Here is a 55,305-nt window from a genome sequence, read left to right as displayed (position 1 = left end):
GCCCAGCATGCCGCCACCCGCCTGAAGCCGAGCTGAAGCTGCCGCCGCCGCCCGGCCCGACCCCTGCCACCCCGGTCCCCGTACGCGTACCGGCGGTCGAGGACGGCGGCTCGCCGCCGCACGCAACGCGGCCTGCGGGCCGAGGGATTCGCCGTCGACGTCGCCCACGGCGGCGCGGACGGCCTCCGGCAGGCCACCGGGCACGACTACGGCGTGATCGTGCTCGACATCATGCTGCCCCGGCCGGACGGCCCGGGGTTGCCCATCACCCGGGATCTCGCCGGGCACCACGGCGGCACCCCGGCCGCCGGACCCGCCTGCGCCGGTCCGCGTGGTGGCCCGCCCGGTGGCCCGCCTGCCGCGGGCCGGGGCGGCCGACCGGGCGTCAGCGCGAGGCGGCCGTCGCCACCTGGCCCAACGCACCGACCCGGGCGAGCAGTTCGACGATCCGCCCCTGCACGTCGTCGGTGGTGGAGCGCTCCGCGAGGAACAGCACGTTGGCGCCGGTGCGCAGCCCGGCACGGGCCTGCGGGTCGAGGTCGGCCGAGGTGTACACCACCAGCGGGGTGCGGTGCAGGCGGTCGTTGGCGCGCAGCCAGTCCAGCAGGCCGTGGCTGTGGCGTTCGATCCGCTGCAGGTCGAGCACCACCAGGTTCGGCTGGATGCTGCTGGCCCGGGCCACCGCCTCGTTCTCGTCGGTGGCGTGCTCCACCTGCATGCCGCGCCGCTCCAGGCTGGCGACCAGCGCGGCGGCCACCTCCGGGTCGGACTCCACCAGCAGGACCCGGGCGGCGTGGTTCTCGCCGTCCCTCGGGGCCAGGGCGCGCAGCAGCACGGCGGGGTCGGCCCCGTAGGCGGCGTCCCGGGTGGCCTGGCCGAGCCCGGCGGCCAGCAGCACGGGGATCCGTCCGGCCAGCGCGGCGGTGCGCAGCGACTGCAGGGCGGTGCGGGTGATCGGGCCGGTCAGCGGGTCGACGAAGAGCGCGGCGGGGGTCTGCGGGACCTGGGCGTCGACCTCTTCGCGGGAGGCGACGACGATCGGGCGGAAGCCCCGGTTCTGGAGTGCGCCGCGGGTGGACGGGTCGGGTTCGGGCCACACCAGCAGTGGGCGGGGGCCGTCGAACGCGGGTTCCTTGGCGGGGGCCAGTTCGGCGATCGGCCGGGGCGGCGTGCGGCCCTCGACCGCACCGGGCCCGGCGGGCAGCGCCGGCAGGCCGCCGCTGTCGCCCGAACCGGCGGGCAGCGCCTGGCCGTTGACCGCCTGCGGGCTCGCGGCGGGCAGTTCGGCCTGCTGGGGCGTCCCGGGGGGCGGGAAGGTGCCCGGGAAGCCCGCCTGGACGCCGCCCAGCGGGCGCGGCGGGACGAGTTCGCCCAGTCCGCTGCCGACCGGCTGCGGCTGGCCGCCCTCGGCCGCGGGGGCCGCGGCGGCCGGGAGCGCGGGCGGCGCGGCGGGCCGGGCGACCTCCAGCGCGGCGGACGGCTCGGGGGCGCCGGCGGGGACGGGCGGCAGGACCGCCGTCACCTCCTCCGCGCTCTCGGCGGTGTCGGCGGGCAGGGCCAGCCGGCGGCGGCGTCCGGTGGGCCGGCTGGGCGGGGCGGCGGGTTCCGGCGGGGCGGCGGGCAGCGCGTTCTCCAGCCCCGGGTAGACGGCCGCGCCGGGGTCCGGTACGCCGGGCAGCTGGAGCGGCGGCGCGTTGTCGCCGGAGCCGGCGTGCGCCCGGCGGGCCCGCCGTCCGGTGGGCGCGGGCGGTTCGAGGGCCGGCGGCTGTTCGGCCGGTTCGGCCGCGGACGGGCCGGGGCCGAGGGCGATCGGCGCGTTGGGCCGGGGGGCCTCTTCGCGGGCCGGGCGGGCCCGGCGCCGGCCGGAGCCCTGGGTGTCGTCGGCCCGGGCGGCGGCGGTGTCGCCGTCCTCGGCGGGCTCGGACTTTGACGGTCCGTCGGCCTCGGCGGGCGTCGACTCGGCCGCGGGGGGCTGCCCGGGGAGGTCGGGCAGCATCGCGGTGTCGGAGTCCTTGGGGACGTGCTGCTGCTTGTCCGGGGTGCCGCCGTCGTCGCCGTCGGGGTCGAGCGGCAGCTCCACCACGTAGGTGGCCCCGGCGCCGCCGGGCAGGTCGTGCCGCTGCAGGACGCCGCCGTGCCGCTGGACGGCGGCGCGGGCGATCGGCAGGTGGACGGCGCTGGCGGTCCGGGCGGGTCCGCGCACTTCGATCCGGGCGACCTGGCCGCGCTGGGCGGCGGCCAGCACCACCATCGGCGGCTGCCCCGGGTCCGGCGCCGGACCGGAGAACGCCCCGCCGGCGGTGGCGGATTCGTCCTCGGCGCGGGCGGGTTCGGGGACCGGCGTGACGCCGCTGACGTCGGCGACCAGGTGGGCGAGCGCCTGGGCCAGCCGCTCGCGGTCGGCGAGCACCTTCACGGCGGCGGCGTGCACCGAGTAGCGGACCCGGCCGGGGCCGACCAGTTCGCCGGCCCGGTCGACGGCCAGCTGCACGACCTCGTCCAGGCCGATCCGCTCGCGGTCCAGCGAGGCCTTGCCGCGGTCGGCGGCGGCCTCGAAGCGCTGGTGCTCCAGCACGCCCTCGATCAGCCGGCCGAACCGGCGGCACTCGTCGGCGAGCCGGCGCAGCGTCCAGTTGGCCTCCGGCCAGAGCTGCCCGGCGGGGTCGGCGGCGAGTGCGTCGATCCGTCGGTGCAGGGCGCCGAGTGCGCCGCCGAGTTCGGACTCCAGGACGGCGGTCAGGTGCTCGTTGCGGGCGGTGAGGGCGAGTTCGTGGGTGCGGTCGGTGAACGTCATGACGGCGCCGACCAGTTGCTCGCCGTCCCGGACCGGAGCGGTGGTCAGGTCGACGGTGACGGGGGTGCCGTCCTTGCGCCACAGCACGGTGTTGCGGATCCGGTGCTTGCGGCCGGAGTGCAGGGTGTCGTTCAGCGCCGAGCTCTCGGCGGCCAGCGGGCTGCCGTCGGGCTGCGAGTGCTGGATCAGCGGGTGCAGTTCACGGCCGCCGAGCTCGCTGGCCCGGAAGTCGAGGATGTGCGCGGCGGCCGGGTTGACCAGCACCACGCGGCCCTCCAGGTCGACGCCGAGGACACCCTCGGCGGCGGCCCGCAGGATCATCTCGGTCTGTTTGTGCTGGCGCCGCAGTTCGGACTCCACGCCCAGACGCGTCGACAGATCGCGGACCAGGAGCAGCAGCAGGTCCTGGTCCGCGGTGGTGAAGGACAGGAACCCGTGCGCCTCCCCGCCGCCTTCGTCCTTGAAGTCGTTGCCGGACACCTCGACGGCGAAGGTGCTGCCGTCGGTGCGTCGGGCGGTCATCCGGACCGGTAGTTCCAGGCTCTGGGTCTCGCTCGCCGGGGGCCGCATCGAACCGGGGATTCGGCTGGGGTCGAACTCCGGCAGCAGGTCCAGCACTCCCCGTCCGACCAACGAGGTGCCGGGGGCCTGCAGGCTCTCCACGGCGGCCTTGTTGACGTCGACCACGGTGCCGTTGGAGTTCACCAGCAGCAGGGGGTCGGGCAGTGCGTCGAGTATCGCGGCGAGGCGAGCAGCGCCTCGGGTCGGCCTGCTGCTCACGTCGACAGGTCTCCTCACGCCTTCGGGCCGCCGCTTCGACGGGCGGCTCTGGCTCTCCTCGGAGACTGGAGTATCTCATTCTTCTTTGCGCCGTGGACGACCCGGCCAGTATCGTTGTGGTGGTTGGTGTCGGAGGCTTCGGCTGTGGCATCATCGCAGTCGCACGGAGTGCACCGGAGTCCCGGTCGCAGTCCGGGTGTTGGAGGCGTCGCCTAGTCCGGTCTATGGCGCCGCACTGCTAATGCGGTTTGGGCTTTACCGCCCATCGAGGGTTCAAATCCCTCCGCCTCCGCTTCACCGGGAGCCCCGTCGGTCAGTGACCGACGGGGCTTCTGCGTTGTCGGCTGCTGTTCGCCCGGCGGCCTCCGCGGCGGCCTTGACGGGGCCGTCGGCAATGGATTTCGCCCCAGGTCGCCGGTCATGTAATGTTGTCCCCGCACCGCCCAGGAGGCCAAGGCCGACGGGGCGAGCGCTCATAGCTCAACGGATAGAGCACTTGACTACGGATCAAGAGGTTGCAGGTTCGAATCCTGCTGAGCGCACCAATCTCCGCTCGCGGTCCCGCAAGGGGCCGTCCGAGCGCTCATAGCTCAACGGATAGAGCACTTGACTACGGATCAAGAGGTTGCAGGTTCGAATCCTGCTGAGCGCACCAGCCGAAGGCCCCGGGTTTCCACCCGGGGCCTTCGTCGTCATGTCGGCGGCCCGAGTTCGGTCCGGTTGATCCAGGGCACGTCGCGTTCCTCCAGGAACCATTCCGCGGGGGTGAGCGGGCGGCTGCGGTTGAACGTGGCGGTGACGGGGTCGTGCCGGACGAGGCCGGGATCGGCGTGCTGGTCGAGGAGTTGGGCGGTGAGCGCGGGGGCGAGGTCGGGCGGGCCGGACAGGTGGATGTCGTGGCCGGCGCAGTCGCCGTAGTCCCGCAGGCCGTCGCGGAGCAGCCGGATCGCGGCGCCGCGGGACGCGCCGGGCGCGGGCGCCGAGAGCACGGCGTGCAGCCAGGCGTGTTCCTTCACCAGGTCGTGGACGGCGTCCAGGTCGTACTGGTCGCGGTCGTCGCGGGCGGCGACGAACACGGTGGCGGGCCGGCCGCCGGCTCGGGCGAGCTGTTCCAGCAGGGACTTGATCTGGGCCCAGCCGGTGCCGGCGGCGACCATCAGCAGCGGCCGGTCGGAGCCGTCCGCGAGCACGGCCTCGCCGAGCGGCGGGCCGAGCCGGACGGTCTCGCCGGGCCGGACGTCGTCGACCAGCGCGGTGGACAGCAGCCCGTCGGGGACCCGGCGGACGTGCAGTTCCAGGGTGTTGTCGGGACGGGGTGCGCAGGCGGGCGAGTAGGGCCGCCAGACCTGCGGGTGCCGGTCGGAGCTGACGGTCAGGTACTGGCCGGCGGTGAACGGGTACGGGTGGTCGGGCCGCAGGGTGAGCACCGCCAGGTCGGGGGCGGCGTGGCGGACGGCCAGCACGTCGGCGTTCCACCAGCGCGGGGCGCCGGCGGGGACGGCCGCGGCCGCGTCGATCATGGCCTGGGCGATGGCGCCGTACGCCTCCGCCCAGGCCTGCTCGACCTCGGGCGTCCAGGCGGTCCCGGAGAAGTGCTTCAGCGCGGCGATCAGACTGGCGCCGACGGCGGGGTAGTGCTCGGGTGCGGCCTGGAACTTGCGGTGGTCGCGCCCGAGCGCCGCCAGGTAGCCGGTGAGCTTCTCCGGGTCCTCCAGCCGCAGCACCAGCTGGGTGAGGGCGGCGAAGAGGCGGTCGCGCTGTTCGGCGAGCCGGGCCGGGAACAGTGCTTCGACGCCGGGGTTGTTGGTGAACAGGTGGGCGTAGAAGTACTTGGTCAACTGGTCGGCGCGGCGTTCGACGACGGCGAAGCTGGCACGGACGACCGCGGGGTCGAAGGGCACCGGGGAGGTCCTCAGCCCGTGGCGGCTTCGGTCAGCGCCCCACCCATGACCTCGGTGACGACGCCGTACAGGGCGGTCCAGGACGCCTCGGTCTCCGGCGTCCAGGCGTCCCCGGCGACGTGCGCCAGGGCTGCCAGCAGGCTCGCGCCGACGGCCGGGAAGTGCTCGGGCAGGGTGCCGTAGCCGGCGTGCCGGCGGCCCAGGCCCTGCAGCACGTTGACCACGGTGTCGGTGTCGTCGAGCTTGTTGACCAGCGTGGTCAGCGCGGCCCAGAGGCGGTCCTGCTGCTCGTCGAGGTGCTCGGCGAAGAGCTTGCGAACATTCGGGTTGTGCTCGAACAAATGCGTGTAGAAGTATGCGGTGACATCGCTGCCGTGGGGCTCGACGGCGGCGAAGCTGCTTTTGATGAGCGCGGAATCAATGGTCACGCCAGCCGACTCTACTGATAAACACACCAATTCCAACAGTGTCATCTGATGATCAGTCAATTACTGGACGGTAGCGTCCGATTGATGCCCGCTTGGGCGAGTTGACACCCGGCCCGGCGGGTATCCGGATACTGCGAACGAGTGGCCGCCAATCGGGTGGTGTCGGGCGAATTGACCAGGTGTCGCGGTATGACCGAAACCAGATCGTGATTCCCTTTTGTCTGATCGTCATGGCCATTCGGGTGCATGGCATTGGGCCGCGAATTCGGCGGACGAAGACACCGAGAGGAGAGCCGGATGTGCCGACAGTCCCCTGAGCGGGCCCCGGCCCCCGACGCCCGCCCGGCCGACCGCGACCGGCCCGGACCTTGGATCGGCCGGACCACCACCGCCCTGATCGCCACCGGGCTGCTCACCGGCCTCGGCACTCCGCCGGTGGCCGCCCAGCAGTCGCCGGACAGCTGGTCGGCCGACCGGCGCGCCCAACTGCCCTCCGGGCTGGCCGTCCGGTTCGACTGGACGGCCGCCCCCGGGGTGGGCGTCGACGCCGCGCCCGGCCGCCTCGCCGGCAGCGCCTACGCCGACGGCATCCGGCCCGGCGACCCCGCCGAGACCTTCCGCGCCGCCGAGGACCACCCCCGGGCGGACGGCTCCTGGCGCTCCCTCGGCACCCTGCGGCTCTCCTTCTCCCGACCCGTGCGCAACCCCCGCCTGCACCTCAGCGGCCTGACGGGGCTGGCCACCGGCAAGGGCGGCGCCACCGGCAGCAGCACCCGGCTGACCGTCGCCGGCGGCAGCCCCGCCGCCCCCGCCCTGGTCGGCCGCACTCCCTGGCCCGGCTGGACGGTCGGCCCCGCCGAACTCGCCCCCGCCGCCGACGGCGCCCGCGACGGCGACGCCGACGGCGCCGGTACCCTCGAACTGGCCGGCACCGTCAGCACCGTGGACCTGCGCGTCGACCAGCGCTCCACCGCCCGGGACGGCTCCACCACGCCCCCCGAGACGCTCGGCCGGGCCTGGACGGTCACCCTCGACGAAGGCCTCGGCAGCGCCCCGCCGAGCTACGGCAACGCCTCCCACCTGCTCTCCGACCTGTTCCTCGGCCAGGACGCCACCCCGGCCGCCACCCGCTCCCGGCCCGGCCTGGCCCAGTCCGTCGAGAAGCCGCTGCTGCCCGCCCCGCCCGCCGCCGGTCCGCTCGCCCCCGGCGCGCAGGGCGACGGCGGGGCGGGCCACCGCAGCCCCTGGGCCAACCCGGCGCAGCCCCGGCTCCGGCCCGGCCGGGCCGACTACCCGGGCGCCGATCCGAGCCTCACCCTCCCCACCGAGACCACCGTCGGGGGCACCTACCGGGTGGAGGTGCCGGTCAGCCCGGGCGCGGGGCCCGCGGTGCTGGCCGGCTGGGTCGACTTCGAGCACACCGGCCGGTTCGACCCGCAGGACCGGGTGCAGGCCGACGTCCCCGCCGGCGCGACCAGCGCCGTGCTGGAGTGGCCGGTCCCGACCGGCGCCGCCGGCGGCGACACCTGGGTCCGACTGCGGCTGGCCCGCGACGCCTCGCAGCTCGCCGCCGCCGACGGCTTCGCCGACTCCGGGCAGGTCGTCGACCAGCGGGTCTCGCTGACGGTCGGCCCCGCCGCCCCCGGGCCGGAGATCGCGCTGCCGATCCCCGGCACCGTCACCGGCGAGACGCGCCCCGAGTTCCGCGGCGACGGCGCCGTCCCGGGGGCGGGCATCGCCGTCCAGGAGAACGGCTCCGCGCTGTGCCTCGCGCAGGTCGGCGGCGACGGCAGCTGGAGCTGCCGCCCCGACAACGCGCTCGGCGAGAGCACCCACACCCTCGTGGTGGCGGAGACCACCCGCGGGGCCGTGCTGCGCGGGCAGCCGTTCCGACTGACCGTCAAGACCACGGCGCCGACCGCCCCCGTGCTCACCCTGCCCGCCTACAGCAACGATCCGGGGCTGCTGGTCACCGGGCTCGGCGAGCCCGGCTCCACCGTCACCGTCTCCGCGGACAGCGGGCCGGAGGAGCTCGACCTGTGCTCCACCGCCGTCGCCGCCGACGGCAGCTGGTCCTGCCTGCCGGTGGAGAACCTGGCCGACGGCCCCCACCGGCTCACCCCGCACGCCCGCGACGGGGCCGGCAACACCTCCGACGGAAAGCCCGTCGAGCTGACGGTGAGCACCCGGGCGCCCGGCAAGCCGAAGCTGACCTCGCCGGCCGCCGGTGAACTCCTGGCCGGCGCCCGCCCGGTGATCTCCGGCAGCGCCGAGCCCGGCACCACCGTCACCGTCACGGCCGGCCGGGGCAGCGGCGACCGCAGCACCGTGTGCAGCGTCGTGACGGCCGCCGACGGCAGCTGGTCGTGCACCGCCACCCACGACCTGCCGGGCGGCGACACCACGCTGATCGCCACGGCCAGCGACCCGGCGGGCAACGGCACCGCGGGCGATCCCGTCCCGGTCCGGGTGCCGGGGCAGCCCGCCGGCAGCGGCAGCACCGTGCCGCCCGCGCCGCCGACCCCGACCGCGCCCGCGTCCGCATCGCCGACCGCGCCCGCGTCGCCGAGCGCACCCGCGCCCGCGTCGCCGAGCGCACCGGCGTCGTCGTCCGCGGTGCCCACGCCGTCGGCCGCGCCCTCGGCCTCGGGAACGGCCTCGCCGACCGCGCCGTCCGCCCCCGGCGCGTCCGCCTCCGCCCCGGCTTCCGCCGCGGCTTCCGCTCCGGCCTCCCCGGGGCAGGTGTCGGCGAGCGCGGCCGCCCCGGTGCCGGTGCTGCCCGGTCTGCCGCCGGACGTGCTGCCGGTGGTGGTGCCGGTGCTGCCGGGCACGGTGCCGCCGGTGGGGGCGACGCCGGTGGCCGCGGAGAGCCCGAGCCCGGCCGCGTCCGCGCCGGACCCCGGCACCGGGGCGCCGTCGGGGCAGCAGCCCGGTACGGCCTCGGATCCGGTGCCGCCGTTCCTGCTGCCGGGTATGACGTCCGATCAGTCGCCGTTCGCGGCGCACTCCCCGGCGCCGGAGGTCCTGGAGGTCCCGGAGGCCCCGGAGGGCCAGTTCGCGGACCCGGTGGACGCACGGGCGGGGAGCCCGTCGCCGACGGCCGCGCCGTCCGTGGCGGCGGCGCCGTCGGCGGGATCGCCCAGTCCGACCGCGGCTCGGTCGGCCGCCGAGACGGCCGCGGCCGCGCCGTCCGCCGCGCCGTCCGGTGCCTCGTCGAGTCCGCCCGCGGCGGCGGACGAGCCTCCCGGGCGGTCGGCGGACGAGGTCGGGCCGAGGCGGACGCCGGCGCCGCCGCCGGACGGGATGGAGGCCGCCGAGCGCCGGGCGGCGGCCACCGGCTGGCGTGGGCTGGCCTGCGGGGCGCTGCTGATCACGGCGGGTTTCGGGCTGTTGGCCCGCCGGGTGTTCAGCGGCCGGAGGAGGGGCGCTCGCCGTCGTTGACGGCCGGTTCGGTGCCGCCCGCCCGGCAGTTCGCGGCGGGCGCTACCTCAGTCGACGTGTTTTCCGACATAGCGACACACCGGATGGCATTCGTCGCATTTGATGATCAATCAGCCTAGCCTGGGTCCCCGGCACTGCCCGTCAGATCCGGGCCGCCCGTTGCGCGACACTCTGAACCCTTAGGACACGTGCATGGACGTCACCCGCGACTCGTCGCCGCGACCCCGTTCCTGGCCCTCCTCCGTCGAACCGTCCGCCGACCCCGTCGGTGCGACCCAACTGACCAAGGCCGTCGCCGAGGCGGTGAACAACCCGCTGATCAGGCCCACCGCCCCGGTCGAGGAGCGACCCGACAGGGGCGCGTCGACCGAGCGGCTCCCGGTGGTCCAGCCGGCCGGCCCGGTGCTCGACCGCGTCGGGTCCTCGGCCCACCCGACCGTCGCGGACGCCGCCACCCACCGGCGGCCGCCGCGCGCCGACCAGTCGCTGCGCGAGCGCCCGGCGTTCGCGCTGCCGGGCTGGCTGCCGGTGCTGGCACTGCTGCTCGGCACCGCCGGCGTGCTGCTGGTGCTGGCCCGCGCCGGGGTGGTCCCGCACCTGTCGGGCCTGCCGGACGTGCGCACCGCCGCCGTGAAGAGCGGCGGCGCAGAGGTCGACGACCGGACCGTCGCCGCGGTCGCCGCGATCGGCCTGGCGATGCTGACGGCACTGGGCGGGCTGCTGTCCAACCCGGGCGGCGAGACCCGGGTGCTGACCCGCTGGGGCCGCTACCGGGGCACCGTGCGCCGCACCGGCCTGCTGTGGGTCAACCCGCTGGTGCGCCGCCGCCGGGTGGACGTCCGGCTGCGGCACTGGCGCAGCGAGCCGGTGCAGGTCACCGACCGGACCGGCACCCCGCTGCTGGTGCGGGTGCTGATCGTGTGGCGGGTCAAGGACACCGCGCGGGTCACCCTCGGCATCGCCGACCACGAAACGTATCTGCGCGAGCAGGTGCAGGCCGTTCTCACCCGGACCTCCTCCGCTCTGCCGTGCGACTCCAACTCCGCCCCCGGGCCCGCGCTGCGCGACGGCCAGTGGTTCGCCGACGAGCTGACCCGGGCGCTGGCCGCGGAGACCGCCCCGGCGGGCATCGAGGTGTACTCGGTGCAGCCGCTGGCCCTGGACTACGCGCCGGAGGTCGCCGAGTCGATGCGCCGGCGCCGGCTGGCCGACCTGGACGCCGGGCTGCGGACCGTCCTGGTGGACGACGCGGTGGAGGCCGCAGCGCTCGCGGTGCGCCGCCTGGAGCGCGCCACCGCCCATGAGTTGGACGACAGCGCGCGCAGCGCCCTGATGGAACAGCTGCTGGTCGCGTTCGTCGCCCCGGCCGGGGTGACCGCCTCGGTTCCCGCTCCGGCCACCCGGCCGAGCCGCAAGGAAGGGAAGCCCGCGTGACGACTTCGCTCACCTCGATATCCACCGACCCCGCCGACCTGCCCGACTGGTCCGGCGCGCCCCTGCTGGGCTTCGCCGAGTCCGACGGCCCGGCGGCCTGCCGGTGCGCGGACTGCACCCGGCCCGCCCCGGCCACCACCACCACTGCCGCCGCCGGGACGGCCGAGCGGGCGGGCCGAATACACCGCGCCGTCCGTTCGACCTGTCTGGCCACCACCGTGCTGGCCGGCGCGGGAGCCGTCGGCCTGGGCCTGGGCGCGACCACCGCGCACGCCATGCCCGCACCGTCCGGCCCCGGCTGGGACGGTCACGTCTACTGGTTCAAGAACGCGGCCGGCGAGTGGCGCTACACCCAGTGGCACAACGTCTACCTGGAGCGCACCGGCGGCTCCACCGCCCCCTCGAAGCCGCAGGGCTCCGGCTCCTCGCAGTCCTCGTCCGGCGGCATCCGGCAGGGCTGGGACGGCAAGGTCTACTGGTTCAAGAACGCGGCCGGGGAGTGGCGCTACACCAGCCACTACGACGTGTACGTCTCCCGCACCGGCGGGGGCGGCTCCTCCGCCGGTGCGTCGAAGCCGGCCGCGCCCGCGGCGAGCGGCGTCGAAGCGGCCGTCTCGTACGCGCTGGCGCAGGTCGGCAAGCCCTACGTGTGGGGCGGCAACGGGCCGAACGGCTTCGACTGCTCGGGCCTGGTCCAGCAGGCCTTCCGCCGGGCCGGGGTGACCACCCCGCGGGTCGCCGACGACCAGTACCGGGCCACCACCCCGATCACCTCGAAGCAGCTCCGCCGCGGCGACCTGATCTTCTGGTCCAGCAACGGCCGGGTCTCCGGCATCCACCACGTCGCGATCTACCTCGGGGACGGGACGTACGTCGAGGCCCCCCGCCCCGGCAAGAACGTCCGGGTCTCCCAGCTGAACAGCGGCTACTACCCCGACTTCTTCGGCCGCCCCTGAACCACGACGGCGCCCCTCCCGCACGTCGGCGGGAGGGGCGCCGTCGCGGTGCCGGCGATCCGTCAGGCCGACGCGGCGTCCAGCAGCTTCAGCTCGCCGTCGGTCAGCCGCAGCGCCGCCGCGGCCAGCAGCGACGGCAGCTGCTCCACGGTGCGGGCACTGGCCAGCGGCGCGGCGACCGTGGGCTGTGCGGCCAGCCACGCCAGCGCGACGGTGGTCGCCTCGACGCCGTGGGCGGCGGCGACCTCGTCCAGCGCGGCCAGCACCCGGGGCCCGCGCGGCGTCTCCAGGTACCGGGTCGCGCTCTGCGCCCGGGCGCTGTCCACCTCCGTGCCGGGCCGGTACTTGCCGGTCAGGAAGCCGGCCGCGAGCGCGAAGTACGGGACGGCGGACAGGCCGTGCGCGGCGACCACCTCGGCCAACTCGCCCTCGTAGGTGTCGCGGGAGACCAGGTTGTAGTGCGGCTGCACCGCCACGTACCGGGCCAGGCCCTCGCGCTCGGCGAACTCCAGCGAGGCGGTGAGCCGCTGCGCGTCGATGTTGGACGCGGCGAGCTCCCGCACCTTGCCCTCGCGGACCAGCTCGTCCAGCGTCGTGACGATCTCCTCGACCGGCGTGTCCAGGTCGTCCCGGTGGGTGTAGAACAGGTCGATCCGCTCGACGCCGAGGCGGCGCAGCGAGCCCTCGACGGCGCGCCGCACGGTGTCGCGCTTCAGGTTGTCCAGGCCCGGCGCCATGCCGGCCTTGGTGGCGACCACGATCTGCTCGCGGTTGCCGCGGCTGCGCAGCCAGTTGCCGATCACCGTCTCGGACTCGCCGCCGGAGTTGCCCGGCACCCACGACGAGTAGGTGTCGGCGGTGTCGATGAAGTTGCCGCCCGCCGCGGCGTACGCGTCGAGCACCGCGAAGGACTGCGCTTCGTCGGCCGTCCAGCCGAACACGTTTCCGCCGAGGGACAGTTGGGACACGGCGAGGTCGGAGGAACCGAGTGCCACCCGGGTGGTGTCAGTGGAAGTCATGCTTCAGGACAACCCGTTCGGGTCCTGCTTGATTCCGGTGCGACCGGATGTTCACCCAGGTGTCGTCCGAGGTGAGGGCTCCGTGCAGAGTGCGCCCGCAGTGGGGTCCGGGGTGTCGGCGGGCCGTCGGGGTTGGCTAGAGTCCCGTTCCATGGCTGACAACGACTACGACCCCGCCGGCTCCACCCAGATGTTCCGGGCGTTCGTCGACGAGGCCCCGGCCGCGCAGGCCCCGGGCAACGTCACCACCTACGGCAGCAGCTCCTCGTCGAGCCGCACCCCGCTGATCGTCATCGGGGCCATCGTGGCCCTGGCGGTCGTGGCCGGCGTGATCTGGCTGGCCGTCAAGTAACCCTCGGAGCCCTGCCTACCGGGGCCGACCGGACACTCCGGGCGGTCCCGCGGTTCGGCGTGCCTACACTGGCGGCAGCCGTCGCAGCCCGCCAGGAGGCCCCGTGTCCGCGCCGTCCACCGAGACCGCCCGCAGCCTCGGCCTGGCGGCCGCCGTCAACGCCCGCGACCTGGGCGGCTACCGCACCGCCGACGGCCGCACCGTCCGCCCCGGGCGGCTGCTGCGCACCGAGGCGCTGAGCCGCGTCGGCGACCGGGACCGCGAGCTGCTCGGCGGGCTCGGCCTGCGCCACGTCGTCGACCTGCGCAGCCTCGACGAGGTCCGCCGCCTGGGCGCCGACCTGATCCCGGGCCTGCCGACGGCGGTGCTGCCGATGGACGCCGCCGCGGCCCTCAGCGTGCCCTCGCCGGACGGGCTCGGCCCGGCCCTGCACCACCTGCCGGTGTTCTCCGCCGACTTCGACCTGTACGTCGACCTGCGGCGGGCCCTGGGCGGCGGCGAGCCGGAGGCGGCGCGCTCCGTGCTCGGCGACGGGCGGGGCGCCGCGATGATGACCTCGATGTACCGCTGGTTCGTCACCGACCCGCTGGCCCGCTCCCGCTTCGCCACCGTGCTGCGTCTGATCGCCGAGGCCGACGGCGCCCCGGTCCTCTTCCACTGCACCGCCGGCAAGGACCGCACCGGCTGGACCGCCGCCCTGCTCCTCACCGCCCTCGGCGTGGACCGGGACGCCGTCCTCGCCGACTACCTCCTCACCAACGAACGCGCCGCGACCCGGATCGCCCGCGTGGACCCGCTGATGCGCCCGCTGGCCCGCGCCGAAACGGTTTACCTGAACGCGGCCTTCGAGGAACTCGCCGCCGGCTGGCCCACCTTCGACGACTTCTGGCGCGACGGCCTCGGCCTGACGGACGATCACCGCATCGCCCTCAGGGCAAGTTGCACCGTTTAGGGGTTCGAGGAACGGCGGGGCCGAGTCTGCGAGCGATCAACAGGGCGCTTTGCGTCGCGAGGTTTCCGGTCCCCCGTCTTCGCCCCGCCGCAACACGGCCGCCGCCGGCCCCTGACCCCTCCGCCACGAACTCTCGCCGTTCCCCGAGCCCCTGATCACTCGCTGGTCAGGCCTTCGCGCAGGTGGGCGAGGGTCTTGGTGAGCAGCCGCGAGACGTGCATCTGGGAGATGCCGATCTCCTCGCCGATCTGGGACTGCGTCAGGTTGCCGAAGAAGCGCAGCATGATGATCCGGCGCTCGCGCGGCGGGAGCTTGGCGAGCAGGGGCTTCAGGGACTCGCGGTACTCGACGCCTTCGAGGGCGAGGTCCTCGTAGCCGAGGCGGTCGGCGAGCGGGCCGTCGCCGCCGTCGTCCTCGGTGGGGCTGGAGTCGAGGGAGCTCGCGGTGTACGCGTTGCCGACGGCCAGGCCCTCGACCACGTCGTCCTCGGAGACGCCGAGGCAGGCGGCGAGTTCGGGGACGGTGGGGGAGCGGTCGAGCCGCTGGGAGAGCTCGTCGCCGGCCTTGGTGAGGGCCAGCCGGAGCTCCTGCAGGCGGCGCGGGACGCGCACCGACCAGCTGGTGTCGCGGAAGAAGCGCTTGATCTCGCCGACCACGGTGGGCATGGCGAAGGTCGGGAACTCGACGCCGCGCTCCGGGTCGAACCGGTCGATGGCCTTGATCAGGCCGATGGTGCCGACCTGGACGATGTCCTCCATCGGCTCGTTGCGGCTGCGGAAACGCGCGGAGGCGTACCGGACCAGCGGCAGGTTGAGCTCGATCAGGGTGTCCCGGACGTAGCCGTGCTCGGCGCTGTCGGGCTCCAGGACGGCGAGCCGGCGGAACAGCGAGCGGGACAGCGTTCGGGTGTCGAGCGCCCGGTCGGGGGCCTCGGCGGGCCCGGCCTGGGCCGGGATCGGTACGACGACGGACTCGATGACCGCACTGCCCTGTTCTGTGAACACGCGCCCACCCCTTTTTCGACTGCCTGCCGAACGGGTTCCACCCGTCCGGCGGTTCCCGACTGACGTGTCCTTCTGCTCAATACCGGATCACCGGGCCCGGCAAACCCGAACAGCGGGCTTACTCCTCCCAGGAGTTCCCGGTGCGCAGCCGGGTGAGGATCCGCGACAGCAGCCGGGAGACGTGCATCTGGGACATGCCGAGTTCGGTGGAGATCTGCGACTGGGTGAGGTTGGCGAAGAACCGCAGCATGATGATCCGCCGCTCCCGTTCGGGGAGTTGGACCAGCAGGTGGCGGACCATGTCGCGGTGTTCGACGTCGGTGAGGGCGGAGTCCTCGTAGCCGAGCCGGTCCAGCAGGGCGAGCCCGCCCTCGTGTTCCTGGGCGGCCTCCAGCGAGGCGGCGTTGTAGGCGCGGCCGGCGTCCAGGCAGGCCCGGACGTCCTCCTCGGGGATGCGCAGGTTGGCGGCGATCTCGGGGACCTTGGGGGCCCGGCCGTGGGCGATCGTCAACTCCTCCATGGCGCCGCTGACCTGGACCCACAGCTCCTGGAGCCGGCGCGGGACGTGCATGGTGCGGACGTTGTCGCGGAAGTAGCGCTTGATCTCGCCGAGGATGGTCGGCAGCGCGTAGGTGGGGAACTGCACGCCGCGGGTCGGGTCGAACCGGTCGATGGCGTTGATCAGGCCGATGGTGCCGACCTGGACGATGTCCTCCATCGGTTCGCTGCGGCTGCGGAAGCGGGTGGCGGCGTAGCGGACCAGCGGGATGTTGATCTCGATCAGGGCGGCTCGGACCCGGGTGCGCTCGGGGGCGTCGGGCGTCAGTTCGGCGAGTCGTTCGAACAGCACCCGGGTGAGCGTCCGGACGTCGATCGCGCCGCGCCCGCCGGGGCGGCGGGCGGCCAGCTCGACCGGGTCCGGCAACTCTTCGGCCCGGTCCTCCGGCGCACTGCTGCCCTGCGTCCGCACCGACACGTCACCCCTCCCTTGTGGACCACCTCGCCAAAATTTCCGTCAAAACCGGTCATAGCATCACAAGTCGCTCTGTGGCCGGGCAAGCACCCGGCAGAGGCGTGTTGATGCCCTGTCCAGCATTCGGCGGAGCGCGCCGCGACCCCCGGCCGGGTCGGCAGGCCGGGGGTCGCGGTGGCGTACGGGTACGGCGGGGCGTGACGGGCGGTCAGACCTCCACGTCGGCGATCACCCAGGTGGCGAACGCACGCCACTGCCCGGCGGCGGCCTGATGGGCCGGGTGGCCCAGGTAGGCGGCCAGCGCGTCGCGGTCCTCGACCAGGCTGTTGATCGCGAAGTCGTACGCGATGTCCCGCTCGGTGGTGTTCCAGCCGCACTCCCACTCGCGCAGCTCCGGAATCAGCGCGCCCAGCTCCGCGAACGCCTTCGCGCCCGCCAGGGCCCGCGGGTCGTCCTTGCCGACGCCTTCGTTGAGCTTGAACAGGACCAGGTGCCGGATCACGATGCCGCTCCTCGCGGATCAGGAGGGCACGCCCCGGCCGGGGAGCGCCCCCGAAGGACGAACCCCGCAAACGGTACTAGCGGACCAGTCCGGTCATGAACGACCCGACCGCCTTGGCCGCGTCCGAGATCCCGACGAAGCCGGACTGCACCAGCTCGGCGGCGCGCACCGGCGAGGTGATGATCGTGTAGATGACGAAGATGACCACAATCCACATGGCCACCTTCTTCGCCTGAGCCATCGAACGGGCCTGCCTCCCTGAGTCGGGCCGCCGTCCTCTCCCCGCACGGCCCTGCCACCCGCAGCTTATCCACCGGACGGCGCAAGGAGTGAGGACCCCGTTCACCCACCGGGACGAAGGTCCTGCCCGGACAGGGCTTTGTCCGGGTGTGCCCGCCACGACGGCACGGCAGGATGGTTCATGTACCGAGGATCTGGCAGGAATCCCCGGTACGGCGATCCGGAGGTCCCCGCTGTGGGACCGGGCACCGCGGCTTCCCCCCGACGCGGACCCGGTTGTGGGACCTCCGCCCGGGGCGGCAGCTCGTCCCCCCGGAGCTGCCGCCCCCTCCGCTTTCCCAGGGGCCCGTCCCCGCATCCCCGACGCCCGGTGGTCAACCGCCCGGAAGCGCGGGGCCGTCCGCCGCCCACGGCGACCCCGGCGTACGCAGCGCCTCGCCCAGCCGGGCCGCCTCCACCGCCACCCCCGGCAGCCGCTCCGCCCGCGCCCGGGCCGCCAGCAGCTCCACCGTCCGCGCACCCCCGAACGCGAACGCCAGCGCCCGCAACGCCGCGATCCGCGCCTCCTCGTCGCCGTCCGCCACCGCCCGCAGCCGCAGGAACTCCGCCGCCTCCGGGTCGGCCACCAGCGCCCGCAACGCCACCCGGCGCGGCAGCGGATCGGCGTCCGCCACCGCCCGCTCGCGCAGCAGCCCGACCGGCCGGGCCGCCCGGTCGCGGGACAGCGCGTGCAGCGCGATCGCCCGGATCGCCGCCGACGTGTCCGCCACCGCCCGCTCCCGCAGCAGCGCCCGCACCGCCGGATCACCCGGCCGGTGCGCCAGCAGCACCCGCAGCACCGACAGCCGCACCGCCGCGTCCCGCAGGTGCGCGGCCCGCGCCAGCAGCAGCACCCCGGCCCGCTCCTCGCCGTCGAAACAGCGCACCACCGCCGCCAGCGCCAAGTCCCTGGTGCGCGGATCCGGATCCGCCACCGCCCGCTCCAGGAACAGCGCCCGGGCCTGCGCACTCGGCGAACGCCGGTCCGCCAGCGCGGTCAGCACCGCGCCCCGCACCAGCGGGTCCGGCGAGTGCACGGCCTCGTGCCGGACGAACTCGTCCAGCTCCGGGGCGTCCGCGAAGTGCGCCGCCAGCTCGCCGGTGGCCTGCGCCCGGCCGTGCCCGTCCGCCGCCCGGGCCCGCTCGAACAGGAACTCCGCCACCTCCGGGTCGCCCGCCCAGCCCTGGCCGAGCAGCGTCAACGCGAACACCCGTACCTCCGGCTGCCCGTCCCCCGCGACGAAACCGCGCAGCTGCTCGGCCACCTGCCGGTCACCCGCCCAGCGGTGCGCCAGCACCGCGAGAGTCCGCCGGCGCACCATCGGATCCGGGTCCTCGGCGACCCGCAGCCGCAGGAACTCCGCCACCTCCGGGTCGCCCGCCCAGCCGCGGGCCAGCCCGGCCAGCGCCGCCATCCGTACCCGCGGATCCTTGTCCACCCCCGCCAGCAGCCGCAGGAACGGCGCGTTGCGCGGATCCTCGGCCGGCCGCAGGCAGATCGCCTGCAACGCCAGCCCGCGTACCCCCGGATCCCGGTCGGTGCGCACCCGCTCGCGCAGGAACTCCGCCGACGCACCGCCCACCCGCTCGTTCACCGTCAGCGCGAACACCGCCAGCCCGCGCAGCTCCGGCTGCGGATCGGCGGCCGCGATCTCCCGCAGCAACTGCAGCGCCGGGCCGTCGCACGCCCAGCCCTTGCCCAGCGCCAGCATCTCGTTCAGCCGGTTCTCGCCCCGCGCGCCCGCCACCCGGGCCCGCAGGAACGCCCCGCTCTCCTCCTCGCCCGCCCAGCCGTCCGCGAGCGCCGCCACCGCCGCCTCCTGGGTCAGCGGGTCGGGGTCCTCCTCGATCCGGCGGCGCACGAACGCCCCCACCCGACGGTCGCCCGCCCAGCCGTCCGCCAGCGCCGCGAACGCCGCCGCCCGCTGCGCCGGCGACCAGCCGTGCTCGGCCCAGGCCCGCAGCACCGCGGGGCCGCGCGGATCGTTCAGCAGCAGCGCGCACGCCAGCCGCGCCGTCACCGCCCCCACCGCCAGCAGCGGCGACTCCCGCTGCGCGTGGTGCCCGTACACCAGGTACCAGCGCAGGAACCGCTCCCGCCCCACCCAGTGCGGCCCCAGCCCGGTCAGCACCGGCCGCAGCCCGTCCAGCGCCTCCACGATGTCGCCCGGGAGCACCGTCGAACCCTCCGCCGCGTACGCCTCGAACAGCGCCACCAGGGCGTCCACCACCGCCTCGCTCTGCGCCGTCACCAGCCCGAGCTTGCGCACCTCGCCCAGGCAGCGCACCGCCAGCACCAGCCACTCCGGCACCGGGTCGCCCGCACCCGGCAGGGCCGGCGCCGCCGCCAGCAGCCGCGACACCGCCTCGCCGACGAACCGCTCGTCCAACTCGCCCGCCAGCAGCAGCAGCACCTCCCGCCACGCCGGGTCCCGCCAGCGGGCCGCGAACACGCCCTCCAGCAGCTGCTCCTCGGTCAGCGAACGCTCCCGGTTGAACCGGTAGGCGATGTCGGACGCCGCCAGGTACTCCAGGAACGCCCGGTGCACGAAGCCGTACACCTCGCCGCCGAACCGGCTCAGGATGAAGTTCCGCTCCCGGAACTGCTGCAGCATCGCCCGCGCCACCGGCGCCGCCCGGTCGGCCGGCAGCTCGTACCGCTCCCGCAGGTAGCCCTCGAACGACGCCAGCAGCACCCGCCCCGGAATGTGGTTCCCGGCGATCCCGTCGCCGCCCTCCTGCATCCGCCGCGCCACCAGCCGCAGCAGCTCCAGCCGGTCGTCGGACGCCAGGTACGGCATCCCGCCGTCCACCCGCCGGTCCTGCAGGTACTTGCTCGGGTCCCAGTGCTCCACCAGCACCGCCACCGCGTGCTCGTACACGGTCCGGCGGTCCCGGGGCAGCTCCCGGCGGCGGCCGATGATCGCCAGGATGGTCAGGATCAGCGGATTGCCCGCCAGCTCCCGCACCGGCGCCGAGGACGCCACCGCCGCCGTCACCCGCCGGTGCAGCCGCTGCGCCTCCACCGGGTCGCCCGGGACGGCGGTGGCGTACCAGCGGGCCGCGAAGGTGTCGATCTGCCGGTCGTCCAGGTCCTGCAGCATGTAGTGGTTGAACCCGGCGGCGTCCAACGGCTCCCGCCGGTAGCCGATCACCCGGGACGTCACCAGCACCCGCACCTGCGGGTAGCGGGCCGCGAACGCGGCGATCCGGCGGCTCGCGGTCTCCCGGACCTCCGGGTCGAACAGCTCGTCCAGGCCGTCGAAGACCACCAGGGTGGCCGCCGGGTGCTCGGTCAGCTGACGCTCCAGCAGGCCCGCCGACAGGCCCAGGCCCTCGGTGCCGTGCAGGTGCGCCAGGAAGTCCTCGAAGGTCCGCTCCCGCCACTCCGGGTCCGCGTACCGGCGCAGCTCCACGATCAGCGGCAGCCGGCCCGCCAGCGCCGCCACCTGGTCCGGGACGGCCGCGCCCGGGTGCACCAGCGGCTCGGTCAGCGCCAGGCCGAGGAACCGGGCCAGCGTGGACTTCCCCGACCCGGGGTCGCCCAGCAGCACCGCCCGGTGGCCGTCCGGGCCGGCCAGCAGCGGCAGCACCGGTACCGCCGGGCGGCGCCGGTAGGCCTCCCGGACCCGGCGCACCGTCTCCCGCTCCACGCCCGGCGGCAGCCGGTCCGGGTCCAGCTCGCCGGTCTCGGTCAGCCGTTTCAGCAGCTCCCGGGGCAGCTCCACGGGCGGCGGGTCGGCCCGCACCAGCTGCGGGACGAACACCTCGCGCAGGTGCACCGCCGGGTGCTCGTCCTGCTCCGACAGCGGGGTCAGCACCTCCAGGTCCAGCCGGTGGTAGCGCTCGCGCAGCCGCACCGCGTGCCGGCGGCGCGCCTCGTCCAGGCCGCCCGGGGGCGGCGCCGGGGCGCCCACCGTGATCTGCACGCTCTGCGCGTGCTGGATCATCGTCAGGTCGCCGCCCGCGGTGGCGTGCTCCGCGGACTGGCCGCCGCCGTCCGCCCCCAGCAGCCGGCGCCAGAACCCGCTCACGGCTGCGGCTCGTCGAACCGCACCGAACCCTCCACCCCGTCCACCAGGTTCACGTCGCCGCCCGCACGGACCCCGCGCGCCGACTGGCCGTCACCCGCCGCGTCGGTGACGGGCGCCGTCGACGCCTCCGGGACGGGACCGGACGCGCTGCGGCCGCCGATCACCACGTCGCCCTTCACGTCCCGCACCATCCGCACCGACCCGCCGGCCGCCGCCCCGTCCGCGGACTGCCCGCCGCCCCGGCCGCGCACCCCGCCCGTCACCGACAGCACCAGACCCGCCAGCCCGACGAACAGCCCCAGCACACCCGCCCACTGATTCGCCCGGTCCAGCCCCTCCCCCCACAGGAACACCGCCAGCCCGACCACCGAGACCCCGGCCCCGACCCACACCAACCAGCGCCACCGCGTACTCCCCATACGGGCATCATCCCCTCAACCCCGGCCCCCCCAACCGGAAACGGGCCGCCACTGCGGAACGGGCCGGCGAACGGGCGTGCTGCGCGTGCCCGCAGCGCTTCGAGCACCCCTGGAGGCATCCGACCGCGTCGGCGGAACTGTTCGAGACAGTCCGTGGTCCCCAGGTGTCACCGTGTCAGTTGCCGCGGTGCTGGGCCCAGTGCGCCGCCAGCCACTCGCGGCCGTGCTGGAGCGGGACAGCCGGTGCGGCACCGTGCAGCGGCGCATAGTCCGGGTAGGCGGACAGTTCCGGTGCCAGGTCCAGGACCAGGTTGCCGGGATCAACTGCGATGTGGCCCAGATCGAAGAGACGGTGGACGTCTCGGCGCAGCAGGATGCCGCCGTTGTCGTGGTGCTCGCTGTTGGCCGCGTAGCTGTAGAGGTGCGCGGCTTCCAGTACGGAGGCCGGGGCGGGGCCGGTGAATGCGCACACCGCGCCGTGCCGCTCCAGCAGCCGTGCGCGGAACGCAGCTTGTCCCACCCTGGCACGTACGATCCGCGCACGATGGCCACCCGCGATGGTGCGTCGCGCCTGCTCGGCGATGGTCACCGACGTGGTCACGCCCGCTCCGACGAGGGCCTCCTGGAGTCGTTCCCACCGAATGCTGCGGATGCTGTGCTGGGTGGTGGGCTTGTCGCACATTGATCGAAGTACGGCGCCGGACAGGGCGCCGGCCATGTCGACCCACGCGGCGTCGTGCTGGCTGCGGTACGTCGTGACTTCCTCGCGGCGCGAATTGGGCACGTCGAACGCGCCCCCGCACTTGCACACGTAGACCGGTTGCTTCGTCTTCCGCGGCTTGAAGCTGCCTTTCCCGCAGTTCGGGAGCGGGCAGGTGTAGCGGTCCTTCTCTGCTCGGCCGATCTCGATGTGTTCGATCACCGACACGCCGAGCAGGGACTTCTTGTCCCACAGCGCGATCACGTCACCGACGGCAGGGCCTCCGCTGTTGGGGACGGTCTCGTCCCAGCTGTAGTGCCGCGCCGGGTCGTCGTCGTAACCATCGTTGCCACTGCGCTCGCGGTCGTCGCCCACCGCCAGAACCAACCATGCTGTCGCCATGCCGACCCCCTGTTGTCCGTCCCCCGGCCGCCTGCACGGTAGCGGCAACCCGACATCGACAACAGTCATTTGTCGGTAGCACGACGAAGGCCCCCGTCGGAATCCCGACGGGGGCCTTCTGCGGCGGTAGCGGTGGGATTCGAACCCACGGTGGAGTTGCCCCCACACACGCTTTCGAGGGCTGAGCGGTGGTGTTCGGTGGGGTCCGCCGGGGTTCCAGGCCCGGGTAGGAAGGGGGTTGCTGGGGGTCGGTGAACCCCGACGAACGGGGGTGAATGAGACCAGAACTGAGACCACGGCCGGTGGAGCCTGCGCCCGGCCGAGTGGCTGCGAAGCGGACGGCGGGACGCCGGCGCCATGGTTCATTGGTCTCTGTGTAGTCACAACAATGCAAAAGGTAGTCAGAGAGTACGCGAGACCAATGCTCGACTACGTGAGATTTTCCGCGTAATATGTCTCTCGTTGGACGTAGAAGGCGTCCGCAGACACGAGGAGAAGAGCGACATGGAAGACAGCACTGACACCGGAAGCGCCACCACGGCGCGCCAGCGGCCGAAGATCCCCTATGGGCGTGTCGCCTACCCGGCTATCGGCTACAAGATGGGCAACCGGCGGATGGTCACTACTGTGATGAGCCCGGTCACCTACGTTGGGACTGTTGGGAGCCGTGACGACTGGGATCCGCTCCAGGGGACTGGGACCAACCGCAAGGAGGACAAGAACCACCGGCAGGCCATCGCCAAGTACATCGAGGAGACCGAGGACTACGTTCTCAACTCGGTCCTCGTGTACTACAGCCCCGATGACGCCAAGTTCGTGCCGGACGACGAGGACGCCCCCATCAGCATGGGGACGCTGTATGTGCGGCCGGGGGCAAAGGCCAAGGTCGGCGATGGTGGGCACCGCACTTCCGCCTACGGCGATGTGATCGAGGCGCACCGCCACGGTGACGATGTGCTGGAGCGGCTGCAGGACAGTGGCCAGCCCGTGATCGTGGTGCTGGACGATGACCACGCGCGGAGGGCACAGGACTTCACTGACCTGCAGCAGAATGCCAAGCCGCTCAATGCCTCCATCGCGCAGTCGATGGACCGCCGCCAGGAGATCAACAGGATCCTCCTGGAGGAGATCCTCAAGGGCCCGCACGTGCCCGCCTTTGACGGGGGTAAGCGAATCGAGTTCCTCACCGACTCGCCCGGCAAGCTCTCTCCCAAGCTGATGGGATTCAAGACGCTCCGGTACGCCACGGGCACGATGCTCATCGGGACCGGGGTCCGCTCGACCCGCGCCTGGGATGAGGCGGTCGCAGTCGAGATCGTCACCGCCGGGGCCGAGGCCGTGCTCCAGAAGATGGCCGCGTTCTGGAACGGGTTCGGTGCGTTGCCCGACGTTGCCAGCGTCCTGGCGGTTCAGAACGGTGTGGTCAAGCTGCGCGAAAAGACCTGGCTGACCAGCGCCAACGTCATCTACGCGCTGGCGGCGGCGGTCCACGATGTCACCAATGGCACCGATGTGACCGTCAAGCAGGCGATGGAGGCGGCTGCCACCATCGACTTCACCCGTGCCGGGACCACCTTCCACGGCACTCTGGTCGACCCTGCGCAGTACGACGAGGCGGGCGAGGTGATCGTCAAGGAGAAGGCGCTGACCGGGCGCGACGCCTGGGAGGGTGCTGCGGAGAAGCTGGTAGCGAAGATCCGGCGCGAGCTCGCGGAGTCGGTTACGACCGCCTGATCACTACGAGCGGGACCCCCGGAGTAGAAGTCCGGGGGTCCCGCTCCAGTTTGCATCATGACGCGTGACTGCCGGCAAAGACACTGGTGCGCGTCCTATCAGCTCAGCGCGTCTGCGATGAGCTGCATGGATCCCACGATGACGACCGCACCGGCAGCGGCCAGTTTCGCGTCCTTGCCGGGTTTGTTGGCGTACCCGATGGTGGCCACGCCTGATGCGTCTCCGGCCTCCACGTCTCGGACGGCATCGCCGATGAAGACGCATTGCTCCGGGCCAGTGCCAGCAGCGGTCATTGCGTCGAGGAGGAGGCGCGGGCTCGGTTTCATAGACGAGGGATCGCCGGGGATCCTGCCGAAGACGCCGGTCACGAGACCACTGAGGCCGTGGTCGGTGAGGTAGGTCTCAATGGCCACGGTCGCGTTGTTGCTTACGATCGAGACCAGGCGGCCGGAGCTGGCGCAGGCCCGCAGGACCGACTCCCCGCCAGTATTCGCCAGCCCGACGCGGGCAGCTTCGGTCTCCAGCGCCGTCAGTGCCGCGTCGGTGCTCCCTGTCAGGTCGGGCCGTGCAACGGAGACCAGCCGGAGCAGGGCGAGGGGGTCGTTCTCGTGCTCGGCCCCGGCCGGCGTCTGCTCGCCGTCGGCGAGCAGACGTTCCCGGAGACGACGGGCCACCTCTGGGGCGGGGAGGCCCGCGAAGACCGAGCAGACCGGGCCGTCGAAGTCGAGCAGCACATGCTTCACCGGCCGGAGCACATCAGCGAGTTGCAGGGCGGCAGTCACGGCTGACGCTCGTACGCGATCGTGCTCCACACGCTGTCGAACCACATCTGGGCCTGCTGGACGTACTGCGACCCGAGGGAAGCGTCGTCCGGCCCGGCCGCGTGGTGGAAGAGAGTGGTGTCCTTGCCGGTCACGTCGTAGAAGGTGTGCGCCGCGTCGCCGATCGAGACCGTCCGCTCTCGTAGGGGGTAGAAGCCGAAGAAGGCTTCGGACCGGTTGAGGATGTACAGCTTGAACAAGCTGGAAGCCCGATGCACCTTCACCTGGACTGTGGCCGACTGAACCAGGCCGAGTTCGGCCAGCACCTCAACCGAGTGAGCGATGCCGTTGGCGGCCGTGAGCGCGATGTCTCGGGCACGCTCGCGGAGGGCGGCCTCATCTTGCAGCCCGTCGACCAGCACCGGCACCGCCATCGGAGCCGTGGTGTCGGGCAGCAGCAATCGGACGGTGATGGACTCCGGCGTCAGCCGCCCCTCACGCACCTTGTCCAGAGGCTCTGACAGGGCGCTGTGCAGCGTCTCGCTGGAGAATCCGGCGAAGTCGAGCGTCACTTGCTGCTGAGTGAACGCCGCCTCAAGGTGCGGACGAAGGCCGACCGGGCGTGACGTGCGCTCCCGGACGAATGAGCCGCTGCCCTGGCGCGTCACGATCAGCCCCTCGGTGCGGAGCAGGTCGAGCGCCTTGTCCACCGTGCCGCGCGCCACGCCGAAGCGCTTCGCCAGCTCGGGGCCGGACGGCAGTTTGTCGCCGGTCTCGAATCCGGGCTTCTTCGTGAGGATCGAGGCCCGCAGCGAGCTGCTGACCTGCTGATACGGGGGGCGCGAGTCGTCCGGGTCAAGGGCCATGGGCCCAATGCTAAAGCACTCACCCAACAGACGCGAGAGACCCAACTCTCATGACTCTCTTGACCTACCTAGGCAGGTTGTCTATGTTGTGAGTGTCGCAACCGAGAGAAGCGGGAGCGACAGGGAGGGCCCTTCTTCGGGCTGCTCTGACCTGCACGAATGCCCGGAGGGGCGGGGTGAAAGCCCCCCGAAGGCAGCGTTCGTTCCTTGAGAACTCAACAGTGTGCTGATCAACGAACGAGTGTCTTTGGTCCCCGATCCGTGCTGCCTGTGGCGGGTCGGCGGTCATGGCTGCTCGTGAGTGACGAGTGGTCAGGCCCACGAAAACGGGCCGCCGCGCTCCGGCCAAGGAACGCGCGGCGGCCCCGGGCCACCCGCCTACTGGAGGTAGACCCGTGAAGTCGATTGTTGCAGGACAGCACGCCGCGAACGCCGAGGAGTTCGCGGAGCTGGCGTTGGGCGTGGACTCGGAGCTGTTCGCCGGCGTGCCCGGCGAGAGCCCGATCGAGCGTAAGGCTCGGAGGGACGTGGCGCTGGCGGTGCTGGGGGTTGCGGCGTGAGTCGGGCCTCTAAGTTCTGGATGGTCCTGGGGCTGCTGGCCGTGGTCGGCATGGCGTTCCGGGTGTCGTGGAACGCGCTGCGGGACGTGGCGAGCGCGATCGGGGCCGACCCGACCGCCGCCACTGTCTACCCGCTGGTGGTCGACGGCCTGATGGCCCTCGCCCTGGTTGCCGCGCTGGTCCTCCCGCAGGCCGACCGGCGGTTCGCGCTGAGGGTGCTGGCCGGGTACACCGCCGCGTCGCTGGTGCTCAACTACGTGCACGGTCTCGTGCCGAATCTGCACGGTGGCGGTCGGGTGCCGCTCGCCGCTTGGGCGCCCGCCCACTGGGCGCTGGTGCTGCTCGCCAGTTCGCTGCCGGTCGGCTCCATCTTCTTCGGGTCGGACCTGGTTGCGAAGGCCCTGCACCATAAGCCCGAATCGGCGGAAAATACCCAGGGCAGCGCAAACCGGTCGGTATCTGACCTGCCGGAACCCTCCGACGCTGAGGTCGACTTTCCGCTGTACGAGGCGCCCGACCCGATCCCTCCGGTCGAGCCGACCCAGGAATCGGCCGAGGCCCCGACATCGGAACCGGTGGCCGAGCCGACCGAGGTTCCGGTCAAGTCCCTTGCAGCTGCGGTGAGTCGGCCCCGCCGGACGACCGGAACCGTCCCGCAGTCGGCCCGCACGAAACTCCCCGCCCGCTCCCCGGAGGAGCTGCTGACCGCCGCCCGGTCGGCCACCGCCGACTGGAAGGACAGCGAGCTGACCGCCGACCGCATCCGCGTCGCGGTCCGCACCTCCTCCGACCGTGCCCGCACCCTGCGCGACGCCCTCAAGGCCGAACGCGTCGCCGTCTGAACTCCCGCGCACCACAACCTCTTTGGAGCCTGCTGTGCACATCGCTCGCGCCGCCCGGTTCGCCGCCGCCCACTGCCTGCTCCGCGCCGCCTCGGACGTCGCGGACCACTGGGTCCAGACCGACCACCAGGCCCGCACCAAGGGCCAGCACGACCACAACGACGGGCAGTCCAGCGCGGCCGGCCGCCGGGCCTGCGCCGCCCACGTCGCCACCTACACCGCCACGCAGGCCGCCGTGCTGCTGGCCGGCACCCGGGTGCTCTGGGTGCGGCTGCGGCCCGGTCCGGTCGCCGCCGCGCTGACCCTGTCGGCGATCACGCACTACGTCGCCGACCGGCGCGAGCCGCTGCGCAAGCTGGCCGACGCCACCGGCAAGGGGAACTTCGTCCGGCTCGCCGACTTCGGCATGAACGGTGCCTACGCCCTCGACCAGGCCTGGCACCACGCGTTCGAGACCGCCGCCGCCCTCATTGCCTCCGCCTGAGATCCCGAAGGAGATACCGCCATGACCTTCCCGACCGTCCCCACGGACCCCGTGACCGGCCTGCCGACCGGCACCGTTGTCGTGTTCCTCACCCTCTGCTCCGCGCCGGTTGCCCTCTACCCGAGCGGCACCGTCCTGGAGACCGGCCAGCCCACCTACATGTGGACCTGCCTGGGCTGCGGGGAGCACACCTACTACCCCGAGCAGCGCGGCACCGTCCGCCACATGGAACGCCGACGGCGCCGAGCACTCCGCCGGGGACGCCGTGCTGATGGCCGCCCTCGCGCTCGGCTCCGGCGCCGCCGGGATCACGGCCATCCGGGGTGAGCACGGCGACGCGACCACGGGGGCGATGGCGCTGACCGCATCCGGCTCCCTCGCCCTCGCAGGGGTGGCCGCCTACAGCGACGGGCTGGCGCTGCCGTTGCTGCTCTGGTCGGTGGCCACGACCCTCGCCTATGTCCTGGCCGCGAAGTACTGGCGCCACGACCGGCGCGAGGAGACCGCCAACCAGCACCACATGGTTCAGCGGGCCGCCGAGCACCGCCACACCGAGACGGTCGAGCTCATCCGGGCCCGTACCCAGACCGAGGTGGCCCGGGAGGCCACCGCCTACGCCGCCGCCCTGGCCGAGGCGATGACCGCCCGCGCCGCTCTGCCCGGCTTCGACCCGCTCGCGCTTGCGGCCACCGAACTCCCCATGCTCCCCGCCGCCCGCTGACCCGAAGGAGCAACTGCCATGGCTGCCAACGACCGCCGCTCGGTGCTCGACCCCGACAAGTTCGGCGCCGACAACCTCACCGACTCCGCCCGCCTGCTCCTGCTCGGCGGTTGCATCGCCCGCAAGGAAGCCCGGGGCAAGTCCACCGCCCGTCTGGAGGCCCGCGCCGACGAGATCCAGGCCGAGGCCCGGGAGCGCTGGAACCGCTCCTGACGGCCTGTCCGACCGGCCGTGCTGCCCACCCTCGACCGCACCCGGCGGCCGTGGGCGGGCGGTGCGGGGGCCGGACAGCCCAGCCCCCGCCACCCCCTAGGGAGGCACCCGTGCCCCTCACCCCGAGCACCACCGCCACCGTGCCGGTCTACCGGTGGAAGTGCGCCCCGAACGGCCTGGCCACCCGCCGACAGCTCCGCGCACAGGGCCTGCGGCCCGGCGGACAGCCCGTCGTCGGCGAGATCGTGTGGCGGCGCGGACGCCGCGTCGCCCACCTCTACCGCGTCGCCGACGCCGCCCCCGTCAGGCCCATGACCCCCGGCAAGCACGCCGCGTTGGCCGCCGCCATGACCGCGCGCCGTACCTGCCCCGCCTGCGAGCGGGACGCGGGGTACGTCATCCCGCCCTCGCTCGGCACCTGTTGGCCCTGCTCCGACGAAGCCACCGCTGCCTGAGAAGGAGACCCCCTTGCCACCGACCACCACGCTCCGAGTGCTCGACGCGTTCAGCTGCGCGGGCGGCGCCGGAACCGGCTACGCGCTCGCCGGGTTCGACGTCACCGGCATCGACATCGACCCCCAGCCCAACTACCCGCACCGCTTCGTGCAAGGCGACGCCGTGCGGTTCATCCGGGAGCACGGCGCGGAGTTCGACCTCATCCACGCCTCCCCGCCCTGCCAGTACGACTGCACTCTCACCGCCGGCACCAACCAGCACCGCCGGGGACTCCACCAGGATCTGCTGGACCCCACTCGGACAGCCCTCGAATCGACGGGGCGCCCGTGGGTGATCGAGCAGCCCTCCGGCCGGGCGAGCAGGCGCATACGCGCCGACCTGGTGCTGTGCGGGGAGATGTTCGGCCTGCGGGTGATCCGGCACCGCCTGTTCGAGCTCGGCGGCTGGACCGCGACCGGGCCTGCCCACGTGCCGCACCGGGGCCTGACGATCGGCTACCGCCACGGCCGGTACGTCAGCCCCGAGCAGGGCCGGTACTTCCAGGTCTACGGCAACGGCGGCGGCAAGGGCACCGTGACTGAGTGGCAGGACGCCATGGGCATCCACTGGACCGCCGACCGGCGCGAGCTGGCCGAGGCCATCCCGCCCGCGTACACCGGGCTGATCGGCCGACAGGCCGCCGCGTGGCTCGGTGCGGTGGGCCGCGCCCCGCTCGCCGCCTGACAGCGGCCCGGCGGTGGTGCTCCTGGACTGGCGGGCCGCCCGCCACTTCGACCGCACCCGCGACCTGCCCTGCCGCTGGTGCGGCCGTCCCACCCCGCTGAGGGACGACCGGTGCCGCTTCTCGCACAAGATTTGCGCCGAAGCCCACCCCGACGCCCCGCCGGCCGCCGTGGAGCCCGGCACCCTGCCCACAGGTAAGGAGTCACAGGTGAGTGACTGGCACCCGGCCGTGGCCGCCGCGCAGCTCGCCGCCGCGCACGGCCATGCCGTCTTCCCGATCACCCGCACCAAGAAGCCCGCAATCCCCAGTCCGCACCCCGACGACCGCACCTGCAAAGGCGGTTGCGGCCGGTACGGCCACGGCGTCCACGACGCCACCATCGACCCCACCACCGTCCAGGCCCTGTTCGACGCGGCTCCCTGGGCCACCGGCTACGGCATCGCCTGCGGACGCGCCCCGCACCAGCTTCTCGGTATCGATCTCGACGTGAAGCATGGCATCGACGGGCCCGCCAATCTCAAGGCCCTCGCGGCCGGGCACGGCTTCGGGATCCCGCGCACCGCCACCGTGGCCACCCCGTCCGGGGGCTGGCACCTGTGGCTGTCCGCCCCCGCCGGGTTGGTGGTGAAGAACTCCGCCTCGGAGCTGGCGCCCGGCGTCGACGTGCGGGGAAGCGCCGGGGTGCTGGTCGGCCCCGGCTCCCGCACCGCCGCCGGCAGCTACCGGTTCGCCCCCGGTAGGGGACCGGAGCACATCGCCTCCGTGCCGCCGGCCCTGCTCGAACTCCTCACGCCGCCTCCTCCGGCGCCTGCGGCCGTGGTCGACCCGCAGGCGCTGCGCAGGGCGGTCCACCGGCAAGGCGCGTACGTGGCGGCCGTCCTGGAGCGGGAGGCCGCCACCGTCTCGCCGGTCCGCCAACCCGGCCGGGGAAGGGCGCTGTTCGCCGCGTCCGCCCGCGTCGGCAGTCACGTCCACGCGGGCACCATCCCGCAGCCGCTGGCCTTCGACACGCTGCTTGGCGCGGGTCTGGCCACCGGTCTGCCCCGGGCCAGGGCGGGGCGGGTAAAGCCGCTTTCCCCGCCCCGCCCTGACACCGGCCCAGCACACCCCCGCACCGCACCAACCTCCGCCCAATCACCCGTGCCGCCTCTGGAGGAGTCACCTGTGACCGTTCCCCGCACCGCCCCCGCACCTGACGACCCGTACGGCAACGTCACCAGCCTGTTCGCCGAGGGCTGGGAGGACTCCGAGCCCGGCCACAGCGGCCCCGAGGCGTGGGACGTCCCCGTGCCGGTCGGTGAGTCCCGCTCCCTGCCCGCGTTCCCGACCGATGTGCTGCCCACATGGGTGGGCAAGATGGTCGGCGCGGTGGCGGAGGAGACCCAGACCCCGGCCGACCTGGCCGGGTGCCTGGCCTTGGCCGCGCTCGCCACGGCCGCCGGCGGGCGCCTGTCGATCCGCCTGCGGGGCCGCTGGCACGAGCCGCTGAACATCTACACCGTCGTGGCCCTGCCCCCGGGCAACCGCAAGAGCGCCGTGTTCGACCACGTGATCCGGCCCCTGCTCACTGTCGAAGCGACGTTGAAGGACGCCAGCTCGGTGAAGCGGACCGAGGCCGAGACGACGCTCAAGCTGCTGACGGCCGCCGCCGAGCGGGCCGCTGCCAAGGCCGCCGCCGCTGAGGCGGACCAGCGCGAGAGCCTGATGAGCGAAGCCGTGGTGCTGGCCAGGCAGGCCAAGACGGTCGTGGTCCCGGCCGAGACCCAGCTCATCGCCGACAACGTCACCCAGGAGTCCTTAGGGACGCTGCTGGCGGAGCAGGGCGGCCGGATGGCGGTGATGAGCCCCGAGGGCGGGATCTTCGACATCATCGCCGGGCTGTACTCCGGCAGCACCAACATGGAGATCTTCCTCAAGGGCCACGCCGGGGACCTGGTCAGGGTCAACCGGCAAGGCCGCAGCGCCCAGCACATCGAGCGCCCGGCCGTGACCATGGGACTGGCGATCCAGCCGGAAGTCCTGGACGCGATCGCCAAGGTGAAGGGCGCGGCCTGCTGGCCCGCTACCTGTACTCGGTGCCGGTGTCGCTGGTCGGCTCCCGCTCGCAGGACCCGGAGCTGATCCCCGACCACGTCGCCGACACCTACGCCACCCGGCTCGCGGACCTGACGACCGAGCTGGCGGGCTGGGACGAGCCGAAGGTGCTGACCCTTGCCCCGGAGGCGGACGCGGTCCTGATGGCCTACCAGAAGGTCACGGAGTCCCGGCTCGGCAAGGACGGGAGTCTGGCCCCGGTCGTGAAGTGGGCCAGCAAGCGGGACGGAGCCGTGGCCCGCATGGCCGGGCTGCTGCATCTGGCCGCCCACCCCGACGACGCGTGGAACCGGCCCGTGGACGCCGCCACGATGGCGGCCGCCACCCGTCTCGGGGACTACTTCACCGTCCACGCCCTGCACGTCTTCGACGCCATGGGCGCCGAACCCGCCCGAGACCCGGCCCTCGCCCTGCTCGCGCACCTGCGGGCCTGCCCGCCTAGCGGGGCGTTCACCAAGCGGGACGTGTTCCGGGCGGTGTCCCGTTCGGACTTCCGCACCATGGCCGACCTGGACCCGGCCCTGGCCCTGCTGGAGGAGCACGGGTGGCTGCGGCAGCAGGCCCCGCCGCCGCGCTCCGGCAAGGGCGGCCGGCCGCCGTCCCCGCGCTACCAGGCCCACCCCGCCATCGGCTCAGGGGACCAGTGAGCCGATGAGAGACCCCGGAGCGCTGACAGAACTGACAGAACCTCCCGAAACATGCCCTGACCTGCACAAACGCTCAAGATCACCGCCGTGACAAAACCGGTAAAAACTCTGACAGAACCTCCCCCACGGGGGTTCTGTCAGAGCACCGCCCGCCGTGACAGAACCCCCTCCACCGAGGTTCTGTCAGAGTTTTTACCGGTTTTGTCACAGACGCGATCATGGACAAACTCGCAGGTCACAGGCCATGTGGCGAGGTTTTCGAGGTTCTGTCAGTGCTCCGGGCCTTCCGCCGCCCGCACAGCCGCAGGAGGACCACATGACCACCGCCACACCCGACGCGCTCCCCGTGGGCGAACCCATCGTCGGAGAAACGGACTACGACCCGACCCTGGTCGCCCTCACCGTCGAAGAGGCCGCCCGCCGCCTCAGCATCGGCCGCACCACCATGTACGCCCTCATTCGCGACGGTGAGATCCCCACTATCCCCATTGGCCGACTCCGCCGCGTCGCGGCAGAAACGCTCATTGAGTACGTCCACCGCCGGATGCAGGACACCGAATACATCTCCATCGCAGCCTGAGGAGGCAGCACCCTTGGCGACTCGTCAGCCCAACGGCGGTTCCAGCATCTATCAGGACAAGGACGGCAGGTGGCACGGCCGCGTGACCGTCGGGGTGAAGGACGACGGCAGCCCGGACCGTCGCCACGTCCGGGGGAAGAACCGGGCGGAGGTGACCAAGAAGGTCCGGGAGCTGGAGCGGCAGCGCGACGACGGCAACGTCCGCAAGGCCGGCAAGTCCTGGACCGTCGCATCCTGGCTCACCCACTGGGTCGAGAGCATCGCGACCCTGCACGTCCGGCCGAACACCCTCTCCGGCTACCGCGTGGCGGTGAACGTCCACCTGATCCCCGGGGTGGGTGCTTACCGGTTGGAGAAGCTGGAGCCGGAGCACCTGGAGCGCCTGTACGTGAAGATGCAGGCCGGCGGCAGCAAGCCCGCCACCGCCCACCAGGCTCACCGCACGATCCGCACGGCGCTCAACCAGGCCATCCGGCGCGGCCACCTCACCCGGAACGTCGCCTCCCTCGCAGTCGCGCCCAAGGTCGAAGAGGAGGAGGTCGAGCCGTACGAGGTGGAGGAGGTCCAGGCTCTGCTGTTGGAGGCAGGCAAGAGTCGTAACAGCGGGCGCTGGGCCATCGCGCTGGCGCTCGGTCTCCGGCAGGGTGAAGCGCTCGGGCTCCAGTGGCGGGACGTCGACCTGGAGGCGGGCTCGCTGCGGGTACGGCAGGCCCGACAGCGGCCGAAGTACGCGCACGGCTGCACCGACCCGTGCGGCCGGAAGCACGCCGGTCGCTGTCCCGAGCGGATTCACACGAACGAGGACGCCGCCCTCACGAAGTCGCGGGCGGGGAAGCGGCTGATCGGCCTGCCGGATCAGCTGGTGAAGCTCCTCCTGCTGCACAAGGAGGAGCAGGACCGGGAGCGGCTGGCCGCCCGGCAGGAGTGGAAGGAAGGCGGCTGGGTCTTCGCCTCGGAGACGGGCCTGCCGCTCATCCCGCGCACCGACTGGGACCGGTGGAAGCAGCTCCTTGCAGCAGCGGGAATCCGGGACGGGCGGCTGCACGACGCCCGGCACACCGCCGGCACGATCCTGCTGCTGCTCGGTGTGCCCGAGCGGATCGTGATGGAGATCATGGGGTGGTCCAGCTCCGCCATGACCAAGCGGTACCAGCACGTGACGGCCCGAATCCGCCGGGACGTGGCGAAGCAGATCGGCGGCCTCATCTGGGAGGTGGCCAAGGACTCCAGCGGCGACGGGCCGGGTGAGCCCGACGGCCCGTCGGCCAGCCCGAAACCGGCCAACTGAGACCAAAACTGAGACCGCATGACGAAGGCCCCCGACTGTCACCAGTCGGGGGCCTTCGTTTTTCCTGCTTATGGCGGTAGCGGTGGGATTCGAACCCACGGTGGAGTTGCCCCCACACACGCTTTCGAGGCGTGCTCCTTTGGCCGCTCGGACACGCTACCGAGGGGAACTCTACCGGATGGGCGGGGGCGGACGAAATCCGTATCGGGGCGGGTTCAGCGGTGGGTGTCGAAGAAGGCGCGGAGTTGGGCGGTGCACTCGTCGGCGAGGACGCCGGGGATCACCTCGGGGCGGTGGTTGAGGCGGTTGTCGCGCAGTACGTCGAAGAGCGAGCCGGCGGCGCCGGCCTTCGGGTCGAGGGCGCCGTAGACGACCCGGTCGAGCCGGGAGAGGACGATCGCGCCGGCGCACATGGTGCACGGTTCCAGGGTGACCACCAGGGTGCAGCCGCTGAGGCGCCACTCTCCGACGGCGTTCGCGGCCTGACGGATGGCCACCACCTCGGCGTGCCCGGTCGGGTCGCCGACCGCTTCGCGGACGTTGTGGCCGCGGCCCAGCACCGACCCGTCGGGGCCGAGGACGAACGCCCCGACCGGCACGTCACCGGTGGCGGTGGCCAGCGCGGCCTCGTCGATGGCGCGGCGCATCGGCTCCCGCCACCGGTCGCGGACCGGATCGGGGCGTTCGGGGGCGGGCAGCGGGGCGATCCGCGGCCGCTCGCCGAGAGTGCTGGAGGGGGAGGGGACGGACTGCATGGACCCAGTGTCGGACACCGGGCCCGCCGCTACCGAACGGCCTCCAGGACCTCGCCGCAGCCGAGCGCCTCGGCGATCTCGCCGAGCGCGTCGCCCGGCGCCGCGCCTTCGCCCGCCAGCTCCAGCAGCGCGGCCCGGCCGAGGCCGAACTCGCTCAGCAGCTCGGAGTCGCCGATCGGCCCGATCGGGATCGCGCCCCGGCCGCCGGCCGGCTCGTCGTCCTCGTCCGTGTCGTCGGCCTCGTCGGTGGCCTCGTCGTCCTCGTCGAGCTCGGCCACCAGGCCGTCGAGGTCGTCGAAGTCGGCTTCCCCGTCCTGTTCGATCAACTCGTCGGTGAGGACCGAGCCGTACGAACTGCGCGCCGCGGCGGCCGCGTCCGAGACGAAGATCCGCGGGTCGTCCTCACCGTCGATCCGCAGGACGGCGAACCAGGCGTCCTCCTGCTCGATGAAGACCAGCACGGTGTCGTCGTCCTCGGCCGTTTCGCGGGCCAGGTCGGTCAGGTCGGTCAGGGTCTCTACGTCGTCGAGTTCGGTCTCGCTCACATCCCACCCGGCACCGGTGCGAGCAAGCACTGCAGCGAAGTACGCCACCAGGGACACTCCCAAGATTGGTCTCGGCTGTCGGCGATCTCGGGCGGGTGCGGTCCGGCCGCCCCCGCGCCAGAGGGCGGTCCGCTGTTCGGACCGTCCCACCGCATCGTGACAGAAAGGCCGCCGCTGCGGGGGGTGTTCGGCAGCGCGTCTTCGCAGGTCGTGTCGGAATGGCCGGTCTCCGGCCGGTCCAGGCGTGGATCATGCCCCTCGAACGCCCCCGGGTGGGGGGCGGACGGGGGCTCGTGGGGCGCAACCGCGCAGCGGGGCGCGGCCCCGGAGGGCTCAGATCCGGAAGGTTCGCATCCGCATCGCCTCGCGCATCCGGCGCTCCTTGGTGCGTCTGGGCTGCACCCGGGCCCGCAACTCGCGGGCCTCGGCCAGCTCACGGAGGAACACGGCTCGGCGTCTGCGCCGCTCCGCGTCGGTCTCTTCGTCGCTCTGTGCGTCGGCTTCCTCGGCGGCCGCGGACTCCGGACGGGACTCGTCTGTCGAGCCGGACCCGCCCGCGCCGGCGGTCGATGCCCGCGTCGGGTTGCTCTTCATAGGTTCCGACTTTCCCAGATGTCACCCGCCGATACCACAGAAAGGGGCCGGGAATCGGCGGCATCGGCGTGTCTGCGGGCCGGTCGTGGCAGGTCGCGCCCGGTCCTCGGGGCCGACGCGAAGTCGTACACATGTGCCGACGGCCGTTATCGTCGTTGTCATGCGCCTTCACGTCGTTGACCACCCGCTGGTCGCCCACAAGCTGTCCACCCTGCGCGACGAGCGCACGGACTCGCCGACCTTCCGGCGGCTCACCGACGAGCTGGTGACCCTGCTCGCGTACGAGGCGACCCGGGACGTCCGCACCGAAACGGTCGAGATCACCACCCCGGTCGCCGTCACCCGGGGCACCCGGCTGTCCTACCCGCGCCCGCTGGTGGTGCCGATCCTGCGGGCCGGTCTCGGCATGCTCGACGGCATGACCCGGCTGCTGCCCACCGCCGAGGTCGGCTTCCTCGGCATGGTCCGCAACGAGGAGACCCTGGAGGCCTCCACCTACGCGACCCGGATGCCGGACGACCTCTCCGGCCGGCAGGTCTACGTCCTCGACCCGATGCTGGCCACCGGCGGCACCCTGGTCGCGGCGATCCGGATGCTGCTGGACCGCGGCGCCACCGACGTCACCGCCGTGGTGCTGCTCGCCTCGCCCGAGGGCGTCGCGGTGATGGAGCGCGAGCTGGCCGGCCAGCCCGTCACCGTGGTGACCGCCGCCGTGGACGAGCGCCTGAACGAGAACGGCTACATCGTCCCGGGCCTGGGCGACGCGGGCGACCGCCTGTACGGCACCGCGGGCTGAACCGGCCGCACGTCCGCCCGAAACGCGGCGAACGCATCGAACGCGTCGAAGCAGAACGCGTCGGAACGCGTCGAAACGCCGAGATCCGGCCGGGAACGGGGCTTCCGTTCACGGCCGGATCTCGTGCGTTCGGGGGGCTTCCCGGCGGGTCAGCAGTGGCCGGGCTCCGGGCTGGGCGACGGCTTGGTGAGCTCGGCCAGCGCGGCGGCGGCCTGGTTCGGGTCGGACAGCGCGGTGAACGCGTCGCCGATCACCAGGTCGACGGTGGCGTCGGTGCGGGTGTCCTCGGTGCTGGTGGCGGCGCCGACCTGGGAGACCAGCAGGGTGGCCGCGCCCAGTCCGCCCGGGCCGCTCAGCACCTGCGCGGTGCCGGGGACCTTCTTGTCCAGCGCGGACGGCGCGTTGCCGACCTGGCCCACCTGGAAGCCGCGCTTCTTCAGCTCGTCGGCGGTGCGGGCCGCCAGGCCGGACTTGTCGGTGGCGTTGTAGACGTTGACGGTGACGGTCGCGGGCTGCGGCACGGCCGTGTTGGCCGGGGCCGCGCCGGGGGCGGGGGAGCCCTCGGGGGCGGCCAGCGGCTTGCCGGACGCGTCGGGCGAGGCACAGGCCTGGGCGGCGCTGTGCTTGTTCTTGCCGCTGAACACGTCGTACAGCTGGACGCCGCCGACCGAGACCAGCCCGAGGGCGAGGACGCCGCCGACGGCCATCACGACCTTGCGGGCGCGGCGCGGGGGGCGTCCGAGCCGGGGGTAGCTGTTGCCGGTGACTCGGTACTGCTTCCCCTTCAACCCCCGGGGAGTCAACATGCTCATGGTCTGTCTCCCCATAGGTGCCTGGGTGGGGTGCCGGTGACCGCGGTGCGGCCGTGGAAAAGGCCGCGTGCACCGCAGTAGTCAGCAGATTAATCCGACAACAGCGGCGCAGGTACTGGATGATCATCATCCGGGGGGCGACGGCACTCGAAAGGACGTACCGGGCCGACCATCGGTTGCAGCCGACGGCGAGTGGCGGTCCGTCAGTCCATTTCCAGCACGCGGGCGTGCAGAACCTGCCGCTGCTGGAGGGCGGCCCGCACGGCCCGGTGCAGCCCGTCCTCCAGGTAGAGGTCCCCGCGCCACTTCACCACGTGGGCGAACAGGTCCCCGTAGAAGGTGGAGTCCTCCGCGAGGAGGGTCTCCAGGTCCAACTGGCCCTTGGTGGTCACCAACTGGTCGAGCCGCACCGGACGCGGCGCGACGTCCGCCCACTGGCGGGTGCTGGTCCGGCCGTGATCCGGGTACGGCCGCCCGTTACCGATGCGCTTGAAGATCACACGGAAAGCCTACCGTTTGGGACATGGCGGGCGCAGCAAGCGTGACCAACGGTGTACGACTTTCCGCCTCAGCGCAGTGCGGCCCCGATCCGGTCGAGGGAGGAGAGCCGCATCAGGCCGTAGTGGTAGAACTCGACCTCCGGGACGCCGAGGTCGCGCAGGGCGGTGATCTTGGCGGCTAGGTTGGCGGGGCCGTCGCAGTCGGAGGACATCGGGCGGAGGATGACGGCCATGTCCTCGGGGCGGACGCCGTGCAGGGCGAAGGCGGCGACCTTCTCGCGGACGGCCTCGGGGGTCTTCGCGTAGCCGAGGGTCTCGATCTGGTGGGCGGCGCCGGCCAGCGCGGGCAGGTCGATGCCGGAGAGCCAGCCGGTGCCGGGGCCGCCGCCGTCCATGAAGGTCAGTCGCATGCCGTGGGCCGCGGCGGCGGTGGAGAGTTCGGCGGCGAGGGTGGTGACGGTGCGGGCGCTCGCGTCGACGTAGGCGGCGAAGGCGCCGTCGGCCAGTTCGTCCAGCGCGGCGGGGGCGAGGGCGCGGCTCTCGTCGGCGAGGCGGGCGCGCAGCTCGGTGCGGACGGTGTCGCGGACGCGCTCGGCGGGGACGCCTGCGGCGGTGGCGGCGGCCAGGCAGTGCGGGCAGAAGCAGACCGACAGCAGCGCCTCGGTGACGGGGCCGAGCTGCTCGAAGTAGCGTTCGTGGTGGTAGCCGTGGGCCAGGCCGTGGAAGTGCAGGGACTCGGCGCGGATCGCGTCCACGCCGTAGCGGGCGAGCTCCTCGACCAGGGTGTGGCAGTACGCGCGGACCTCGGGGTTGGCGGGGCAGAGCTCGGTGAGGTGGCGGTCGCCGAAGGCGTTGGCGGGGGCGCAGTCGGGGTGGGCGAAGCCGAGCCGGTCGTTGTGGCAGAAAACCGTCCAGGCATGGAGCTTGAGGCCCCGTCGGCGGGTCTCCTCGGCGGCCTCGGCGAACGGGTCGCGGTCGCCGATCGCGGTGGACGGCAGCGGGGCGAGGCGGGAGCCGGCCCAGCGGGCCGGGTCGGGGCGGAAGTAGGCGGCGCCGGGTTCGAGGTAGCGCAGCACGTGGCGCGGGTTGTGCGGGAAGACGTCGCGGGCCTCGTGGTAGACGGAGGCGAGCGTGACGCCGCCGACGCCGGCCCGGTCGGTAAGGTTGCCGAAGAAGGTGTCGGCCCCTTCGTCGAGCAGGTCGGTGGCGAAGGCGAGGACGGACGTCTGCACGGGGCAACTCCGGAAAAGGAAGTACAGGGAGTGACCACGCTAACCGCGGCCTCCTGTATTGGTCTATACCTGGTTGGGTGAGGGGAGCGGCAGGATGGCGGTCTACCGGGGGTTCGACCAGCAGGAACTCGATCGGGAGTACTCGCCCAGCAGCCGAGTGGCCGACTTCGACGCGGAACTCGCCGCCTACGCCCGGGAGAGCGCACGGGCCCTGCGGGAACTGCCCGGGCACCGGGAACTGCGGTACGGGGCCGACGGGCCGGAGCTGATCGACTTCTTCCCGGCCGTCCCCGGCGCGCCGCTGCACGTGTTCGTGCACGGCGGCTACTGGCAGGAACTCGGCAAGGAGGACTCGCTCTTCCCGGCACTGGACTTCGTCGCCCGGGGCACCGCGTACGCCACCGTCGGCTACGGACTGGCGCCCGCCTGGACGGTGGAGCAGATCGCCGCACAGGTCACCGAGGCCCTGGTGTGGCTGGTCGAGCACGCCGCCGAGCTGGGCGTCGACCCGGAGCGGATCGTGCTCAGCGGCAGCTCGGCCGGCGCGCACCTGGTCACCACCGCACTGCTGGACGGAAGGCTGCGCGGACGGATCTCGGGCGCGGCGCTGCTCAGCGGCGTCTACGACCTGGAACCGGTCGCCCTCAGCTACATCAACCAGCCGCTCGGCCTGGACGCCGACCGGGCCCGCCGGCTCAGCCCGCTGTTCGCCGACCTCACCGCGCTGCCGCCGCTGGTGCTGGCGCTCGGCGAGTACGAGACCGGCGAGTTCGCCCGCCAGCAGGCCGAGTTCGGGCACGCCGCCCGGGCCGCCGGGGTGTCGGTGCGGGAACTCCTGGTCGGCGGCCGCAACCACTTCGACCTGGTCTTCGACCTCGGCCGGACCGACACGGTGCTCGGCGCGGCCGTCGACGCACTGGGTCGCGGCTGACGCTCCGTAGACTGCCCGGCGTATCACCGAACACCTGCGAGAGGACCCCGATGACCGGCCGCATCCCGCTCCCGTACGACTTCCTGCCGCCGGTGGCGAGGTTCGAACTGCACAGCACGGACCTGGTGGACGGGACCACCATGCCGGACGCGCACGTGTACGCGGCGGGGAACGTCTCCCCGCAGCTGTCCTGGTCGGGCTTCCCGGCGGGCACCCGGTCGTTCGCGGTGACCTGCTACGACCCGGACGCGCCGACCGCCGCCGGCTGGTGGCACTGGCTGGCCGTCGACCTGCCCGCCGACACCGCCGAACTGCCGCGCGGCGCAGGGTCGGAGGACGGCGGACTGCCGGGCGGGGCGTTCCACGTCCGCAACGACTTCCCCGGCCACCGCTACGACGGCGCGGCCCCGCCGCCCGGGCCTGCCCACCGGTACGTGTTCGTGGTGCACGCCCTGGACGTGACGAGCCTCGGCGTCGAGCGCGACACCCCCGCCGCGCAGGTCGGCTTCGCCCTGACCGCGCACGCGCTGGGCCGCGCCCTGCTCACCGTGGAGTACAAGTCCGCGTGATGACGGGGCGTCAGCCCAGGATCTGACGGAGGAACGCCTCGATGTTGGCGACCGTCCGGGCGATCTGCTCCTCCAGCGGGAGGGACTCGTTCGGACGGCTGACCGTCGCCGGGCGGCGGATGCCGCGCACGTACAGCGAACAGGCCAGGTCGGCGCAGAGGTAGGTGCCGACCGAATTGCCCTCGCGGCCGCGGACGCCCGCCCGGGGCGCGGTGAGCAGCGAGACGCCGCTGCCCTGGTGGGCGGTGATGCACGCCGAGCAGACGTTGGTGCGCGTCAGGCTGCGCCGGACATTCGGCGAACGGAGCGTCACCCCGACGAGTTCACCGTCGAGTTCCGCGACCAGGTACGCCCGGTCGGGCGCGCCCGAGTCCCGCCAGCCGAGGAAGTCCAGGTCGTCCCAGCGCTGTTCGGCGAGCTCGCGCGGGACGGGCAGCCGCTTGGCCTCGCCCTTCGAGCAGTTGACGAAGGACGCGCGGATCTCGGGCTCGGTCAGGGCACGCATGCCGCAGACGCTAGCCGAGCCGCCCCCGGCATGTCGTCCGGTTTTCGCCGGTATCAGCTCTTGGCGGCTTTCGCGGCGCGCTTGGCCTCCTGCTTGGTGGCACGAACCTTCAGCAGCGACTCCGGGCCGGTGATGTCGGCGACCGAACGGTGGCAGCCCTCCTCGCCGTACGCGCCGGCCGCCTCGCGCCAGCCGGCCGGGCGGACGCCGTACTGCTTGCCCAGCAGGGCCAGGAAGATCTGCGCCTTCTGCACGCCGAACCCGGGCAGCGCCTTCAGTCGGGTCAGCAGGTCCTTGCCGGTGGGGGCGTCGCGCCAGACCGCCTCGGCGTCGCCGTCGTAGTGCTCGACCAGGTGGGCGCAGAGCTGCTGGACCCGCTTGGCCATCGAGCCCGGGTAGCGGTGCACGGCGGGCTTCTCGGCGAACAGCGCGGCGAACGCCTCCGGGTCGGCGGCGGCGATGGCGTGCGCGTCCAGGTCGTCCGCGCCCATCCGCTGCGCGATCACCCACGGGCCGCTGAACGCCTTCTCCATCGGCACCTGCTGGTCCAGCAGCATGCCGGTGAGGGCCGCCAGCGGGCTGCGGCCGAGCAGGGCGTCGGCGTCGTCCTGCTGGGCGAGGTGGACGGTGGGGGCCATGACGCGCTCCAGGGGTCGGGGATTCCCATCCTGGCAGCCGCGGATCGGCGGCGCGTCCCGCAACACACCGCCCGCGGGGCGGGCCACACTGGGGAGATGACCCAACAGCGGCGGTTGATCGTGCTGCGGCACGCCAAGGCGGACTGGCCGGACGTCCCGGACGAGCTGCGCCCGCTGGCCGAGCGCGGCCGGGCCGACGCGGCGGCGGTCGGTCGCTGGCTGGCCGCGCACGACCTGGTGCCGGACCGGGTGCTGTGCTCGACGGCGGTGCGCACCCGGCAGACCTGGGAGCTGGCCGAGCCGGCTCTCGGCGGCACGCCGGAACTCGTCCTGGAGCCCCGGGCGTACCGCGCCGAGGCGGACGAACTGATCGGCCTGGTGCGGCAGTTGCCGCCGATGGTGCGCACCGCGATGCTGGTCGGGCACCGGCCCGAGGTGCAGGAGCTGGTGCTGGCGCTCGCCGGGGAACGGGAGAGCGAGCCGCTGGAGCGGCTGCGGGAGAAGTTCTCCACGGCCGGGATCGCGGTCCTGGACGTGCCCGGAGAGTGGAGTCAACTTGTTCCGGGAAGTGCCGAGTTGACCGAGTTTGCGGTACCGCGCGGGTGAATTGTCAGGCGTGATAGGCATGGGGCATGCGCTTCGATCTCGTGCCCAAGCCGCCCACTGTGGAAGTCCGCCCGCGTGACGAGCGCGGCTACCCGGTGCCCGCGATCACCCCGTGGGAGGACGGCAGCCCGCAGTTCGGCCTGACCGACTACGAGCGGTCCGCCGCCTGTGCCCGCGAGCGGCTCTGCTCGGTGTGCAACACGCTGATGCCGCGCGGCCCGGTGTGGCGGGTGGTCGGCGGGGAGGAGGCGGTCGCGATCGGCGAGGCGCTGGCGGCCGGCCGGCCGTACCGGAACATGGCGCCCACCATGGAGGCCCCCGGTCACCGGGCGTGCATGCTGTACGCCACGATGGTCTGCCCGTACCTGGGGCGGCCGAACGCCCGCCGGCACCTGACGGCCGATCAGCAGGGCGCCCCGGACGACCTGACCGCGCACGTGGTGCGCGGGGCCGCCCGGGGCGAGATGGGCGCCGTGGTGGGCTTCGAGGACTACGAGTTCGCGATCACGCCGAGCCGGGTGCTGTTCCGCTTCATCGACCCGGTCGAGTGGCTGCCGCACGACCTCGCGGACCAGCAACTCCCGGCGCTTCAGGAGGAGTTGGCCCGGCTGGCTCAGGAGCGGTAGGCGGGCAGGCCGACCGTGTCGGTGATCCTGTCCGGCTTCCCGCCCTTGGCGGGCACGGTGTAGATGCCGTCCGGGCCGCGGAACGCGACGTTCTTGCCGTCGTGCGAGATCACCGGCTCGGTGTAGTCCGCCGTGGCGTCCGGCGTCAGGTCGACCTCCTTGGCGTCCTGGTCGTGCGCCTTGGCGAAGATGTGCGCGTGGCCGTTGGTCGAGCGGACGAACACCACGGTGCCGTCGTCGGAGATCGCGGGCTGCGAACCCTTGGTGATCACACCGCCGTTGGTGCGGCCGAGCACGTCGTGGAAGTAGACCTGGCCGTCGGTCTTGTTGGCGTACACCGTCATGCCGGCCTTGCCGGCCGAGTTCGGCCACAGGTTCCCGGTGTCCGGGAGCGGCTTCTCGGCCTCGGAGTCGCCGACGTGCAGCGGCTCGGGCTTGGCGCCCGCCTTCGCCTCGACCGACAGCAGCTTCAGTGCCTTCTTGTCGTCCGCGGTGAACAGCAGGTAGGTGCCGGCGCCGTGCGGCTCGTCCGCGCCGTACACCTGCCAGGTCGGGTGCGACCAGGTCTCGCCGGACGGGGCCTTGGCGACGACGGTCTTGTGGCTGCCGTCCGGGTCGGAGGTCTCCAGGTTGCCGGCGCCGTCGATGAACGCGGCGTGCTTGCCGTCGGGGGACCAGGCGAGGTCGCGGACCACCGTGCCGAAGTCGACGGACTTGCCGTCCATCAGCACGGTGTTGGTGCCGGTGCTGACGGTGACCTTGGTGCCGGCGGTCTTGTTCAGCGTGCCGCCGGCCGCGGCGGGCGAGGATCCCCCGGTCGACGCGCCCGGGTCGGCGGCGGCCGGGCTGTCGGCGGCCTTGGTCGGAGCGGGGGCGGTGCCGCTGTCGCTGCCGTCCGGCTCGCAGGCGGTCAGCAGCAGGGCCGACCCGGTGGTGACGGCGGCCACCAGCAGGGCGGCGGCGGACCGGCGCAGACGGATACGTTCGCTCTTCATCGATTCCCCCCATGGAACGGATCTGGGTGTGGCAACGGCCCGGTCGATGACCGGGCCGCCGCCATCATGGCATGTGCCTCGTACACATCCTGACAGTTCGTACCAACTGCCTTGACAGCACGGGATATTCGGGCCGCCGTGGCGTCAGGTCCGCTGCGTGGTCGGGGATGTCAGCCGCGGAACGCGGGCAGGCCCACGGTGTCGCTGACCTTCTTCGGAGTGCCGCCCTTGGCGGGCACGGTGTAGATGCCGTCCGGACCGCGGAAGGCGACGGTCTTGCCGTCGTGCGAGATGACCGGCTCGGTGTAGTTCACCGAGGCGTGCGGGGTGAGGTCGCGCTCCTGGTGGCCGGCGTCGTTGGTCCGCTCGAAGATGTGGCTGTGCCCGTCGACCGAGCGGACGAACACCAGGTCGCCCGCGTCGTCGGCGGCCGGCTGCGAGCCCTTGGTGACGGCCGTGCCCTGCTGGCGCAGGTAGTCGTCGCGGAGGTACACCTGGCCGTCGTTCCGGTTGGCGTACACGGCCGCACCGTGCGCGCCGGTCGAGCTCGGCCACAGGTTGCCGGTCTGCGGCAGCGGCTTGGCGTGTTCGTCGCTGAAGGTGTTCAGGCTGAGCACCGCGGGGGTGCCGCCGGCCTGGGCGGGCACGCCGAGCAGGCGCAGCGTGCCGTGGTCGTCCGCGGTGAAGAACAGGTTGGTGCGGCCCTTGTCGTACACGTCGGCGACGGTGACCTGCCAGGTCGGGTGGGACCAGGTGACGCCCGACGGGGCCTTGGCGATCAGCACCTTGTGGCTGCCGTCCGGGTTGGAGGTCTGCAGGTTGCCGGCGCCGTCGATGAACGCGGCGTGCTTGCCGTCGGGGGACCACGCGAGGTCGCGGACCACGGTGCCGAAGTCGACGACCTTGCCGTCCATCACCACGTACCGGGTGCCGTTGCTGATGGTCAGGCCGGTGCCCTTGGTGAGGTTCAGCGCGGCCTTGGTCGGCGTGGCGGAGGGCGCGGCGGCCGGGGCGGACTCGGAGGCGGCGGGCGAGGCCGGCGCGGAGGCGGAGGCGGACGGGGTGGCGTCGGCGGTCGGGGTGGCGGCGGCCGAGGGCGAGGTGGAGACGGCGGCGGACGGGGAGACGGCGTGGGTCGGCGTGGCGGTGCCGGACTTCGCGGCGTTGGCGTCGGCCGACGGGTCGCAGGCGGTCAGCAGCAGAGCGGAGCCGGCGGTGATCGCGGAGACGAAGGCGACGGCGGCGGAACGACGGAGGCGGGCGCGCGCGGACATGAATGGTTCCCCCTGGGACGGTGTTCGGTGGTGGTCTCGGCCCGGTTCGTTCTGCGCTCTGCTGCGCTGTCGTTCGGGCGATGACCAAAGATTGTCAGCCGGATGACCTGGGACCGTGTGTGCACTGTCACTGCCCTGTAACTGGTGTTCGAACCCTGTTTTCCGGTGGCCGGCGCGGCGGCTGACACTCCGTCGGGTGGTGGCCGCGCGCGCCGCCGGGAAACCCGGGACACCGCTGGCTAGCGTGGCACCGAAGGCGGTTTTTGCCCCCGTTTGGGCCCTGGAGAAACCGCCGACCCCCCCCGACAGCGGCGCGAGAGGCACCATGGCTGCGCAACCCGAAGGCACCCCGGTCTGGGCGAACGCGATGTTCACCGACCTGCAGGGCGCCAAGAACTTCTACGGTTCGGTGCTGGACTGGACGTTCGGCGAACCCTCGGCCGAACACGGCGGCTACACGCAGGCGTACCGGGACGGCAAGGCGGTGGCCGCGATCATGCCGTCGATGCCCGGGCAGGGCCCCGGGCACTCCGCCTGGGTGCTGTACCTGGCCTCGGCGGACGCCGCGGCCACCGCGGAGCGGATCCGGGCGGCCGGCGGCACCGTGCTGCTGGAGCCCACGCGGGTCGGCGAGTTCGGCACGATGGCAGTCGCCGCGGACCCGGGCGGCGTGGTGTTCGGCCTCTGGCAGGGCGACCGGCACACCGGCTTCGCGCTGCGCGACGCGCCCGGCAGCTACGGCTGGGCGGAGGTGTTCACCCGGGACCCGGCCGCCGCCAACGCCTTTTTCCCCAAGGTGTTCTCCTACGGCGTGCGCAAGCTCGTCGACGACAGTGTCGACTACCGGGTCTTCACCCTGGGCGACGCGCAGGTGCTCGGCTCGATGGCCATGACGCCCGAAGTGCCGCCGCACGTCACGTCGTTCATCAGCGTGTACTTCGTGGTCGACGACTGCGACGCCGCGGCCGACCGGGTCGCCGCGGCCGGCGGGCAGAAGGTGTTCGGGCCGATGACCACCCCGTTCGGGCGCTTCGCGTCCTTCGTGGACCCGCAGGGCGCGGCGTTCACGCTGATCGACCCGGCCGCCGCCGAGGGCGAGCCGCCCGCCACGGTGGAGGTGGACTGAACCGATGGTCACTCCACGCGCCGAACTCACCGGCGAGCGCGCCGACCTGCTGGCCGCGCTCGACAAGCACCGCGGCTTCCTCCGCTACACCGTCCGCGGACTGACGGACGAACAGGCCGAGAAGCACACCACCGTCAGCCAACTCACCCTCGGCGGGCTGATCAAGCACGTCGCCGGGGCCGAGGAGTTCTGGATGCGGTTCGCCGTCGGCGGGGTCGAGGCGATGCGCTCCGACGGCGGGCCGCCCGACGCCGACGCCTGGGCCGAGCAGTTCCGGATGATGCCCGGCGAGACCCTGGACGTCCTGCTGGAACGCTACCGGGCGGTCGCCGAACACACCGACGGCCTGGTCAGCACGCTCGACCTGGACAGCGCGCACCCGCTGCCGTCCGCGCCCTGGTTCGAACCCGGCGCGGTGTGGAGCGTGCGCCGGGTCCTGCTGCACATCGTCGCGGAGACCGCGCAGCACGCCGGACACGCCGACATCATCCGGGAGGCCCTGGACGGCCAGCGCACCATGGGCTGACGTCAGCCCAGGGCGCCCCGGTAGTGGGCGATCTTCTCGCGCAGGTGGGCACGGCGGCGTTCCAGCAGGGCGATCTGCTCGTCGACGACGCTGTCGTGCTCCTCCAGCAGGGCGATCCGGTCACGGAGGCTCTCCGGGCCCCCCACGCGGGCGAGTTCGGCGTAGCGGCGCATGTCGGCGATCGGCATGCCGGTGTCGCGCAGGCATCGCAGGATGCCCAGCCAGGCCAGGTCGTCCGGAGTGAAACGGCGGTGCCCGCCGGCGGCGCGGGTGATGCCGGTGAGCAGACCGATCCGCTCGTAGTAGCGCAGGGTGTCCAGGCTGAAGCCCGAACGTTCGGCGGCCTCGGCGGGAGTGAGCAGCTGCTGGGTCGTCACGAACCCGATTCTGCCCGCCCGTCGGGCGCGGTGCAGCGGGTGAAACGCTCGCCCCAGGCGGCCATCAGCGCGGCCAGCTCGGGCGGCGAGACCACCTGGAAGTCGACGTCCAGCGAACCGACCGCCATCGCGGGCCAGTCCAGCGCGTCGGCGTTCATCAGGATCCGGCAGCGGCCCTCGTCGACCTCCTCGATCCGCGCCCAGAAGCCGATCCGCTGCCGGACCGTCGACGCGGGGGCGTCGACCAGCACCTCGACCCGGTGCGGGTGGTGCTGGCCGGTCAGGCCGGCCCGGACGAACTCGGCGGCGTCGGCGGCCGGCAGCGGGCGCGGCCGGAAGTGCGCGCCGGTCGGCGCGGGCGCGGCGAGCCGGTCCAACCGGAAGGTGCGCCAGTCCTGCCGGGTGAGGTCGAACGCCACCAGGTACCAGCGGCGCCCCAGCCGGACCAGATGGTGCGGCTCGGTGTGGCGCTCGCCGGTGCGGCCGTCCGCGCTGCCGTACCGGAAGCGCAGCCACTCGGTGTCGCGGCAGGCCAGCGCGACGGTGGTGAGGGCGTCCGGGTCGATCCGGGCGTCGGAGTCGTCCCGGCCGCGCCAGGCGGCCGGCACCGTGACGGTGCGCAGCGCCTCCACCCGGCGGCGCAGCCGGGCCGGCATCACCTGCACCACCTTCGCCAGCGCCCGCACCGACGCCTCCGCCAGGCCCTCCACCGCGCCGACGGCCGCCGCCTGCAGCCCGACGGCCAGCGCGACCGCCTCCTCGTCGTCGATCACCAGCGGCGGCAGCGCGGCGCCCGCGGCGAGCTGGTAGCCGCCGTCCACGCCGCGCCGGGCCTCCACCGGGTAGCCGAGCTCGCGCAGCCGGTCGACGTCGCGCCGCAGCGTGCGGGCGGAGACCCCGAGCCGGGCCGACAACTCCTCGCCGGACCAGTAGCGGTGGGACTGGAGCAGGGTGAGCAGCCGCAGGGTGCGGGCACTGGTGTCGGCCATGCCCCGATCCTCCTCCCATTGCGGCCGAAAACTGACCGCAATGGCTCCTAGAGTGGAACACGAGCGAGGAAGACACCGCGAAATACCGCGGAACTCCGTTGCGGAGAACCGCCGTTGACGCGTTACCGAGAGGCGAGACGATGACCACCGAGACCCCCGTCGGCCAGTACCCCACCGCCACCGTCACGGACGGCCGGCTGACCGGCGAGCAGGCCGACCTGCTGGCGGAACTGCGGGCGGCCCGGCACTTCCTCCGGCTGACCGCCCGCGGCCTGGACGACGAGCAGGCCGGACGCCGCTCCACCGTCAGCGAGCTGTGCATCGGCGGCCTGATCAAGCACATGACCTCGGGGGAGCGGACCTGGGCGGCGTTCATCGAGTTCGGGCCGTCCTCGATGCCGGACTTCGCCAACTTCACCGAGGCCGACCACCAGCGCCGCGCCGACCAGTTCCGCCTGCTCCCCGGCGAGACCCTGGCCGGCGTGCTGGCCGCGTACGAGGCCGTCGCCCGTGCCACCGACGAGCTGGTGGCGGGCCTGCCCGACCTGGGCGCCTCGCACCCGCTGCCCGCCGCCCCCTGGTTCACCCCCGGCGAGAGCTGGTCCGCCCGCCGCGCGGTGCTGCACATCATCGCGGAGACGACCCAGCACGCCGGGCACGCCGACATCATCCGGGAGTCCATCGACGGCGCGAAGAGCATGGGCTGAGACCGCCCGCGCCGTGCCGCCGTACCATGCCGTGGCCTGCCTGCCGCCGCCGTGCCTGCTGACGGCGTGCCGTGCCCCCAGGGGGCTCGGGAGGCTGCGGCACGGCGCGGACACCTAGGCTGAAGGGATGTCTGCTCCTCGTCTGCGCCGGGTGGCCGTGCTGGTCCTGGACGGTGCGAAGCCGCTCGACGTCGGGATCCCGGCGCAGGTGTTCTCCACCCGCGCCAGCATGCCGTACGAGGTACGGGTGTGCGGGGCGGCGCCCGGGCTGGTGGCGGGCGGGGACGGGCTGTCGTACCACGTGGCGCACGGGCTGGAGGCGCTGGAGTGGGCGGAGTCGGTGTTCGTGCCCGGCTACCGCCACCCCGACCGGGACGACCCGCCGGCCGCCGTGGTCGAGGCGCTGTGCGCGGCGCACGCCCGCGGGGCCCGGCTGGCGGCGATCTCCACCGGGGCGTTCGCGCTGGCCGCGACCGGGCTGTTGGACGGTCGCCGGGCCACCACGCACTGGCACTACACCCGGGCGCTGGCCGCGAAGTACCCGCGCGTGCGGGTGGACGAGAACGTGCTGTTCGTGGACGAGGGCAGCGTACTCACCTCCGCGGGCGCGGCCTCCGGCATCGACCTGTGCCTGCACGTGCTGCGCCGCGACCTCGGGATGGCCGCGTCCAACCACACGGCGCGGCGGCTGGTGGCCGCGCCGTACCGCAGCGGAGGCCAGGCGCAGTACGTGCCGCGCAGTGTGCCCGAGCCGATCGGCGAGCGGTTCGCCGCCACCCGCGAGTGGGCGCTGCACCGGCTGGACGAGCCGCTCACGGTCCGGACGCTGGCCCGGCACGCCGCGGTCTCGCCGCGCACCTTCTCCCGGCGGTTCGTCGAGGACACCGGGTACACGCCGATGCAGTGGGTGCTGAGGGCCCGCGTCGACCTGGCCCGGGAGCTGCTGGAACGCTCCGAGCAGAGCGTCGAGCAGATCGCCGCCGCCACCGGCCTCGGCACCGGCGCCAACCTGCGCACACACTTCCAGCAGATCCTCGGGACCACGCCCAGCGAGTACCGGCGGACCTTCGCCAAGGGGGAGTGAAAGCGCTTTCCGAACCCAACGGGAAAGCGGTTTCCCGCAGCTCGGGCGGCTGCCCCGGCGGCGGCCTGGGCGGTTGGCACGATCCTTGCGAACCATGGCGCGAACGCCACTGCCGTCGGCCGTTCCGGCGAGCGACAGTGGAGGAGTTCACCCCGCGCACAGAAGGGCACCCCCCCATGACCCGCATCGCCGTCAACGGATTCGGCCGCATCGGACGCAATGTGCTGCGCGCCCTGCTGGAGCGCGACAGCAAGCTTGAGATCGTCGCCGTCAACGACCTGACCGAGCCGACCGCGCTGGGCCGGCTGCTGGCCTACGACACCACCTCGGGCCGGCTCGGTCGCCCGGTGACCGTCGAGGGCGACGTCCTGGTGGTGGACGGCCGCCGGATCAAGGTGCTCGCCGAGCGCAACCCCGCCGACCTGCCGTGGGCCGAACTCGGCGTGGACATCGTGCTGGAGGCCACCGGCCGGTTCACCTCCGCGGAGGCCGCCCGGGCCCACCTGGCCGCCGGCGCGAAGAAGGTCCTGGTGTCCGCGCCGTCCGACGGCGCCGACGTCACGCTGGCCTACGGCGTCAACACCGAGGCGTACGACCCGGCCGCGCACACCATCGTCTCCAACGCGTCCTGCACCACCAACGCGCTGGCCCCGCTGGCCGCCGTCCTCGACGAACTGGCCGGCATCGAGCACGGGTTCATGACCACCGTGCACGCCTACACCCAGGAGCAGAACCTCCAGGACGGCCCGCACCGCGACCCGCGCCGGGCCCGGGCCGCCGCCGTCAACATCGTGCCGACCACCACCGGCGCCGCGAAGGCGATCGGCCTGGTGCTGCCGCAGCTGGACGGCAAGCTGTCCGGCGACTCGATCCGGGTGCCCGTCCCCGTCGGCTCGATCGTCGAGCTGAACACCACCGTCTCCCGCGACGTCACCCGCGAGGAGGTGCTCGCCGCCTACCGGGAGGCCGCCGCGGGCAAGCTGGCGGGCGTCCTGGAGTACTCCGACGACCCGCTGGTGTCCTCCGACATCACCGGCAACCCGGCGTCCTCGATCTTCGACTCGGAGCTCACCCGGGTCGACGGCCGCCACATCAAGGTGGTCGCCTGGTACGACAACGAGTGGGGCTTCTCGAACCGGGTCATCGACACCCTGGAGCTGCTCGCCGGCTGACGCCGCGTCAAGGGCCCGCACCGCGCTCGGCGGTGCGGGCCCTTCCGTGTTCCTACCTGACCGGTCAGCCGGTCGGTCAGTCGGTGGGTCAGTGGGCCGGTCAGCCGGTCAGCCGGTCAGCCGGTCAGCCAGTCGGTCGGTCGGTCGGCCGGTCAGCCGGTCGGCAGGTCGAACGCGGCGGCGGCGACCCGGAGCTGCGCCTGGGAGGAGGCGCCCCGGCGGTCGGTCGGGGTGAAGGAGTAGACGAGGTCGCGGGAGGCGTCGCGGGTGGCGAACAGGCCGCTGGTGTAGCCGGGGACGCTGCCGGTCTTGCCCCAGAACTCGACACCGGGGGCGGGGGAGAAGCGCATCAGGGCGGTGCTGAAGCAGGCCCGGCCGGTGGTGGGGCCGATGTCGCAGCTGGGGTTCTGGTTGTTCGGGACATCGGGAACGGCGAACAGCTCGGCCTGCTGGGCGGGCGGCAGCAGCTCGCCGTGCAGCAGCGCGGAGAGGAAGCGGTCCAGGTCGGGTGCGGTGGAGATCATGCCGCCCTGGGCCCACGGCCAGGGGCTCTGCCGGGTGACGTCCGCGAGGCCGGTGCTGCCGTCCGTTCGGGTGACGGTGAGGACGGCGTGCGCGGTCGGGTTCGGCAGCGCGGTGTCGTCGATGTCGGGCACCCAGGTGTGGTGCAGGCCGAGCGGGCGCAGGATCCGGGCGTCGACCTCCTGGCCGTAGCTGTGGCCGGTGATCCGCTCGACCAGCAGGCCCGCGAGGAAGTAGTTGACGCCGTTGTACTGCTGGGCGGTGCCCGGCTCGAACTGCTTCGGGCCGGTCATGACCCGCTCGACCACCTCCTGCGGGGTGAAGCTGTCGCTCGCGTGCGCGGCGAACCACTCCGGGGTGCCGTCGTCGGGGAACTTCCCCAGACCGTTCGGCAGGCCGCTGGTGTGGTTGAGCAACTGCCGTACGGTGACGTCGGGGTAGCCGTCCGGCAGGGTGTGCGGCAGGTACTGCTGGACGGTGCCGTCCAGGTCGATCCGGTGCTCGGCGGCGAGCTGGAGGAGCACCGTCGCGGTGAACACCTTGGTGATGCTGCCGATCCGGAACTCCCCGTCCGCCTTCACCGGCCGCCCGGTGGCCGGGTCGCCGGTGCCGGAGGTACCCGACCAGCGGCCGCCGACGCCGTCCACCAGCACGACGGCGCTGGTGAGTTGGTCGCTGGGCAGGCCCGCGATGGAGGCGCGCAGCGCGGCGGCGTTCGGCGGCGTCGCGCCGACGGCCGGTGCGGCGCCGGCCGTTCCGGCGGCCAGGGCCACCACCGTCGCGCCGATCGCCGCCGTGCCCGCCAGCTTGCGGCCCATGGTCTTCGCGCGCATCCCCGTGCTCCTCAACTTACGTTTCTTTTCTGCCTGTTGACATCGATCATCTTTTCGTGCGGCCGCTGCCCGGTCATCCGGGACGGACCCTGAGTCGCCCCCGAAGTCGGCCCCCTGAGCAGCTCAGGGGTTCCCGCCGGGCGGGCGGGCGGGTCGATCGGTCGGCGGATCGAGCGCGGAGGCGAAGACCCGGGGCCGGGCGGCGAACGGAGCGCCGAAGCGGCCGCCGGTGCAGCCCGGCCGGGTGTCGGCCCCGCCCCGGAACCCGACGCCCGGGGCGGGGGAGACGCGCACCGGGGCGGTGCTGAAGCAGCGTGGTCGCCGGGGCAGTGCTGGCGGTGGAACTCCGGGACGCCGGAGACGGCGAACAGCTCGGCCTGCCGGGCGGGCGGCGGCAGTTCGCTGTGCGGCTGGGCGGAGGCGACGCTTCGGGTTCGGGGTGGTGGAGGTCGTGCCGCCCTCGGCCCGGAACCGCCCCGGTGGCTGGCCCTCAGGGGCCGGCCACCAGTTGGTGTTGCCAGGCCCAGGCGGCGATCTCGACCCGGTTGCGGGCGCCGAGCTTCTGCTGAACGGCCGTCAGATGGCTCTTCACCGTGCTGAGGGTGATGAACAGGTCGTCGGCGATCTCCTGGTTGGTGCGGCCCCGGGCGATGGCGCGCACCACCTCGGTCTCCCGCGCGGAGAGCGGCCGACCGGGCGGAGCCGCCGCCGGGACGGGGGTGAGACCGCGCAGCAGGCGCAGGGTCAGCGACGGCGAGATCAGGGCGTCGCCGGCGTGTGCGGCGCGGACCGCCTCGATCAGCAGGGCGGGCGCGGCGCCCTTGAGGACGAAACCGACCGCGCCGGCCTGCAGCGCGCCGTGCACGTACTCGTCGAGGTCGAAGGTGGTGACGACGACCACCCGCAACGGCTCGGGGACGCCGGGTCCGGCCAGCGTGCGGGTGACGTCGATGCCGTCCAGGCCCGGCATCCGGATGTCGACCAGGCAGACGTCCGGCCGCAGCCGACGGGCGAGCTCGACCGCCTCGGGCCCGTCGGCGGCCTCGCCGACCACGACGATGTCGTCCTGGTCCTCCAGGATCAGCCGCAGCCCGCCGCGGATCATCGCCTGGTCGTCGGCGAGCAGGACGCGGATGGGCGGGTGGTGGGGTGTGGTCATCGTGCGGTGGGGTGTGGTCATCGGGCGCTGCCTGTGGGGATGGGGAGTTCGGCGTGGAGGGCCTGGTCGTCGGCGAGCAGGACGCGGATGGGCGGGTGGTGGGGTGTGGTCATCGTGCGGTGGGGTGTGGTCATCGGACACCGCCCGCCGGGACGGGGAGTTCGGCGTGGACGGTCCAGCCGCCGGCCGGGCCGGAGCCGGCGGTGAAGGTGCCGCCCAGGGCCTCGACGCGTTCGCGCATGCCGAGGAGGCCGAAGCCGGTGGGGCGGAGGTGGCGGGTGTGGCCGGGCGGGGCGTCGTCGGTGACGGTGACGGTCAGGGCGGCGGGTGTGCGGGCGACGGTGACGTCGGCGGTGTGGGCGTGGGCGGCGTGCCGGGCGACGTTGGTGAGCGACTCCTGGACGATCCGGTGCACGGTGGTGGCGACCTCCGGCGGCCAGGGCTCCGCGTCCCGCTCCGGCAGCCGCAGCCGGACGTCCGGGCCGTGACCGTCGAACCGCTCGACCAGCGCGGCGAGTTCGGCCGCGCCCGGGGTGGCGGGCGCCGTCCCCGGGGTGTCGTCGGCGGCGCGCAGCAGGCCGACCACCCGGCGCATCGCGGACAGCGCGTCGGCGCCCGCCGCCTCGATTCCGGCGAGGGTGTCGTCCAGCTGCTCGGGGCGCTTGCGGGCGACGATCCGGGCGGCCTGCGCCTGGACCACGACGCCGGTGATGTGGTGCGCCACCAGGTCGTGCAACTCCCTTGCCAGCGCCAGCCGTTCCTCGTGTCGTACGGCCTCCGCAGTGGCCCGGCGGCGGTCGTCCAGCAGCCGCAGCCCGAGACCGGCGGCGAGCGCCAGCGCCCACACCTCGATGCCGACCCGGAAGGACGTGGCCGGGGCCGGAGCCGTCAACAGGCCCGCCGCCATCAGTGCCAGCCCCGCCACGCCGAGCACCGCCGCCGAACGCCACGGCAGCGTCCGCACCGCCGACCCGCCCAGCACCAGCAGCCCCAGCACCGCCGCCGCGCCCGGCTCCCCGGGCAGCCCCGTCAGCCGCGCCACCAGCGCCGCCGCACCGACCACGGCCAGCCCCAGGGCCGCCGCGCCGCCGC

Annotated in this window: 54 protein-coding genes, 4 tRNA genes and 1 pseudogene (1 of these 59 cut by a window edge); 30 read left to right on the top strand and 29 right to left on the bottom strand. The window is 73.3% G+C overall.

Features of this window, described 5'->3' with window-relative positions; all coding sequences use genetic code 11:
* Window positions 1–385: 385 nt before the first annotated feature.
* On the bottom strand, window positions 386–3,574 hold the full coding sequence (locus ACIQF6_RS08165; RefSeq protein ID WP_400891551.1) for a PAS domain-containing protein: 3,189 nt from the start codon (window positions 3,572–3,574) through the stop codon (window positions 386–388).
* Window positions 3,575–3,775: 201 nt separating this feature from the next.
* On the opposite strand from ACIQF6_RS08165, the gene ACIQF6_RS08160 reads away from it, so the two are divergent.
* The 3 genes from ACIQF6_RS08160 (at window position 3,776) to ACIQF6_RS08150 (ending at window position 4,229) form a co-directional block, all read left to right on the top strand.
* Window positions 3,776–3,866: transfer RNA gene (locus ACIQF6_RS08160), tRNA-Ser, on the top strand.
* 177 nt (window positions 3,867–4,043) lie between these two features.
* Window positions 4,044–4,119, top strand: a tRNA-Arg gene (locus tag ACIQF6_RS08155).
* 34 nt (window positions 4,120–4,153) lie between these two features.
* Window positions 4,154–4,229 (top strand) — tRNA-Arg (locus tag ACIQF6_RS08150).
* Between the two features lie 37 nt (window positions 4,230–4,266).
* Here the strand turns inward: ACIQF6_RS08150 and ACIQF6_RS08145 are convergent.
* Both ACIQF6_RS08145 and ACIQF6_RS08140 read right to left on the bottom strand, forming a co-directional pair.
* Entirely contained in the window at window positions 4,267–5,475 is a 1,209-nt protein-coding gene (locus ACIQF6_RS08145) for a globin domain-containing protein (RefSeq protein ID WP_400891548.1), read from the bottom strand.
* 11 nt (window positions 5,476–5,486) lie between these two features.
* Window positions 5,487–5,903 carry a globin domain-containing protein gene (locus tag ACIQF6_RS08140; protein ID WP_400891546.1) on the bottom strand — a complete coding sequence of 139 codons (417 nt, stop codon included), beginning with the start codon at window positions 5,901–5,903 and terminating at the stop codon, window positions 5,487–5,489.
* Between the two features lie 297 nt (window positions 5,904–6,200).
* Between ACIQF6_RS08140 and ACIQF6_RS08135 the strand changes: the two genes are divergently transcribed.
* The 3 genes from ACIQF6_RS08135 (at window position 6,201) to ACIQF6_RS08125 (ending at window position 11,734) form a co-directional block, all read left to right on the top strand.
* The gene (locus ACIQF6_RS08135) at window positions 6,201–9,344 is read left to right on the top strand and encodes an Ig-like domain-containing protein (protein ID WP_400891542.1); all 3,144 of its coding nucleotides are present in this window, start codon (window positions 6,201–6,203) and stop codon (window positions 9,342–9,344) included.
* Between the two features lie 192 nt (window positions 9,345–9,536).
* Entirely contained in the window at window positions 9,537–10,778 is a 1,242-nt protein-coding gene (locus ACIQF6_RS08130; protein WP_400891540.1) for an SPFH domain-containing protein, read from the top strand.
* Window positions 10,775–11,734: a C40 family peptidase gene (locus ACIQF6_RS08125; protein WP_400891537.1), complete on the top strand. Its 960-nt coding sequence runs from the start codon at window positions 10,775–10,777 to the stop codon at window positions 11,732–11,734. Before ACIQF6_RS08130 ends, ACIQF6_RS08125 begins: the two co-directional genes overlap by 4 nt.
* 62 nt (window positions 11,735–11,796) lie before the next feature.
* Here the strand turns inward: ACIQF6_RS08125 and ACIQF6_RS08120 are convergent, their stop codons facing one another.
* Complete coding sequence (locus ACIQF6_RS08120) at window positions 11,797–12,753, bottom strand: aldo/keto reductase (RefSeq protein WP_400891534.1); 957 nt, start codon at window positions 12,751–12,753, stop codon at window positions 11,797–11,799.
* A 151-nt stretch (window positions 12,754–12,904) separates the two neighbouring features.
* On the opposite strand from ACIQF6_RS08120, the gene ACIQF6_RS08115 reads away from it, so the two are divergent.
* On the top strand, window positions 12,905–13,105 hold the full coding sequence (locus ACIQF6_RS08115; RefSeq protein ID WP_400891531.1) for a hypothetical protein: 201 nt from the start codon (window positions 12,905–12,907) through the stop codon (window positions 13,103–13,105).
* Between the two features lie 103 nt (window positions 13,106–13,208).
* Window positions 13,209–14,057, top strand: a complete 849-nt coding sequence (locus ACIQF6_RS08110) for a tyrosine-protein phosphatase (RefSeq protein WP_400891528.1) — start codon at window positions 13,209–13,211, stop codon at window positions 14,055–14,057.
* Window positions 14,058–14,212: 155 nt separating this feature from the next.
* On the opposite strand, the gene ACIQF6_RS08105 is transcribed toward ACIQF6_RS08110, so the two are convergent.
* The 7 genes from ACIQF6_RS08105 to ACIQF6_RS08075 all read right to left on the bottom strand — a co-directional run bounded on the left by ACIQF6_RS08105 (window position 14,213) and on the right by ACIQF6_RS08075 (window position 22,343).
* On the bottom strand, window positions 14,213–15,034 hold the full coding sequence (locus ACIQF6_RS08105) for an RNA polymerase sigma factor SigF (RefSeq protein ID WP_400892192.1): 822 nt from the start codon (window positions 15,032–15,034) through the stop codon (window positions 14,213–14,215).
* Window positions 15,035–15,179: 145 nt separating this feature from the next.
* Complete coding sequence (locus ACIQF6_RS08100) at window positions 15,180–16,037, bottom strand: RNA polymerase sigma factor SigF (protein ID WP_400891525.1); 858 nt, start codon at window positions 16,035–16,037, stop codon at window positions 15,180–15,182.
* A 205-nt stretch (window positions 16,038–16,242) separates the two neighbouring features.
* On the bottom strand, window positions 16,243–16,536 hold the full coding sequence (locus ACIQF6_RS08095; protein ID WP_400891522.1) for a Dabb family protein: 294 nt from the start codon (window positions 16,534–16,536) through the stop codon (window positions 16,243–16,245).
* Between the two features lie 76 nt (window positions 16,537–16,612).
* The gene (locus ACIQF6_RS08090) at window positions 16,613–16,753 is read right to left on the bottom strand and encodes a hypothetical protein (RefSeq protein ID WP_380486435.1); all 141 of its coding nucleotides are present in this window, start codon (window positions 16,751–16,753) and stop codon (window positions 16,613–16,615) included.
* Between the two features lie 397 nt (window positions 16,754–17,150).
* Window positions 17,151–20,849 (bottom strand): HEAT repeat domain-containing protein, encoded by a 3,699-nt coding sequence (locus ACIQF6_RS08085; RefSeq protein WP_400891519.1) that lies wholly within the window; start codon window positions 20,847–20,849, stop codon window positions 17,151–17,153.
* Window positions 20,846–21,268, bottom strand: coding sequence for a hypothetical protein (locus tag ACIQF6_RS08080; protein ID WP_400891517.1), 423 nt, complete (start codon window positions 21,266–21,268; stop codon window positions 20,846–20,848). Before ACIQF6_RS08080 ends, ACIQF6_RS08085 begins: the two co-directional genes overlap by 4 nt.
* A 175-nt stretch (window positions 21,269–21,443) precedes the next feature.
* On the bottom strand, window positions 21,444–22,343 hold the full coding sequence (locus tag ACIQF6_RS08075; protein WP_400891515.1) for an HNH endonuclease: 900 nt from the start codon (window positions 22,341–22,343) through the stop codon (window positions 21,444–21,446).
* 531 nt (window positions 22,344–22,874) lie between these two features.
* Between ACIQF6_RS08075 and ACIQF6_RS08070 the strand changes: the two genes are divergently transcribed.
* Window positions 22,875–24,104, top strand: coding sequence for a DNA sulfur modification protein DndB (locus ACIQF6_RS08070; protein ID WP_400891512.1), 1,230 nt, complete (start codon window positions 22,875–22,877; stop codon window positions 24,102–24,104).
* A gap of 98 nt (window positions 24,105–24,202) precedes the next feature.
* Here ACIQF6_RS08070 and ACIQF6_RS08065 read toward each other — a convergent pair whose 3' ends face one another.
* Window positions 24,203–24,886 carry an HAD family hydrolase gene (locus ACIQF6_RS08065; protein ID WP_400891509.1) on the bottom strand — a complete coding sequence of 228 codons (684 nt, stop codon included), beginning with the start codon at window positions 24,884–24,886 and terminating at the stop codon, window positions 24,203–24,205.
* On the bottom strand, window positions 24,883–25,731 hold the full coding sequence (locus ACIQF6_RS08060; RefSeq protein WP_400891507.1) for a GntR family transcriptional regulator: 849 nt from the start codon (window positions 25,729–25,731) through the stop codon (window positions 24,883–24,885). The genes ACIQF6_RS08065 and ACIQF6_RS08060 overlap by 4 nt, the downstream gene beginning before the upstream one ends.
* A 395-nt stretch (window positions 25,732–26,126) precedes the next feature.
* Here ACIQF6_RS08060 and ACIQF6_RS08055 point away from each other — a divergent pair, with 395 nt between their 5' ends.
* The 11 genes and pseudogenes from ACIQF6_RS08055 to ACIQF6_RS08005 all read left to right on the top strand — a co-directional run bounded on the left by ACIQF6_RS08055 (window position 26,127) and on the right by ACIQF6_RS08005 (window position 34,340).
* Window positions 26,127–26,291: a hypothetical protein gene (locus ACIQF6_RS08055; RefSeq protein ID WP_400891505.1), complete on the top strand. Its 165-nt coding sequence runs from the start codon at window positions 26,127–26,129 to the stop codon at window positions 26,289–26,291.
* A complete protein-coding gene (locus tag ACIQF6_RS08050) occupies window positions 26,288–27,133 on the top strand; it encodes a DUF2637 domain-containing protein (RefSeq protein WP_400891502.1) in 846 nt (281 codons plus the stop codon). The genes ACIQF6_RS08055 and ACIQF6_RS08050 overlap by 4 nt, the downstream gene beginning before the upstream one ends.
* Before the next feature lie 34 nt (window positions 27,134–27,167).
* Window positions 27,168–27,617, top strand: coding sequence for a hypothetical protein (locus ACIQF6_RS08045; RefSeq protein ID WP_400891499.1), 450 nt, complete (start codon window positions 27,168–27,170; stop codon window positions 27,615–27,617).
* A 21-nt stretch (window positions 27,618–27,638) separates the two neighbouring features.
* Window positions 27,639–27,944: a hypothetical protein gene (locus ACIQF6_RS08040; RefSeq protein ID WP_400891497.1), complete on the top strand. Its 306-nt coding sequence runs from the start codon at window positions 27,639–27,641 to the stop codon at window positions 27,942–27,944.
* Window positions 27,889–28,338, top strand: coding sequence for a hypothetical protein (locus ACIQF6_RS08035; protein ID WP_400891494.1), 450 nt, complete (start codon window positions 27,889–27,891; stop codon window positions 28,336–28,338). The genes ACIQF6_RS08040 and ACIQF6_RS08035 overlap by 56 nt, the downstream gene beginning before the upstream one ends.
* A gap of 18 nt (window positions 28,339–28,356) precedes the next feature.
* On the top strand, window positions 28,357–28,551 hold the full coding sequence (locus ACIQF6_RS08030) for a hypothetical protein (RefSeq protein WP_400891491.1): 195 nt from the start codon (window positions 28,357–28,359) through the stop codon (window positions 28,549–28,551).
* Between the two features lie 110 nt (window positions 28,552–28,661).
* Window positions 28,662–29,006: an RRQRL motif-containing zinc-binding protein gene (locus tag ACIQF6_RS08025; RefSeq protein ID WP_400891488.1), complete on the top strand. Its 345-nt coding sequence runs from the start codon at window positions 28,662–28,664 to the stop codon at window positions 29,004–29,006.
* Between the two features lie 13 nt (window positions 29,007–29,019).
* A complete protein-coding gene (locus tag ACIQF6_RS08020) occupies window positions 29,020–29,730 on the top strand; it encodes a DNA methylase (protein ID WP_400891486.1) in 711 nt (236 codons plus the stop codon).
* A pseudogene (locus tag ACIQF6_RS08015) lies at window positions 29,699–32,472 on the top strand (DUF3987 domain-containing protein). Before ACIQF6_RS08020 ends, ACIQF6_RS08015 begins: the two are co-directional and overlap by 32 nt.
* Before the next feature lie 316 nt (window positions 32,473–32,788).
* Entirely contained in the window at window positions 32,789–33,052 is a 264-nt protein-coding gene (locus ACIQF6_RS08010) for a helix-turn-helix domain-containing protein (RefSeq protein ID WP_400891483.1), read from the top strand.
* 13 nt (window positions 33,053–33,065) lie between these two features.
* Complete coding sequence (locus tag ACIQF6_RS08005) at window positions 33,066–34,340, top strand: tyrosine-type recombinase/integrase (protein ID WP_400891481.1); 1,275 nt, start codon at window positions 33,066–33,068, stop codon at window positions 34,338–34,340.
* A gap of 71 nt (window positions 34,341–34,411) precedes the next feature.
* On the opposite strand, the gene ACIQF6_RS08000 is transcribed toward ACIQF6_RS08005, so the two are convergent.
* From ACIQF6_RS08000 to ACIQF6_RS07985, 4 genes are all read right to left on the bottom strand, one after another.
* A tRNA-Ser gene (locus tag ACIQF6_RS08000) sits at window positions 34,412–34,501 on the bottom strand.
* A 54-nt stretch (window positions 34,502–34,555) separates the two neighbouring features.
* Window positions 34,556–35,095, bottom strand: a complete 540-nt coding sequence (tadA, locus tag ACIQF6_RS07995) for a tRNA adenosine(34) deaminase TadA (RefSeq protein WP_043915204.1) — start codon at window positions 35,093–35,095, stop codon at window positions 34,556–34,558.
* Between the two features lie 29 nt (window positions 35,096–35,124).
* Window positions 35,125–35,688: a hypothetical protein gene (locus ACIQF6_RS07990; protein WP_400891479.1), complete on the bottom strand. Its 564-nt coding sequence runs from the start codon at window positions 35,686–35,688 to the stop codon at window positions 35,125–35,127.
* 285 nt (window positions 35,689–35,973) lie between these two features.
* Window positions 35,974–36,234, bottom strand: coding sequence for a hypothetical protein (locus ACIQF6_RS07985; RefSeq protein WP_400891477.1), 261 nt, complete (start codon window positions 36,232–36,234; stop codon window positions 35,974–35,976).
* A 160-nt stretch (window positions 36,235–36,394) separates the two neighbouring features.
* Here ACIQF6_RS07985 and upp point away from each other — a divergent pair, with 160 nt between their 5' ends.
* On the top strand, window positions 36,395–37,030 hold the full coding sequence (upp, locus tag ACIQF6_RS07980) for a uracil phosphoribosyltransferase (RefSeq protein WP_400891474.1): 636 nt from the start codon (window positions 36,395–36,397) through the stop codon (window positions 37,028–37,030).
* A gap of 149 nt (window positions 37,031–37,179) precedes the next feature.
* Here the strand turns inward: upp and ACIQF6_RS07975 are convergent, their stop codons facing one another.
* The 3 genes from ACIQF6_RS07975 to ACIQF6_RS07965 form a co-directional block, all read right to left on the bottom strand.
* Window positions 37,180–37,842, bottom strand: a complete 663-nt coding sequence (locus ACIQF6_RS07975; protein ID WP_400891472.1) for a LytR C-terminal domain-containing protein — start codon at window positions 37,840–37,842, stop codon at window positions 37,180–37,182.
* Between the two features lie 203 nt (window positions 37,843–38,045).
* Window positions 38,046–38,342 carry a type II toxin-antitoxin system VapB family antitoxin gene (locus ACIQF6_RS07970; protein ID WP_014136828.1) on the bottom strand — a complete coding sequence of 99 codons (297 nt, stop codon included), beginning with the start codon at window positions 38,340–38,342 and terminating at the stop codon, window positions 38,046–38,048.
* Window positions 38,343–38,410: 68 nt separating this feature from the next.
* The gene (locus ACIQF6_RS07965) at window positions 38,411–39,574 is read right to left on the bottom strand and encodes a hypothetical protein (RefSeq protein ID WP_400891469.1); all 1,164 of its coding nucleotides are present in this window, start codon (window positions 39,572–39,574) and stop codon (window positions 38,411–38,413) included.
* Window positions 39,575–39,668: 94 nt separating this feature from the next.
* On the opposite strand from ACIQF6_RS07965, the gene ACIQF6_RS07960 reads away from it, so the two are divergent.
* Window positions 39,669–40,505: an alpha/beta hydrolase gene (locus tag ACIQF6_RS07960; RefSeq protein WP_400891467.1), complete on the top strand. Its 837-nt coding sequence runs from the start codon at window positions 39,669–39,671 to the stop codon at window positions 40,503–40,505.
* Between the two features lie 50 nt (window positions 40,506–40,555).
* Window positions 40,556–41,074 carry a YbhB/YbcL family Raf kinase inhibitor-like protein gene (locus ACIQF6_RS07955; RefSeq protein ID WP_400891463.1) on the top strand — a complete coding sequence of 173 codons (519 nt, stop codon included), beginning with the start codon at window positions 40,556–40,558 and terminating at the stop codon, window positions 41,072–41,074.
* A gap of 10 nt (window positions 41,075–41,084) precedes the next feature.
* On the opposite strand, the gene ACIQF6_RS07950 is transcribed toward ACIQF6_RS07955, so the two are convergent.
* Window positions 41,085–41,579, bottom strand: a complete 495-nt coding sequence (locus ACIQF6_RS07950) for an FBP domain-containing protein (protein WP_400891460.1) — start codon at window positions 41,577–41,579, stop codon at window positions 41,085–41,087.
* Between the two features lie 53 nt (window positions 41,580–41,632).
* Entirely contained in the window at window positions 41,633–42,217 is a 585-nt protein-coding gene (locus tag ACIQF6_RS07945; RefSeq protein ID WP_400891458.1) for an HhH-GPD-type base excision DNA repair protein, read from the bottom strand.
* 96 nt (window positions 42,218–42,313) lie between these two features.
* On the opposite strand from ACIQF6_RS07945, the gene ACIQF6_RS07940 reads away from it, so the two are divergent.
* Both ACIQF6_RS07940 and ACIQF6_RS07935 read left to right on the top strand, forming a co-directional pair.
* Window positions 42,314–42,823, top strand: a complete 510-nt coding sequence (locus ACIQF6_RS07940) for a SixA phosphatase family protein (RefSeq protein WP_400891455.1) — start codon at window positions 42,314–42,316, stop codon at window positions 42,821–42,823.
* 26 nt (window positions 42,824–42,849) lie between these two features.
* Entirely contained in the window at window positions 42,850–43,449 is a 600-nt protein-coding gene (locus ACIQF6_RS07935; RefSeq protein ID WP_400891453.1) for a hypothetical protein, read from the top strand.
* On the opposite strand, the gene ACIQF6_RS07930 is transcribed toward ACIQF6_RS07935, so the two are convergent.
* Both ACIQF6_RS07930 and ACIQF6_RS07925 read right to left on the bottom strand, forming a co-directional pair.
* Window positions 43,437–44,444 (bottom strand): hypothetical protein, encoded by a 1,008-nt coding sequence (locus ACIQF6_RS07930; RefSeq protein WP_400891451.1) that lies wholly within the window; start codon window positions 44,442–44,444, stop codon window positions 43,437–43,439. The two genes, ACIQF6_RS07935 and ACIQF6_RS07930, sit on opposite strands and share 13 nt — an antisense overlap.
* Before the next feature lie 170 nt (window positions 44,445–44,614).
* Window positions 44,615–45,718: a hypothetical protein gene (locus ACIQF6_RS07925; protein WP_400891448.1), complete on the bottom strand. Its 1,104-nt coding sequence runs from the start codon at window positions 45,716–45,718 to the stop codon at window positions 44,615–44,617.
* A 325-nt stretch (window positions 45,719–46,043) separates the two neighbouring features.
* Between ACIQF6_RS07925 and ACIQF6_RS07920 the strand changes: the two genes are divergently transcribed.
* Window positions 46,044–46,844 carry a VOC family protein gene (locus tag ACIQF6_RS07920; RefSeq protein ID WP_400891445.1) on the top strand — a complete coding sequence of 267 codons (801 nt, stop codon included), beginning with the start codon at window positions 46,044–46,046 and terminating at the stop codon, window positions 46,842–46,844.
* 4 nt (window positions 46,845–46,848) lie between these two features.
* Entirely contained in the window at window positions 46,849–47,370 is a 522-nt protein-coding gene (locus ACIQF6_RS07915) for a DinB family protein (RefSeq protein WP_400891443.1), read from the top strand.
* A gap of 2 nt (window positions 47,371–47,372) precedes the next feature.
* On the opposite strand, the gene ACIQF6_RS07910 is transcribed toward ACIQF6_RS07915, so the two are convergent.
* A complete protein-coding gene (locus ACIQF6_RS07910; RefSeq protein ID WP_400891440.1) occupies window positions 47,373–47,747 on the bottom strand; it encodes a MerR family transcriptional regulator in 375 nt (124 codons plus the stop codon).
* A complete protein-coding gene (locus tag ACIQF6_RS07905) occupies window positions 47,744–48,736 on the bottom strand; it encodes a helix-turn-helix transcriptional regulator (protein WP_400891438.1) in 993 nt (330 codons plus the stop codon). The genes ACIQF6_RS07910 and ACIQF6_RS07905 overlap by 4 nt, the downstream gene beginning before the upstream one ends.
* A 140-nt stretch (window positions 48,737–48,876) precedes the next feature.
* Here ACIQF6_RS07905 and ACIQF6_RS07900 point away from each other — a divergent pair, with 140 nt between their 5' ends.
* The 3 genes from ACIQF6_RS07900 (at window position 48,877) to gap (ending at window position 51,699) form a co-directional block, all read left to right on the top strand.
* Window positions 48,877–49,443 carry a DinB family protein gene (locus ACIQF6_RS07900; protein WP_400891436.1) on the top strand — a complete coding sequence of 189 codons (567 nt, stop codon included), beginning with the start codon at window positions 48,877–48,879 and terminating at the stop codon, window positions 49,441–49,443.
* 127 nt (window positions 49,444–49,570) lie between these two features.
* Window positions 49,571–50,527 (top strand): GlxA family transcriptional regulator, encoded by a 957-nt coding sequence (locus ACIQF6_RS07895; RefSeq protein WP_400891434.1) that lies wholly within the window; start codon window positions 49,571–49,573, stop codon window positions 50,525–50,527.
* Window positions 50,528–50,703: 176 nt separating this feature from the next.
* The gene (gap, locus tag ACIQF6_RS07890) at window positions 50,704–51,699 is read left to right on the top strand and encodes a type I glyceraldehyde-3-phosphate dehydrogenase (RefSeq protein WP_400891432.1); all 996 of its coding nucleotides are present in this window, start codon (window positions 50,704–50,706) and stop codon (window positions 51,697–51,699) included.
* Between the two features lie 152 nt (window positions 51,700–51,851).
* On the opposite strand, the gene ACIQF6_RS07885 is transcribed toward gap, so the two are convergent.
* From ACIQF6_RS07885 to ACIQF6_RS07875, 3 genes are all read right to left on the bottom strand, one after another.
* Window positions 51,852–53,054: a serine hydrolase domain-containing protein gene (locus ACIQF6_RS07885; protein WP_400891430.1), complete on the bottom strand. Its 1,203-nt coding sequence runs from the start codon at window positions 53,052–53,054 to the stop codon at window positions 51,852–51,854.
* A 490-nt stretch (window positions 53,055–53,544) separates the two neighbouring features.
* Complete coding sequence (locus tag ACIQF6_RS07880; protein WP_400891427.1) at window positions 53,545–54,234, bottom strand: response regulator; 690 nt, start codon at window positions 54,232–54,234, stop codon at window positions 53,545–53,547.
* Between the two features lie 109 nt (window positions 54,235–54,343).
* Window positions 54,344–55,305, bottom strand: the 3' portion of a protein-coding gene (locus tag ACIQF6_RS07875; RefSeq protein ID WP_400891425.1) for a sensor histidine kinase. The gene runs 163 nt beyond the window's last position; the window shows 962 of its 1,125 coding nt (coding positions 164–1,125); the start codon falls outside the window, past its right edge; the stop codon is at window positions 54,344–54,346.

The sequence above is a fragment of the Kitasatospora sp. NPDC092948 genome, assembly GCF_044754805.1.
GTDB lineage: Bacteria > Actinomycetota > Actinomycetes > Streptomycetales > Streptomycetaceae > Kitasatospora.
This window is presented reverse-complemented; position numbering and strand designations above follow the sequence as displayed.

Bases quoted from the DNA above. Each gene is read 5' to 3' on its own strand.
- ACIQF6_RS08135 (WP_400891542.1), top strand. From the start codon at position 6,201: ATGTGCCGACAGTCCCCTGAGCGGGCCCCGGCCCCCGACGCCCGCCCG.
- ACIQF6_RS08130 (WP_400891540.1), top strand. From the start codon at position 9,537: ATGGACGTCACCCGCGACTCGTCGCCGCGACCCCGTTCCTGGCCCTCC.
- ACIQF6_RS08120 (WP_400891534.1), bottom strand. From the start codon at position 12,753: ATGACTTCCACTGACACCACCCGGGTGGCACTCGGTTCCTCCGACCTC.
- ACIQF6_RS08115 (WP_400891531.1), top strand. From the start codon at position 12,905: ATGGCTGACAACGACTACGACCCCGCCGGCTCCACCCAGATGTTCCGG.
- ACIQF6_RS08090 (WP_380486435.1), bottom strand. From the start codon at position 16,753: ATGTGGATTGTGGTCATCTTCGTCATCTACACGATCATCACCTCGCCG.
- ACIQF6_RS08080 (WP_400891517.1), bottom strand. From the start codon at position 21,268: ATGGGGAGTACGCGGTGGCGCTGGTTGGTGTGGGTCGGGGCCGGGGTC.
- ACIQF6_RS08070 (WP_400891512.1), top strand. From the start codon at position 22,875: ATGGAAGACAGCACTGACACCGGAAGCGCCACCACGGCGCGCCAGCGG.
- ACIQF6_RS08060 (WP_400891507.1), bottom strand. From the start codon at position 25,731: ATGGCCCTTGACCCGGACGACTCGCGCCCCCCGTATCAGCAGGTCAGC.
- ACIQF6_RS08040 (WP_400891497.1), top strand. From the start codon at position 27,639: ATGACCTTCCCGACCGTCCCCACGGACCCCGTGACCGGCCTGCCGACC.
- ACIQF6_RS08035 (WP_400891494.1), top strand. From the start codon at position 27,889: ATGGCCGCCCTCGCGCTCGGCTCCGGCGCCGCCGGGATCACGGCCATC.
- ACIQF6_RS08030 (WP_400891491.1), top strand. From the start codon at position 28,357: ATGGCTGCCAACGACCGCCGCTCGGTGCTCGACCCCGACAAGTTCGGC.
- ACIQF6_RS08010 (WP_400891483.1), top strand. From the start codon at position 32,789: ATGACCACCGCCACACCCGACGCGCTCCCCGTGGGCGAACCCATCGTC.
- tadA (WP_043915204.1), bottom strand. From the start codon at position 35,095: ATGCAGTCCGTCCCCTCCCCCTCCAGCACTCTCGGCGAGCGGCCGCGG.
- ACIQF6_RS07985 (WP_400891477.1), bottom strand. From the start codon at position 36,234: ATGAAGAGCAACCCGACGCGGGCATCGACCGCCGGCGCGGGCGGGTCC.
- upp (WP_400891474.1), top strand. From the start codon at position 36,395: ATGCGCCTTCACGTCGTTGACCACCCGCTGGTCGCCCACAAGCTGTCC.
- ACIQF6_RS07975 (WP_400891472.1), bottom strand. From the start codon at position 37,842: ATGAGCATGTTGACTCCCCGGGGGTTGAAGGGGAAGCAGTACCGAGTC.
- ACIQF6_RS07960 (WP_400891467.1), top strand. From the start codon at position 39,669: ATGGCGGTCTACCGGGGGTTCGACCAGCAGGAACTCGATCGGGAGTAC.
- ACIQF6_RS07955 (WP_400891463.1), top strand. From the start codon at position 40,556: ATGACCGGCCGCATCCCGCTCCCGTACGACTTCCTGCCGCCGGTGGCG.
- ACIQF6_RS07950 (WP_400891460.1), bottom strand. From the start codon at position 41,579: ATGCGTGCCCTGACCGAGCCCGAGATCCGCGCGTCCTTCGTCAACTGC.
- ACIQF6_RS07945 (WP_400891458.1), bottom strand. From the start codon at position 42,217: ATGGCCCCCACCGTCCACCTCGCCCAGCAGGACGACGCCGACGCCCTG.
- ACIQF6_RS07940 (WP_400891455.1), top strand. From the start codon at position 42,314: ATGACCCAACAGCGGCGGTTGATCGTGCTGCGGCACGCCAAGGCGGAC.
- ACIQF6_RS07935 (WP_400891453.1), top strand. From the start codon at position 42,850: ATGCGCTTCGATCTCGTGCCCAAGCCGCCCACTGTGGAAGTCCGCCCG.
- ACIQF6_RS07930 (WP_400891451.1), bottom strand. From the start codon at position 44,444: ATGAAGAGCGAACGTATCCGTCTGCGCCGGTCCGCCGCCGCCCTGCTG.
- ACIQF6_RS07925 (WP_400891448.1), bottom strand. From the start codon at position 45,718: ATGTCCGCGCGCGCCCGCCTCCGTCGTTCCGCCGCCGTCGCCTTCGTC.
- ACIQF6_RS07920 (WP_400891445.1), top strand. From the start codon at position 46,044: ATGGCTGCGCAACCCGAAGGCACCCCGGTCTGGGCGAACGCGATGTTC.
- ACIQF6_RS07915 (WP_400891443.1), top strand. From the start codon at position 46,849: ATGGTCACTCCACGCGCCGAACTCACCGGCGAGCGCGCCGACCTGCTG.
- ACIQF6_RS07905 (WP_400891438.1), bottom strand. From the start codon at position 48,736: ATGGCCGACACCAGTGCCCGCACCCTGCGGCTGCTCACCCTGCTCCAG.
- ACIQF6_RS07900 (WP_400891436.1), top strand. From the start codon at position 48,877: ATGACCACCGAGACCCCCGTCGGCCAGTACCCCACCGCCACCGTCACG.
- ACIQF6_RS07895 (WP_400891434.1), top strand. From the start codon at position 49,571: ATGTCTGCTCCTCGTCTGCGCCGGGTGGCCGTGCTGGTCCTGGACGGT.
- gap (WP_400891432.1), top strand. From the start codon at position 50,704: ATGACCCGCATCGCCGTCAACGGATTCGGCCGCATCGGACGCAATGTG.
- ACIQF6_RS07885 (WP_400891430.1), bottom strand. From the start codon at position 53,054: ATGCGCGCGAAGACCATGGGCCGCAAGCTGGCGGGCACGGCGGCGATC.
- ACIQF6_RS07880 (WP_400891427.1), bottom strand. From the start codon at position 54,234: ATGACCACACCCCACCGCACGATGACCACACCCCACCACCCGCCCATC.